51 protein-coding genes and 1 pseudogene (2 of these 52 running past the window's edge) are annotated in these 55665 nt (G+C 74.6%); 30 read left to right on the top strand and 22 right to left on the bottom strand.

Annotated features, from left to right (window positions below):
* The 4 genes from ABT129_RS07865 to mug all read left to right on the top strand — a co-directional run.
* Window positions 1-582: the 3' portion of a hemolysin family protein gene (locus ABT129_RS07865; protein WP_351897934.1), read on the top strand. 438 nt of this gene lie to the left of the window's left edge; the window shows 582 of its 1020 coding nt (coding positions 439-1020); the start codon falls outside the window, past its left edge; its stop codon occupies window positions 580-582.
* Window positions 583-680: 98 nt separating this feature from the next.
* Window positions 681-1463 carry an SGNH/GDSL hydrolase family protein gene (locus ABT129_RS07870; RefSeq protein WP_351897936.1) on the top strand — a complete coding sequence of 261 codons (783 nt, stop codon included), beginning with the start codon at window positions 681-683 and terminating at the stop codon, window positions 1461-1463.
* A 113-nt stretch (window positions 1464-1576) separates the two neighbouring features.
* Window positions 1577-3019: an adenylosuccinate lyase gene (gene purB, locus ABT129_RS07875; protein ID WP_351897938.1), complete on the top strand. Its 1443-nt coding sequence runs from the start codon at window positions 1577-1579 to the stop codon at window positions 3017-3019.
* A gap of 62 nt (window positions 3020-3081) precedes the next feature.
* Window positions 3082-3585: a G/U mismatch-specific DNA glycosylase gene (gene mug / locus ABT129_RS07880; RefSeq protein ID WP_351897940.1), complete on the top strand. Its 504-nt coding sequence runs from the start codon at window positions 3082-3084 to the stop codon at window positions 3583-3585.
* Here the strand turns inward: mug and ABT129_RS07885 are convergent.
* A complete protein-coding gene (locus ABT129_RS07885; protein WP_351897943.1) occupies window positions 3548-4009 on the bottom strand; it encodes a hypothetical protein in 462 nt (153 codons plus the stop codon). The two genes, mug and ABT129_RS07885, sit on opposite strands and share 38 nt — an antisense overlap.
* A 186-nt stretch (window positions 4010-4195) precedes the next feature.
* Between ABT129_RS07885 and ABT129_RS07890 the strand changes: the two genes are divergently transcribed.
* On the top strand, window positions 4196-5353 hold the full coding sequence (locus ABT129_RS07890; RefSeq protein ID WP_351897945.1) for an ROK family transcriptional regulator: 1158 nt from the start codon (window positions 4196-4198) through the stop codon (window positions 5351-5353).
* A gap of 93 nt (window positions 5354-5446) precedes the next feature.
* Here the strand turns inward: ABT129_RS07890 and ABT129_RS07895 are convergent, their stop codons facing one another.
* Window positions 5447-6187, bottom strand: a complete 741-nt coding sequence (locus ABT129_RS07895) for a GntR family transcriptional regulator (RefSeq protein ID WP_351897947.1) — start codon at window positions 6185-6187, stop codon at window positions 5447-5449.
* A gap of 306 nt (window positions 6188-6493) precedes the next feature.
* Window positions 6494-7399, bottom strand: a complete 906-nt coding sequence (locus ABT129_RS07900; RefSeq protein WP_351897950.1) for an RNA polymerase sigma-70 factor — start codon at window positions 7397-7399, stop codon at window positions 6494-6496.
* Window positions 7400-7534: 135 nt separating this feature from the next.
* Between ABT129_RS07900 and ABT129_RS07905 the strand changes: the two genes are divergently transcribed.
* On the top strand, window positions 7535-8365 hold the full coding sequence (locus tag ABT129_RS07905; RefSeq protein WP_351897952.1) for an alpha/beta fold hydrolase: 831 nt from the start codon (window positions 7535-7537) through the stop codon (window positions 8363-8365).
* A 525-nt stretch (window positions 8366-8890) separates the two neighbouring features.
* On the opposite strand, the pseudogene ABT129_RS38035 reads toward ABT129_RS07905, so the two are convergent.
* Together ABT129_RS38035 and ABT129_RS07915 are read right to left on the bottom strand one after the other, a co-directional pair.
* Window positions 8891-9247: pseudogene (locus tag ABT129_RS38035) on the bottom strand (EamA family transporter); the annotation flags it as partial.
* Window positions 9248-9295: 48 nt separating this feature from the next.
* Entirely contained in the window at window positions 9296-10300 is a 1005-nt protein-coding gene (locus ABT129_RS07915) for a helix-turn-helix domain-containing protein (protein ID WP_502981682.1), read from the bottom strand.
* A gap of 112 nt (window positions 10301-10412) precedes the next feature.
* Here ABT129_RS07915 and ABT129_RS07920 point away from each other — a divergent pair, with 112 nt between their 5' ends.
* From ABT129_RS07920 to ABT129_RS07945, 6 genes are all read left to right on the top strand, one after another.
* Window positions 10413-11543, top strand: coding sequence for a saccharopine dehydrogenase family protein (locus ABT129_RS07920; RefSeq protein WP_351897957.1), 1131 nt, complete (start codon window positions 10413-10415; stop codon window positions 11541-11543).
* Entirely contained in the window at window positions 11540-13021 is a 1482-nt protein-coding gene (gene pdxR / locus ABT129_RS07925; RefSeq protein WP_351897959.1) for a MocR-like pyridoxine biosynthesis transcription factor PdxR, read from the top strand. Before ABT129_RS07920 ends, pdxR begins: the two co-directional genes overlap by 4 nt.
* A gap of 109 nt (window positions 13022-13130) precedes the next feature.
* The gene (locus ABT129_RS07930; protein ID WP_351897961.1) at window positions 13131-14720 is read left to right on the top strand and encodes an alkaline phosphatase D family protein; all 1590 of its coding nucleotides are present in this window, start codon (window positions 13131-13133) and stop codon (window positions 14718-14720) included.
* A 70-nt stretch (window positions 14721-14790) separates the two neighbouring features.
* Window positions 14791-16224: an SWIM zinc finger family protein gene (locus ABT129_RS07935; RefSeq protein WP_351897963.1), complete on the top strand. Its 1434-nt coding sequence runs from the start codon at window positions 14791-14793 to the stop codon at window positions 16222-16224.
* A gap of 23 nt (window positions 16225-16247) precedes the next feature.
* Complete coding sequence (locus ABT129_RS07940) at window positions 16248-19001, top strand: DUF7824 domain-containing protein (RefSeq protein ID WP_351897965.1); 2754 nt, start codon at window positions 16248-16250, stop codon at window positions 18999-19001.
* Window positions 19002-19089: 88 nt separating this feature from the next.
* The gene (locus ABT129_RS07945; protein WP_351897967.1) at window positions 19090-20532 is read left to right on the top strand and encodes a GNAT family N-acetyltransferase; all 1443 of its coding nucleotides are present in this window, start codon (window positions 19090-19092) and stop codon (window positions 20530-20532) included.
* On the opposite strand, the gene ABT129_RS07950 is transcribed toward ABT129_RS07945, so the two are convergent.
* Window positions 20444-21670 carry a trans-sulfuration enzyme family protein gene (locus ABT129_RS07950; protein WP_351897969.1) on the bottom strand — a complete coding sequence of 409 codons (1227 nt, stop codon included), beginning with the start codon at window positions 21668-21670 and terminating at the stop codon, window positions 20444-20446. The genes ABT129_RS07945 and ABT129_RS07950 overlap by 89 nt on opposite strands.
* A 59-nt stretch (window positions 21671-21729) precedes the next feature.
* On the opposite strand from ABT129_RS07950, the gene ABT129_RS07955 reads away from it, so the two are divergent.
* From ABT129_RS07955 to ABT129_RS07965, 3 genes are all read left to right on the top strand, one after another.
* The gene (locus tag ABT129_RS07955) at window positions 21730-22227 is read left to right on the top strand and encodes an Lrp/AsnC family transcriptional regulator (RefSeq protein WP_351897971.1); all 498 of its coding nucleotides are present in this window, start codon (window positions 21730-21732) and stop codon (window positions 22225-22227) included.
* 49 nt (window positions 22228-22276) lie between these two features.
* The gene (locus tag ABT129_RS07960) at window positions 22277-23980 is read left to right on the top strand and encodes a DUF885 domain-containing protein (protein WP_351897973.1); all 1704 of its coding nucleotides are present in this window, start codon (window positions 22277-22279) and stop codon (window positions 23978-23980) included.
* Window positions 23981-24070: 90 nt separating this feature from the next.
* Window positions 24071-24520, top strand: coding sequence for an Lrp/AsnC family transcriptional regulator (locus ABT129_RS07965; protein ID WP_351897975.1), 450 nt, complete (start codon window positions 24071-24073; stop codon window positions 24518-24520).
* Window positions 24521-24545: 25 nt separating this feature from the next.
* Here ABT129_RS07965 and ABT129_RS07970 read toward each other — a convergent pair whose 3' ends face one another.
* The 4 genes from ABT129_RS07970 to ABT129_RS07985 form a co-directional block, all read right to left on the bottom strand.
* A complete protein-coding gene (locus ABT129_RS07970; RefSeq protein ID WP_351897977.1) occupies window positions 24546-27626 on the bottom strand; it encodes an AAA family ATPase in 3081 nt (1026 codons plus the stop codon).
* On the bottom strand, window positions 27623-28807 hold the full coding sequence (locus tag ABT129_RS07975) for an exonuclease SbcCD subunit D (protein ID WP_351897980.1): 1185 nt from the start codon (window positions 28805-28807) through the stop codon (window positions 27623-27625). Before ABT129_RS07975 ends, ABT129_RS07970 begins: the two co-directional genes overlap by 4 nt.
* 251 nt (window positions 28808-29058) lie before the next feature.
* A complete protein-coding gene (locus tag ABT129_RS07980; RefSeq protein WP_351897982.1) occupies window positions 29059-29685 on the bottom strand; it encodes a YigZ family protein in 627 nt (208 codons plus the stop codon).
* 75 nt (window positions 29686-29760) lie between these two features.
* Entirely contained in the window at window positions 29761-31194 is a 1434-nt protein-coding gene (locus ABT129_RS07985; RefSeq protein WP_351897984.1) for a PucR family transcriptional regulator, read from the bottom strand.
* A 186-nt stretch (window positions 31195-31380) separates the two neighbouring features.
* Here ABT129_RS07985 and ABT129_RS07990 point away from each other — a divergent pair, with 186 nt between their 5' ends.
* The 3 genes from ABT129_RS07990 to ABT129_RS08000 all read left to right on the top strand — a co-directional run bounded on the left by ABT129_RS07990 (window position 31381) and on the right by ABT129_RS08000 (window position 34924).
* Window positions 31381-32859 carry a long-chain-fatty-acid--CoA ligase gene (locus tag ABT129_RS07990; protein ID WP_351897987.1) on the top strand — a complete coding sequence of 493 codons (1479 nt, stop codon included), beginning with the start codon at window positions 31381-31383 and terminating at the stop codon, window positions 32857-32859.
* 45 nt (window positions 32860-32904) lie between these two features.
* Complete coding sequence (locus tag ABT129_RS07995) at window positions 32905-34407, top strand: carboxylesterase/lipase family protein (RefSeq protein ID WP_351897989.1); 1503 nt, start codon at window positions 32905-32907, stop codon at window positions 34405-34407.
* Between the two features lie 76 nt (window positions 34408-34483).
* A complete protein-coding gene (locus ABT129_RS08000; RefSeq protein ID WP_351897991.1) occupies window positions 34484-34924 on the top strand; it encodes a CoA-binding protein in 441 nt (146 codons plus the stop codon).
* Between the two features lie 230 nt (window positions 34925-35154).
* Here ABT129_RS08000 and ABT129_RS08005 read toward each other — a convergent pair whose 3' ends face one another.
* Both ABT129_RS08005 and ABT129_RS08010 read right to left on the bottom strand, forming a co-directional pair.
* Window positions 35155-35718, bottom strand: a complete 564-nt coding sequence (locus tag ABT129_RS08005; RefSeq protein WP_351897993.1) for a YbaK/EbsC family protein — start codon at window positions 35716-35718, stop codon at window positions 35155-35157.
* A gap of 43 nt (window positions 35719-35761) precedes the next feature.
* Window positions 35762-36334 (bottom strand): helix-turn-helix domain-containing protein, encoded by a 573-nt coding sequence (locus tag ABT129_RS08010; RefSeq protein WP_351897995.1) that lies wholly within the window; start codon window positions 36332-36334, stop codon window positions 35762-35764.
* A gap of 105 nt (window positions 36335-36439) precedes the next feature.
* Here ABT129_RS08010 and ABT129_RS08015 point away from each other — a divergent pair, with 105 nt between their 5' ends.
* The gene (locus ABT129_RS08015; RefSeq protein ID WP_351897997.1) at window positions 36440-37303 is read left to right on the top strand and encodes an EamA family transporter; all 864 of its coding nucleotides are present in this window, start codon (window positions 36440-36442) and stop codon (window positions 37301-37303) included.
* Window positions 37304-37398: 95 nt separating this feature from the next.
* Here the strand turns inward: ABT129_RS08015 and ABT129_RS08020 are convergent, their stop codons facing one another.
* Window positions 37399-38145 carry an acyltransferase gene (locus tag ABT129_RS08020; RefSeq protein WP_351897998.1) on the bottom strand — a complete coding sequence of 249 codons (747 nt, stop codon included), beginning with the start codon at window positions 38143-38145 and terminating at the stop codon, window positions 37399-37401.
* A 131-nt stretch (window positions 38146-38276) separates the two neighbouring features.
* Between ABT129_RS08020 and ABT129_RS08025 the strand changes: the two genes are divergently transcribed.
* Complete coding sequence (locus ABT129_RS08025; RefSeq protein WP_351898000.1) at window positions 38277-38804, top strand: gamma carbonic anhydrase family protein; 528 nt, start codon at window positions 38277-38279, stop codon at window positions 38802-38804.
* A gap of 75 nt (window positions 38805-38879) precedes the next feature.
* On the opposite strand, the gene ABT129_RS08030 is transcribed toward ABT129_RS08025, so the two are convergent.
* A complete protein-coding gene (locus tag ABT129_RS08030; RefSeq protein WP_351898100.1) occupies window positions 38880-39533 on the bottom strand; it encodes a DedA family protein in 654 nt (217 codons plus the stop codon).
* A gap of 195 nt (window positions 39534-39728) precedes the next feature.
* Window positions 39729-40166, bottom strand: a complete 438-nt coding sequence (locus ABT129_RS08035; protein WP_351898102.1) for a DUF4442 domain-containing protein — start codon at window positions 40164-40166, stop codon at window positions 39729-39731.
* Window positions 40167-40287: 121 nt separating this feature from the next.
* Here ABT129_RS08035 and ABT129_RS08040 point away from each other — a divergent pair, with 121 nt between their 5' ends.
* Window positions 40288-41433 carry a DUF8017 domain-containing protein gene (locus ABT129_RS08040; protein WP_351898003.1) on the top strand — a complete coding sequence of 382 codons (1146 nt, stop codon included), beginning with the start codon at window positions 40288-40290 and terminating at the stop codon, window positions 41431-41433.
* Window positions 41434-41581: 148 nt separating this feature from the next.
* Window positions 41582-42901: an MFS transporter gene (locus ABT129_RS08045; RefSeq protein ID WP_351898005.1), complete on the top strand. Its 1320-nt coding sequence runs from the start codon at window positions 41582-41584 to the stop codon at window positions 42899-42901.
* On the opposite strand, the gene ABT129_RS08050 is transcribed toward ABT129_RS08045, so the two are convergent.
* Window positions 42863-43708: a spermidine synthase gene (locus ABT129_RS08050; protein ID WP_351898007.1), complete on the bottom strand. Its 846-nt coding sequence runs from the start codon at window positions 43706-43708 to the stop codon at window positions 42863-42865. The two genes, ABT129_RS08045 and ABT129_RS08050, sit on opposite strands and share 39 nt — an antisense overlap.
* Window positions 43709-43733: 25 nt before the next feature.
* Window positions 43734-44459 carry a DNA alkylation repair protein gene (locus ABT129_RS08055; protein ID WP_351898010.1) on the bottom strand — a complete coding sequence of 242 codons (726 nt, stop codon included), beginning with the start codon at window positions 44457-44459 and terminating at the stop codon, window positions 43734-43736.
* Between the two features lie 94 nt (window positions 44460-44553).
* Here ABT129_RS08055 and ABT129_RS08060 point away from each other — a divergent pair, with 94 nt between their 5' ends.
* Window positions 44554-45303, top strand: a complete 750-nt coding sequence (locus tag ABT129_RS08060) for a TVP38/TMEM64 family protein (protein WP_351898012.1) — start codon at window positions 44554-44556, stop codon at window positions 45301-45303.
* 62 nt (window positions 45304-45365) lie between these two features.
* Here the strand turns inward: ABT129_RS08060 and ABT129_RS08065 are convergent, their stop codons facing one another.
* Window positions 45366-46535, bottom strand: a complete 1170-nt coding sequence (locus ABT129_RS08065) for a thiolase family protein (protein ID WP_351898015.1) — start codon at window positions 46533-46535, stop codon at window positions 45366-45368.
* Window positions 46536-46672: 137 nt separating this feature from the next.
* Between ABT129_RS08065 and ABT129_RS08070 the strand changes: the two genes are divergently transcribed.
* A complete protein-coding gene (locus ABT129_RS08070) occupies window positions 46673-47179 on the top strand; it encodes a winged helix-turn-helix transcriptional regulator (protein WP_351898017.1) in 507 nt (168 codons plus the stop codon).
* Window positions 47180-47260: 81 nt separating this feature from the next.
* Window positions 47261-48133, top strand: a complete 873-nt coding sequence (locus ABT129_RS08075) for an undecaprenyl-diphosphate phosphatase (RefSeq protein ID WP_351898020.1) — start codon at window positions 47261-47263, stop codon at window positions 48131-48133.
* A gap of 130 nt (window positions 48134-48263) precedes the next feature.
* On the opposite strand, the gene ABT129_RS08080 is transcribed toward ABT129_RS08075, so the two are convergent.
* Window positions 48264-48806, bottom strand: coding sequence for a GNAT family N-acetyltransferase (locus ABT129_RS08080; protein WP_351898022.1), 543 nt, complete (start codon window positions 48804-48806; stop codon window positions 48264-48266).
* Between the two features lie 75 nt (window positions 48807-48881).
* Window positions 48882-49475, bottom strand: a complete 594-nt coding sequence (locus ABT129_RS08085; protein ID WP_351898024.1) for a flavin reductase family protein — start codon at window positions 49473-49475, stop codon at window positions 48882-48884.
* A 160-nt stretch (window positions 49476-49635) separates the two neighbouring features.
* Here ABT129_RS08085 and ABT129_RS08090 point away from each other — a divergent pair, with 160 nt between their 5' ends.
* Window positions 49636-50082, top strand: a complete 447-nt coding sequence (locus ABT129_RS08090) for a nuclear transport factor 2 family protein (protein ID WP_351898027.1) — start codon at window positions 49636-49638, stop codon at window positions 50080-50082.
* Between the two features lie 144 nt (window positions 50083-50226).
* Window positions 50227-51873 carry an apolipoprotein N-acyltransferase gene (gene lnt, locus ABT129_RS08095; RefSeq protein ID WP_351898029.1) on the top strand — a complete coding sequence of 549 codons (1647 nt, stop codon included), beginning with the start codon at window positions 50227-50229 and terminating at the stop codon, window positions 51871-51873.
* Here the strand turns inward: lnt and ABT129_RS08100 are convergent.
* Together ABT129_RS08100 and ABT129_RS08105 are read right to left on the bottom strand one after the other, a co-directional pair.
* On the bottom strand, window positions 51797-52702 hold the full coding sequence (locus ABT129_RS08100; protein WP_351898031.1) for a Gfo/Idh/MocA family protein: 906 nt from the start codon (window positions 52700-52702) through the stop codon (window positions 51797-51799). The two genes, lnt and ABT129_RS08100, sit on opposite strands and share 77 nt — an antisense overlap.
* Before the next feature lie 58 nt (window positions 52703-52760).
* Window positions 52761-53948 (bottom strand): FAD-dependent monooxygenase, encoded by a 1188-nt coding sequence (locus ABT129_RS08105; protein ID WP_351898033.1) that lies wholly within the window; start codon window positions 53946-53948, stop codon window positions 52761-52763.
* 91 nt (window positions 53949-54039) lie between these two features.
* Between ABT129_RS08105 and ABT129_RS08110 the strand changes: the two genes are divergently transcribed.
* The 3 genes from ABT129_RS08110 to ABT129_RS08120 all read left to right on the top strand — a co-directional run.
* Complete coding sequence (locus ABT129_RS08110) at window positions 54040-54828, top strand: TetR/AcrR family transcriptional regulator (protein ID WP_351898035.1); 789 nt, start codon at window positions 54040-54042, stop codon at window positions 54826-54828.
* Between the two features lie 42 nt (window positions 54829-54870).
* Complete coding sequence (locus tag ABT129_RS08115) at window positions 54871-55407, top strand: DinB family protein (RefSeq protein ID WP_351898038.1); 537 nt, start codon at window positions 54871-54873, stop codon at window positions 55405-55407.
* A 116-nt stretch (window positions 55408-55523) separates the two neighbouring features.
* Window positions 55524-55665, top strand: the beginning of a protein-coding gene (locus tag ABT129_RS08120; protein WP_351898040.1) for a hypothetical protein. 341 nt of this gene lie beyond the right edge of the window; the window shows 142 of its 483 coding nt (coding positions 1-142); it begins with the start codon at window positions 55524-55526; the stop codon falls past the right edge of the window.

Consider the following 55665-nt stretch of genomic DNA (forward strand, 5'->3'; position numbering starts at 1 on the left):
CGGACGCTGCGGCCGGTGATCTTCACGATCAACGCCTTCGCCAACACCCTGCTCAAGCTGTTGCGGGTGGAGGTCAAGGACGAGGTCGCGGCGACCTTCTCGGACGACGAGCTGGCCCGCATGGTCACCGACGCCGGCGACGCCGGCCTCCTGGACGACCGGGCCGCCGAGCGGCTGCACGACGCCCTGGAACTGGGCCGGCGTCCCGTACGGGATGTCGTCATGCCGGTGGAGAAGGTGGTGTACGCGCAGGTCGGCACCACTCCCGAGGAGCTGGAGGCGCTGGCGGCGCGGACCGGTTACTCGCGTTTCCCGGTGGTCGACGAGGAGCGGCGGATCCTGGGCTACCTGCACGTCAAGGACGCCCTGGACGTCTTCCCGCGCGATCTGCCGTTCCCGGTGTCGTCGCTGCGGCCGATCGCCCGGGTCCGGGCGGCCGCCCCGCTGGACGACGTCCTGACGGCGATGCGCCGCAGCCGGACGCATCTGGCGGCGGTCCTCGACGAGGACGACAGGCCGAGCGGGCTCGTGACGATGGAGGACGTGCTGCGGGAACTGGTGGGGCGCCCGGCGGCGCCGTAGCGACCGCGCACGGAACAGGAGGGGCCCCGGGTGTTCCCGGGGCCCTCCCCCGTGCTCCACGGCGCCCCCGCATACCGCGCGGTATGATCTCTTCCGTCATGGAGATCAATGCTACGTACAACAGTTTCGTCGCCCTGGGCGACAGTTTCACCGAGGGCATGTCGGACCTGAGGCCCGACGGTTCCTACCGGGGCTGGGCCGATGTCCTCGCCTACCGGCTGGCCGCCCGCACCCCCGACTTCCGTTACGCCAACCTCGCCGTGCGCGGCAAGCTCATCGGCCAGATCGTCGAGGAGCAGGTCGAGACCGCGGCCGCGATGAAGGCGGACGTGGTGACCCTCGTCGGCGGACTCAACGACACCCTGCGGCCCAAGGTCGACATGGGCCGGGTGCGCGGACTGCTCACCGAGGCCGTCGAGCGGCTCGCGCCCTCCTGCGGCCGGCTGGTCCTGATGCGCAGCCCCGGCCGCAACGGCCCCGTCATGCAGCGCTTCCGCCCCCGGATGGAGGAGCTCTTCACGCACATCGACGAGCTCGCCGCCCGGCACGACGCCGTGGTCGTCGACCTGTACGGCGCCCCCTCGCTCGGCGACCCCCGGCTCTGGGACGTGGACCGGCTCCACCTGACCGCCGACGGGCACCGGCGGGTCGCCGAGGCCGTCTGGCAGGCGCTCGGCCTGGCCGCCGAGGAGGACTGGCGGACCCCGCTGCCCCCGTCCGCGCCGCCCGGCTGGGCGAGCCGCCGGGCCGCCGACGCCCGCTTCGCCAGGGAGCACCTGGGCCCGTGGATCGGCCGGCGCCTCACCGGCCGCTCGTCGGGCGACGGCCGCGCCCCGAAGCGCCCCGAGCTGCTGCCGTACGAGCCGTCCGCGGGGCGCTAGGGCCTGTCCGGTGCGGGGTCCGCCGCCCGGTCCCGCGTGAGCTGCGTCTCGTAGCAAGCTCCACACGGGACCGTGGCGCTGGCCTGCAGAAACCGCCAGTAGAATCTGTCCACGTGACTGCTGTGACTGCGAAGCCCCGCATCCCCAACGTTCTGGCCGGCCGCTACGCCTCCGCGGAGCTCGCCGTCCTCTGGTCCCCCGAGCAGAAGGTGAAGCTGGAGCGTCAGCTGTGGCTCGCCGTGCTGCGTGCGCAGAAGGACCTCGGGATCGAGGTTCCGGAGGGCGCCCTCGCCGACTACGAGCGCGTCCTCGACCAGGTCGACCTCGGCTCCATCGCCGAGCGCGAGAAGGTCACCCGGCACGACGTGAAGGCCCGGATCGAGGAGTTCAACGCCCTCGCCGGCCACGAGCACGTCCACAAGGGCATGACCTCGCGCGACCTCACCGAGAACGTCGAGCAGCTGCAGATCCGGCTCTCCCTGGAGCTGATGCGGGACCGTACGGTCGCCGTCCTCGGCCGTCTCGGCAAGCTCTCCGCCGAGTACGCCGAGCTGGTCATGGCCGGCCGCTCGCACAACGTGGCCGCCCAGGCGACCACCCTCGGCAAGCGCTTCGCGACCGCCGCGGACGAGCTGCTCGTGGCGTACGCCCGCCTGGAGGAGCTCCTCGGCCGCTACCCGCTGCGCGGCATCAAGGGCCCGGTCGGCACCGCGCAGGACATGCTGGACCTGCTCGGCGGCGACGCCGGCAAGCTCGCCGACCTGGAGCGGCGGATCGCCGGTCACCTCGGCTTCGCACACGCCTTCACCTCGGTCGGCCAGGTCTACCCGCGCTCCCTCGACTACGACGTGGTCACCTCGCTGGTGCAGCTGGCCGCCGCCCCGTCGTCGATCGCCAAGACGATCCGCCTGATGGCGGGCCACGAGCTGGTCACCGAGGGCTTCAAGCCGGGCCAGGTCGGCTCCTCGGCGATGCCGCACAAGATGAACACCCGCTCCTGCGAGCGCGTCAACGGCCTCATGGTCATCCTGCGCGGCTACGCCTCGATGACCGGCGAGCTGGCCGGCGACCAGTGGAACGAGGGCGACGTGTCCTGCTCCGTGGTCCGCCGGGTCGCGCTGCCCGACGCGTTCTTCGCGCTCGACGGTCTCCTGGAGACCTTCCTCACCGTGCTCGACGAGTTCGGCGCCTTCCCGGCCGTCGTCGCCCGCGAGCTCGACCGCTACCTGCCCTTCCTGGCGACCACCAAGGTCCTCATGGGCGCCGTGCGCGCCGGGGTGGGCCGCGAGGTCGCCCACGAGGCGATCAAGGAGAACGCCGTCGCCTCCGCCCTCGCCATGCGCGAGCGGGGCGCCGAGCGCAACGAGCTGCTCGACAAGCTGGCCGCCGACGAGCGCATCCCGCTGGACCGGGCGCAGCTCGACGAGCTGATGGCGGACAAGCTGTCCTTCACCGGCGCCGCCGCCGACCAGGTCGCGTCCGTGGTCTCCCGCATCGAGGAGATCCTCAAGCAGCACCCGGAGGCCGCCGCCTACGCCCCCGGCGCGATCCTCTGACCGGGACCCCCCGGTTCACCCAGCAGGAGCTGGAGGCCGCCCGCGACCGCGTCGTTCCCGACGTGGTGGCGGGCGGCCTTTCCGTACTGTTCTGCGGGATCAACCCGGGTCTGATGACGGCGGCTTCGGGCTACCACTTCGCCCGGCCGGGGAACCGGTTCTGGCCGGTGCTGCACCTGTCGGGGTTCACGCCGAGGCAGCTGCGGCCGGACGAGCAGGAGGAACTCCCGGCGTACGGGCTCGGCATCACCAACGTGGTGGAGCGGGCGACCGCGCGGGCCGACGAGCTGAGCCGTGAGGAGTACCGGGCGGGCGGACGTCGGCTCGCGGAGCGGGTGGAGCGGCTCGCGCCGCGCTGGCTCGCGATCGCCGGGGTGACGGCGTACCGCGCGGCCTTCGACGAGCCGAAGGCGGCCGTCGGACCGCAGGAGCGCACGATCGGGTCCACCCGGATCTGGGCGCTGCCCAGTCCGAGCGGTCTCAACGCGCGCTGGACGGCGGCGGCGATGGCCGAGGAGTTCGCCCGGCTCAGGGAGGCGGCGGGGGTTCCCGACGCGCGGGCGTGACCTCGGGGCCCTCCGGCCGGGGCGGGTCGACGGTGGTGGCCAGGGCGAGGAGCTGGAAGGGCAGCTCCTTGTCCCACTGGGAGACGCCGAGCCCGATCCAGCGGCCGTCGGCCCGCCAGAGGTACACGTCCGGGGTGTGGCAGGCGAGCGTGGACCAGGGCTCCGGTATCGACTCCCCCGACATGCTCCGCTCCAGGACGGGCAGGAGGCTCAGCTCCCGGTGCGGGCCCCAGCGCGCGGTGAGGAGGACGGCGAGCCCCTCCCGTTCCGCTTCGTACTGGTCCTCGACGAGCGCCCGGCGCGTCCCGTCGTCCTCCCAGAACTCCTCGCTGGTGTCGAGCTCCGCCAGGTGGAACTCCGAGCCGCCGTCGAAACCGCGGGTGCGGAGCAGGTCGATCGTCGCCAGCCGGTGTGCCGTGGTCATGAGCCCAGTAAACCGCCCGCCACCGACAGTTGGCGGTCCGTCAGGCGGCGCGCGGGGGGTCGGAGCCCGCGCCGGCCGGCGGGTGGCCCCGGGATGTCACGCAAGCGTGACAGGGGCGGCACTCGCCGCGACCGGGACCATTGAGTACCATCCGCCGAAGAGGTGCACGAGCTGGGAGGACACACTGTGGGGCGGCTGACCGGCGGGGATCCGTCTCTGCTGCGGCGGATCAACTCCGCGGTGGTACTCCATGCGCTGCGGGGCGCCGACGCGCCCACGCTCACGGATCTGACCCGGATCACGGGCCTCTCGCGGCCCACGGTCGAAGGGGTCGTCGAAGGACTCATGGAGGGCGGTCTCGTCGTCGAGGCGGCGCCCGAGGAGGGCGAGGCCCGACGGCAGGGCCGCCCGGCGCGGAGGTTCCGCTTCCGCGCGGAGGCCGGCCATCTGCTCGGCATCGAGATCGGCCCGCACCGCGTGGCCGCGCTGCTCTCCGGTCTGGACGGACGGATCATCGGCGCCGGATCGCGCGAGGTGTCGGAGTCGGCACCCGAGGACGAGCGCCTCGACCGGGTCCGTACGGTCGTCGCCGACGTGCTGCGCCGGGCCGGGGTCGCCCGGTCCAACCTGCGGGCCGTCGGCGTCGGTACCCCCGGCATCGTGGAGGCGGACGGCACCGTCCGGCTCGGCACGGCCCTGCCCGGCTGGACGGGGCTCGCCCTCGGCGAGCGGCTGCGGCGCTCCTTCCGCTGCCCGGTGATCGTGGAGAACGACGCGAACGCGGCGGCCGTCGCCGAGCACTGGAAGGGCGCGGCGACCGACTCCGACGACATCGTGTTCGTCCTGGCCGGGCTGAGCCCGGGGGCCGGTTCGCTGATCGGCGGCCGGCTGCACCGCGGCTTCGGCGGGGCGGCCGGGGAGATCGGCGCCCTGCACCTGCTGGGCCGGGGGGTCACCCCCGAGCACCTCCTGTCGACCACGGACGAGCCGCTGCACCCGCTGGACGAGCAGGCGGTGGCCGAGGTCTTCGCGCTGGCCCGCAAGGGCGACGCGCGCGCCGAGGCGGCGGTGGAGCGGTTCATCCAGCGGCTCGTGCACGACGTGGCGGCGCTGGTCCTGGCGATCGACCCCGAACTGGTGGTCGTCGGAGGCTGGGCGGCCGGCCTGGACGGCGTCCTCCAGCCGCTCCGTAAGGAGCTGGCCCGGTTCTGCCTGCGGCCGCCCCGGGTGGTGCTGTCCCTGCTCGGCGAGGCCGCGGTGGGCACGGGCGCGCTGCGTCTCGCCCTCGACCATGTCGAGGAGCAGCTCTTCGCGGTCGACGGCACGGTGACGGCCCGCCGCTAGAGGCCCCTTCTGAGGGGGGCCTCGCGACGGGCCGTGCCCGCTGGTCGCGGGGTGGTCTCGCGGTGTTCCGGGGTGCGGGGTGGTCTCGCGGCGTCAGGAGGCCATGACCAGGTCGACCGAGTCGCCGAAGGTGAGGCGGCAGGTGTCGGCGCGGTAGGTGGCCACGGAGACGGCGGCGGTGCGCCCTCCGGAGAGGTAACGGGTCGTCACGACGAGGACGGGCGCGCCCGGGAGCCGGTCGAGTTCCTTGGCGTCGTCCGCGCGGGCGGAGCCGAGCTCCACGGAGCGGTCCTGCCCGTCGAGGGCGAGGTGCTGGAGTTCGCGGAGCACCGCGCGGGCGCGGGCCGGTCCGGCGGGCGCGTCGATGGCGGTGAGGCCGGGGACGGAGCCGTCGGGCACGTACAGCAGCTCGGCGGCGACGGGCTGGCCCTGGCTGACGCGGATGCGGCGGACGATGTGCACCCGCTCCTCCGCGCCGCTCTCCAGGACGCGCGCGACGGCGGCCGGGGCCACGTCGCCCACGGAGTCCAGGCACTGCCAGGCCTCGTCGCCGACGCCCGGCCAGGCGTGCTGCGTGGTGGAGACGTCGACGCCGACGCGCGGCGGGGCGACGGTGGTGCCGACGCCGCGGCGTCGCTGCAGGCGGCCTTCCAGCTCCAGCTGCTCCAGGGCCTGGCGGAGCGTGGCACGGGCGACGCCGAAGCGTGCCGCGAGCTCGCGCTCGTTGGGAAGGATCTCCCCGACCGCGAAGTCCGAGTCGAGTGCTTCACCGATCACTGTCTTGAGGTGCTGGTACTTCGGTTCCGGTACCGATGCCAGCTGCGTGGTCCCCACCCTGATCCTCCGCAATTCGCCGTGTCCCGCGGCGTTTTTCCGCGCCCTTGTTTATTAAAGGTTCCTGCACTAACTCTGCGACCATAAGGCGGGCCGATCCCTTGGTCAAGACCAATCCTCCGTCGAACGCCCCCGAATGTGACCCTCTGACCTAGATCGTTCACAGGACGTTCGCGCCCCCGTGAGCCCCGCGCAGCAAAACACCCCGTCTTCCGGGGTGGGAAGCGGGGTGTTTTCCGGCCGGTCGGCGTGATCACGACGGATGGTGAAGCGTGACGCCGGACGGTGGGGTGGCGGGCTCCGGCCTCAGAGCCCGGCGGAACCGAGGAGACCCTGGAGCTTGTCGGGGTTGCGGATGATGTAGACGCACTGGACGCGCCCGTCGCGCACCTCGAGCTGGACGAGGGAGTCGACCCGGTCGCCGTCGAGGGCGAGCACGGCCGGGGCGCCGTTGATCTCGGCGAAGCGGAGCTCGAAGCGCTCCTCCGCCCTGTAGGAGGTGGCGGCGAGGAAGCGGCCGACCTTGTCGGCGCTCTCGATGATCCGCAGCGGCGTCTTCGCCTTGCCGCCGGCGTCGCCGACGAGGCGTACGTCCGGCGCGAGCAGGGCGAGGAGTCCGCCGAGGTCGCCGCCCGCCGCCGCGGCGAGGAAGCGTTCGGTGAGGTCGCGACGCTCGACGGGGTCGACGTCGTAGCGCGGCTTCCCCTCGTCGACGTGGCGCCGGGCGCGCCCGGCGAGCTGGCGCACGGCCGCCTCCGAGCGGTCGAGGGCGGTGGCGATCTCGCCGTACGGGAAGCCGAAGGCCTCGCGCAGCACGAAGACGGCCCGCTCCAGGGGGGAGAGGGATTCGAGGACGACGAGCACGGCGAGCGAGACGGAGTCGGCGAGCAGGGCGCGCTCGGCGGTGTCGGGCGCGGACGGGCCGAAGTCGGTGACGACGGGCTCGGGCAGCCACGGGCCGACGTAGGACTCGCGGCGCGCCTGCGACTGCCGCAGCCGGTCGATGGCGAGCCGTGTCGTGATCCGTACGAGGAAGGCGCGGGGTTCGCGGACCTCGGCCCGGTCCTCGGCCGTCCAGCGCAGCCAGGCCTCCTGGACGACGTCCTCGGCGTCGGCGGCGCGGCCGAGCATCCGGTAGGCGACGCCCAGGAGCATCGGGCGGTGCTCCTCGAACAGATCGGTCAGCGTGTCGGTCGGAGTATCGGTAGGCACCTGTCCATCCCAGCCCAGCTTCCTCACCCTGTCCAGTTTCGGACGGGGTCTTGAACTCCATGCTACTGATCGGTAATTCTCGCTGACAGGTTGGCTGACAGATTGTCTGACGAGGCTTCAGGACAGGGAGTTCGCATGCCCCAGCGGATCGCGTTCACGATCGAGACCCCGGCGGGACCCCGCACGGCGTCCCTCACGTACGAACGCCGGGGCGCGGGCGAGCCGCTGCTGCTCCTGCACGGCATCGGGCACCACTGGCAGGCCTGGGAGCCCGTCCTCGACATCCTGGCCGCCGAGCGCGACGTGATCGCCGTCGACCTGCCGGGCTTCGGGGCCTCCGACGAGCTGCCCGAGGGCTGCCCCTACGACCTGTCCACCGTCGGCCACGTGCTCGGCGCCTTCACCGGGGCCCTCGGCGTCGAACGGCCGCACGTGGCGGGGAACTCGCTCGGCGGGCTGCTCGCGCTCCAGCTCGGCAAGGAGGGGCTGGTGCGCTCGGTCACCGCCCTCTCCCCCGCCGGCTTCTGGTCCGAGGGCGAGCGGCGGTACGCCTTCGTGACGCTCCGGGCGATGCGGGGCGCGGCCCGGTCGATGCCCCTGCCCGTGATCGAACGCCTCTCGCGCACCCCCGCCGGACGCACCGTCCTCACCGGCAGCATCTACGCCCGCCCGGCCCGCCGTTCACCCGAGGCCGTCTACGCCGAGACGCTCGCGCTGCGCGGGGCCACCGGCTTCCGGGAGACCCTGGACGCCGGCGGGTCGGTGCGCTTCCGCGACGACCTCCCCACGGTCCCCGTCACGGTCGCCTGGGGCAGCCGCGACCGGCTGCTCCTGCCCCGGCAGGGCGTCCGCGCCAAGCACACCCTGCCGGGCGCGCGGCTCGTCCGGCTGCCCGGCTGCGGCCACGTGCCCATGAACGACGATCCGGCTCTCGTCGCGCGCGTCGTCCTGGACGGCAGCCGCTGAGGCCCGCCGGGGGCGCGTGAACAGGCCGGTGCCCACGGCGGCGCCGGCCCCCACGAGCAGGCTGCCGGCGGCCTGCGGCGGCCCGAAGGCGGCGCCCGCGACCAGAGCGGCGCTCAACGCCGCCGCGACCGGGATCGCGCCGGTGAAGAGGGTGGCCCGCTCCATCCCGACCCGCTGGACCCCCATGTAGAACAGGACGAACCCGACCACCGTGGCCAGGGCCGCCTGCCAGGCCAGGGCGCCCGCCTCCACCGCCGTCGGCATCCGGACCAGACCGGCGCCGTCCACGACCAGACCCACGAGCGCCGCCTCGACCGCGCCGACCCCGCACACGGCGGCCGTCAGGAGCTTCGGCCCGAGCATCCGGAGGACGGGGACGGCCAGCACCGTGAAGCCGACCTCGCCCGCGAGCGCGGCGACCGACCAGCCGATCCCGGCGAGGTCCGTCCGCCCCCATCCCTGCACGGTGAAGGCGCCGGCGGCGACGAGCAGCGCCCCGTACAGCACGGCGGGGGCGGGCCTGCGGCCCTCGGCCAGCGGGACGAGGACGGCGACGACGACCGGGGCGCAGCCGACCAGGACGCCCGGGACGGCGGGCTCGGCGGTCCGCTCGGCGGCGAGGACCGCCAGGTTGAAGCCGACCATCCCGACCCCCGCGAGGGCGGCGAGCCGCAGCCAGTGACGGGTGGTCAGCCTCCGCAGCGGGGCGAGCCCGCCGCGGCCGAGCAGGGGGAGGAGGAGCAGGCAGGCGGCCCCGTAGCGCAACGCCTGCCCGCCCGCGTACGGATACGCGCCGAGCAGGCTGTTCGCGGTGAAGGAGGCGCCGACGAGGGCGTAGGCGAGGGTCACGAGGAGGACCCCGCGCAGGGCGTTCGCGTTCATGCCTCCGACGTTAGGAAGGGGCGTGGCCCGGGTGGAGGTCCACTTCCCTCACGGCATCGGGGACCACTTCGGGGCGCCCGGGTCCGGGGTGGTGCGGGCGCGGGCGCGGAAGGTGCGGCGGTAGGTGTCCGGGGGTACGCCGACCGTGCGGTTGAAGTGCCGGCGCAGGGTCGTGGCCGTGCCCATGCCGGTGGCCTCCGCGATGGCCTCCACGCTCTCGTCGGTGGTCTCCAGCAACTCCTGGGCGTGGCGGATGCGTTGGGTCAGGAGCCACTGGAGCGGGGTGGTGCCGGTCACCGAGCGGAAGTGGCGGCCGAGGTTGCGCGAGCTCATCCGCGCCCTGCGGGCCAGGTCCTCGACGGTCAGCGGCCGGTCCAGCCGTGCCACCGCCCAGGGCAGCAGGTCGGCGAGCGGGTGGTCGTCCTTGGCGGGCACCGGGGCGGTGACGAACTGGGCCTGGCCGCCCGCGCGGTGCGGCGGTACGACGAGGCCGCGGGCGACCGTGTTGGCGACGGCCGAGCCGTGGTCGGAGCGGACCAGGTGCAGACAGAGATCCATCGCGGCGGCCTTGCCCGCGGAGGTGAGCACGCTGCCGCTGTCCACGTAGAGCACGTCCGGGTCGACCTCCACCCGGGGGTGGCGGGCGGCCAGCTCCTCGGTGTGGGCCCAGTGCGTGGTCGCCCGCCTGCCGTCGAGGAGCCCCGCCGCGGCCAGGACGAACGCGCCCGTGCAGAGCGAGGCCACCCGCGCGCCCGCCTCGTGGGCCGCGCGCACCGCGTCGACGAGGTCGGCGGGCGGCTCCGGGTCCGAGTCCGCGAGCGCGGGGACGATCACCGTGTCGGCGCGGGCCAGCAGGTCGAGGCCGCCGTCCGGTTCGAGGCGGAAGCGGCCGAGCCGGGCGGTGGCCGGCCCGCAGAGGGAGACCTCGTACCAGGGGCCGGTCACGGCGGCCGGAGCCGGTCCGAACACCTCGTACGCCACGGCCAGTTCGAAGTGCCGCATTCCCTCGGTGACGGCCACCGCGACAGTCTTCACGTCCGTAATTGTACGCATGATGTCGTTCCGGACACTCGTGGGTGAGGTCCCGCGCGACCAGGATGGTCGTCAGGGAACGGGCCGCGGGTGGCGCCGGACCACTCGCGCACGTCGGGAACAGGGAGAAGTCATGGAATCGGGTCTCACGGTCACGGTGTTCGGCGCCTACGGACACACCGGCCGTTTCGTCGTCGCGGAGCTGCTCGACCGGGGGTTCGTGCCGGTCCTCTCCGGCCGCGACGCCGACCGGCTGCGGACCCTCGCCGCCTCCCACGGGGGGCTCGACGTCCGGCCCGCCTCGGTCGACGACCCGGCCTCGCTCGACCGCGCCCTCGCCGGTGCGGCGGCCGTGATCAACTGCGCGGGACCCTTCGCGACGACCGGCGCCCCCGTGATCGAGGCGGCGCTGCGCGCCGGGATCGCGTACGTGGACGTCGCGGCCGAGATCGAGGCCAACGTCGACACGTTCGCGCACTTCGCGGAGCGAGCCCGCGCCGCCGGGACCGTGGTCGTCCCCGCGATGGCCTTCTACGGCGGCCTCGGCGACCTGCTCGCCACCGCCGCGATGGGCGACTGGACGGAGGCCGACGAGGCCCACGTCGCGTACGGGCTGAGCAGCTGGCACCCCACCGCCGGGACCCTCGCCGCCGGCAAGGTCTCCCGGGAGCGGCGCGACGGGCGCCACGTCCGCTTCACCGGCGGCGAGCTGGAGTACCACGACGAGGAGTCCTCCGTGGTCGAGTGGCCCTTCCCCGCTCCGCTGGGCACCCGGCCCGTCATCGGCGAGTTCACGATGGCCGACGTCGTCACCATCCCCAGCCACCTGGCGGTGCCCGAGGTGCGCACCTACATGGCGGTCGGCGCCGCCCAGGACCTGTCGGCGCCCGACGCGTCGGCGCCGGTCCCGGTCGACGAGCGCGGCCGGTCCGCCCAGACCTTCCTCGTGGACGTCGTCGTACGCTCCGGGGGCGTCGAACGACGGGCCGTCGCCACCGGCCGGGACATCTACGCCGTCAGCGCGCCGCTCGCGGTGGAGGCGGTCCACCGGATCCTCGACGGCCGGACCCGGACGACCGGCGTCGCCTCGGCCGGAGCGGTCTTCGACCCGGCCGACTTCCTCCGCGCGCTCTCCGCCCACGTCTCCGTCGACCTGCCCCACCAGCGCGTCGCACGGGACGGGGCCGGACTCGGCATCATGGGTCCGGCGGGGGCGGACCGAGGAGCCCCGGCGGGCGACGGCGGGAGGGGCCACACCGAATGAGGAGCCACGGACAGCCGGCGTGGGAGCTGCTCCTGCCGGCCGCCGGAGCCCCGGCGCGGAGGCGCGGCCTGGCCCTCCAGGAGGCGCTGCGGAAGGCGGTGCGCTCGGGGCGGCTCGCCGCCGGGACCCGTCTGCCGTCGACCCGCGCGCTCGCTGCCGACCTGGGCGTCTCACGGGGCCTGGTCACCGAGGCGTACGAACAGCTCACCGCCGAGGGGTACTTGCGCAGCGACCGGGGGTCCGGCACCTGGGTGGGCGGCGCGGCACGGGGGCGGCACACCGGCTCCACGCGCGCGCGTGGCGTGGTCCAGGGCCCGGTCGGCGGGGAGACGACGGCGTCCGGCCCGGTGTCGGGGGTGTCGGGCCCCCTGCCGGGAGGGTCCGGGGTGCGGGTGGACTTCCGTCCCGGGACACCCGATCTGTCGCTCTTTCCCCGGTCCGCCTGGTCGACGGCGCAGCGTGCCGTGCTGGCCCGGCTGCCCCACCCGGCGCTCGGGTACCCCGACCCGCGCGGGCTGGCCGAACTGCGCGAGGCGCTGGCCGGGATGCTGACCCGGCGGCGGGGTGTCGTGGCCGATCCCGAGCGGCTCGTGGTCTGCTCGGGCGTGGCGCAGGCGTCGACGCTGCTGGGCTTCGTCCTGCGGGCGCGGGGGCTGGACGCGATCGGGGTCGAGGACCCCGGCAGCCCCGAGCACGGGCGGCTGTTCGCGTCGACCGGTCTCGCCACGGTGTGGCTGCCGCTGGACGAGCAGGGGCTGCGGCCGGAGCCGCTCGCCGGCTCCGGGGTCCGGGCGGTGGTCGTGACGCCCTCGCACCAGTTCCCGTCCGGGATCAGCTGGTCGGCGGAGCGCCGTGCGGCGCTCCTCGACTGGGCGCGGGCGGTGGACGGCTACGTCCTGGAGGACGACTACGACGGCGACTTCCGGTACGACCGGGCCCCGGTCGGCGCGCTCCAGGGGCTCGATCCCGAGCGGGTCGTCTACGCGGGCTCCGTCAGCAAGTCGCTGGCGCCCGGGCTGCGGCTCGGCTGGATGCTCGTCCCCGAGGCGCTGCTGGGCGAGGTCGTCGAGCGCAAGCGGACGATGGACCTCGGGAACCCCGTGCTCGACCAGGCGGTGCTCGCGGAGTTCGTGGCGCGGGGCGCGTACGACCGGCAGCTGCGGCGCTGCCAACGCGCCTACCGGGAGCGGCGGGACGCCCTGCTGGCCGCGCTCGCCGAGCATCTGCCGGGCACGCGGGTGAGCGGTATCGCCGCGGGACTGCACGTCATCGCGCGCGTGCCGGGGCGATACGGGCCGCCGGAGCGGTTCCTGGCACGGGCGGCGGAGGCCGGGGTGGCCCTGCGCCCCCTCGCGGAGTACGGCACCGAGCGGCCCGGGGACGGGGACGTGCGGCTTGTCATCGGGTACGCGCACCTGACGCCCTCGGCCGTGGCTGAGGGGGTACGGCTGGTGGCGAAGGCGGTCGGCGGCGGGTGACGGGCGCGGGGTGCGGCTGTTCACGCGGGGTTCGTGTGGTCGCCGTTCCCGGCCGTTAGGCATGGGCGACGTACCGCTCCCGTCCGGACACCGTCTCGGAGGCCACTCCATGTCCCAGCCCGTACCCGGCACTTCCCCCTCCCCCGCCCGGCGCAGCGTGCTGCGCGGTTCGCTCGCCGCCTCGGCGGCTCTCACCCTCGGTGGCGCCGGTCTCGCCGCCCCCGCCTTCGCGCTCTCGGGCCGGCCCCGGGCCGCGTGGGGGGTGCAGACGGGCGACGTCACGTCCTCCTCCGGTCTGGTGTGGGTGCGGTCGGACCGGCCCGCGCGCATGACCGTCGAGACCTCGGCGAGCGAGTCGTTCCGGCGGGTGCGCCGCCACCACGGGCCGCTGGTCGGCGTGGGAACGGACTTCACCGGCACCACCGCGCTGCGCGGTCTGCCCGCGGGCGAGCAGATCCACTACCGGGTCACCCTCGCGGACCCGGACGATCCGCGCCGGACGGGCGAGCCGGTGGTCGGCACCTTCCGTACGGCCCCCGACCGGCGCCGTGACGGGGTCCGCTTCCTCTGGTCGGGGGACATCGCGGGGCAGGGCTGGGGCATCAACCCGGACATCGGCGGCTTCCGCGCCTACGAGGAGATGCGCCGCCTCGATCCGGACTTCTTCCTGTGCAGCGGCGACTCGATCTACGCCGACGGGGTCGTCGAGCCGAGCGTGACGCTGCCCGACGGGCGGATCTGGCGGAACGTCACGACGCCGGAGAAGTCGAAGGTCGCGGAGACGCTGGCCGAGTACCGGGGCAACTTCCGCTACAACCTCCTCGACCACAACGTCCGGGCGTTCCACGCGCAGGTGCCGTCCGTGGTCCAGTGGGACGACCACGAGGTGCGCAACAACTGGTACCCGGGCCAGATCCTGGACGACGCGCGCTACACGGAGAAGGACGTGGACGTGCTCGCCGCCCGCGCCCTGCGCGCCTTCGGGGAGTACACGCCGGTGTCCACCCCGCACGCGCGCGCGGGCGGGCGTGGGCGGATGCACCGCGTGGTGCGGTACGGGCCGCTGCTCGACGTGTTCGTGCTCGACATGCGCTCGTACCGCAACGCCAACTCCCCCGGCCGGCAGGCCGACGACACCACCGGGATCCTCGGCGCCGAGCAGCTCGCCTGGCTCAAGAAGGAGCTGGCCGCCTCCACCGCCGTGTGGAAGGTGCTCGCCGCGGACATGCCGCTCGGTCTGGTCGTCCCGGACGGCGCGGCGAACTTCGAGGCCGTCGCGCAGGGCGACCCCGGCGCCCCGCTGGGGCGTGAACTGCAGATCGCGGAGCTGCTGCGGTTCGTCAAGCACCGGCGGATCACCGGCACGCTGTGGCTGACGGCGGACGTGCACTACACCTCGGCGCAGCACTACGCGCCGGAGCGGGCGGCGTTCAAGGACTTCGCGCCGTTCTGGGAGTTCGTGTCCGGGCCGCTGGCCGCGGGCGGGTTCCCGGCGAACGCGCTCGACGCGACCTTCGGCCCGGAGCGGGTGTTCGTCCGGGCGCCCGAGCGGGCGAACCTGTCGCCGATGGAGAGCCCGCAGTACTTCGGGGAGGTCGACATCGACGGCCACAGCGGGGAACTGACGGTGCGCCTGCGGGCCGAGGGCGGCGCGGTGCTGTTCAGCAAGGTGCTGCGGCCGGGCCGAGTGGGGCAGTAACGCCTGGTCGGACGTGGTGCGGAGGCTTCCGTCCGGAGGATTGTCAGTGGCGGGTCCTACCGTCTTTTCCATGACGCGATCCGTACAGGCACTCGCCTACGTCCGACCTTCCGCGCTGGAGTCCACGGGCTCCGGCCGGCTGCTCGGCCTGGAGACGGCGGGGGGTCTCACGCCCCGGGGGGCCGAGGCCCATCCCCGCTTCTTCTCCGGCTTCCTGGCCTCGCCGCAGGTCGCCGCCCGCGGTCTGCTCGCGGTCGCCGACGTGGCGGCGGCCCGGTACCACCAGCGGATACGGCCGGGGTCGCTGGATCCGGTGGTGACGGGGAACGGGGACCGGCTGCGGTTCGAGTCCTTCTCCGGCTGCGGCGGGGTGTACGCACGCCTCGACGTGCTGGACGAGGGCCTCGGCGGTACGGAGACGGGGCACGGCACCACCAACGTCGACGTGAACAACCCGCTGCGCGAGGCGCTGTCGCGGATGACGGGCGACGATCCGCTGCATCTGCGGGTGGGCCCCGAGGAGATGGCGGTGACCACGCTCGCGGGGGCGGTCGTGGAGAAGAAGGTCCCGCTGCCGGACCGCTGGCTGCGGGGGTTCGCCGAGGCGCAGGTCGCCTCGGCCCGGTTCGATCTGCGGGCCGAGCTGAGCGGGGCGGAGGCCGTCCGGTTCCTGCGGTCCCTGCCGCGGAACCAGGCCCGCGGGCGGGGTCCGCTGTGGATCACGCAGTCCGGGCGGACGCTGCGTCCGACGACCCGGCCGGGCGCCGGTGCGGTCTGCCTGCCGGGGCCGGACCGGCTCGTCGCCCTGGAGCGGGTGCTGCGGCACGCGACGGGCCTCCGGGTGTACGGACCGGTGCCGGACGGCACCCTGCCCACGGCGAGCGCCTGGGAGGTGGTCCTGCCGGGCATGCGGCTGACGCTGACCCTGTCGCCCGACTCCGCCCGGGGCTTCTCCGGCGAGGGCGGGGTCCTGGAGGCCCTGGCGACGGAGGAGGCCTCGCAGGACGCCGAACTGGTCGCGGTCCTGCTGGCCTGGGAGCCGCGGATCGACCTGGCCGATCTCGCGGCACAGGCGGGACTCACGGTCGACCGGGTGCGGGCGGCGCTGACCCGGCTCGGCACGGCGGGCCGGGTGGGGTACGACGTGGCGGACGCGGCCTACTTCCACCGCGAGCTTCCGTACGACGCGGACCGGGCCGAGCGGCACAACCCCCGCCTGGTGAGCGCGCGCCGACTGGTCGCGGAGGACGCGGTGACGCTCGAAGGGCACCTGGCGACGGTGGCCTCGGGCGAGCGCCGCTACCGGGTGAGGGAGTCGGACGGGGTGCTGAGCTGCACCTGCCAGTGGTGGGCGGACTACCGGGGCCGGCGCGGCCCGTGCAAGCACGCCCTCGCGGTACGGATGGTCCGCCGGGGTGCCACGGCCGCCGGGGCGGCGGACCGGGGCCCGGTGGCCGAAGGTGCGGCGGCGGAGGGCACGGCGGGCGCGGCGGCCGCCCGATGACCGACGACGGGGTGGGGACCGGCATGACGACCGAGGTGGGGGACAGCATGACGACCGGGGTGGGGGACAGCATGGGGAACGACACGGTGGAGACGGCCGACGCGGTCGACGGGCCGGTGCGCGCGGGCGGTTCGGGGGACGGCGAGGCGGTCGGGAAGCTGCTGGAGGCGGTGCGCGCCGGGCGCGCCGGGCAGGTGCCCGCGCTCCTCCTCCCCCTGGACGCCGCCGCGCGCAAGGCCGCCCTCGGGAAGCTGAAGGCGCTGCGCTCCGAGGTGCGCGCCTGGGACTGGAAGCGGTGGAACGAGGCGACCCGGGTCCGCCGGGGTCTGTACGTGGCCGGGGCGGGCTGCCAGACCGGCGCGGCCGCGGCGGCGACCTGGCTCGGCGGACGCGACCTGATGGGCTGGCGCCCGGAGGACGGCGTCCTGGTCCTGAAGGTGCTCGGCGACCGGGACGAGGCGTGGGCGGCGGACGTGGCGCAGCGGCTGGCCCAGCGGCCGGCGGTGGCGGAGAACAGCTACCCGCTGATCCACGGCCTCGTGACGCGCTCCGGGTGCGCGGTGCCCGCGACCGACGGCTATGTCCTCGCCTGGACCCGGCAGATCACGGACTCGCGGCTCCTGGAGCGGCTCCGGGAGGACCCGCAGACGCCGGTGCTCGTGCCGCACGCGCTCACGATGGCCGAGACGCCCGACCGGCTGACCTGGTCGGTCGGTCCCGAGGCGCCGACGCACTGGCCGACCGCTCTCGCCGCGCTGGTCGCGGAGGGGGTTCTCGACCGTGCCGGGGTCGTGGACCGGTGCGTCTCCCGGTTGCTGCGCGGCGGGCGTCCCCGGGACCTGCGGTTCCCGATGGAGGTGCTGCGGCTGGTCGAGCCGGACGCGGCCGAGCGCCGGGAGCGGGTCGCGGACTGGATCGGGATGACGGCCGACGCGCCGTCCCCGGTCGCGGGGTACGCGCAGGAGGTCCTGGCGGGCCTCGCCGCCGAGGGGGCGCTGTCGGCCGGCGCGCTCGCCGAGATGACGGGCGGGGTGCTGTTCAGGACCGAGAAGAAGCTGGTGCGGGCCCAGTTGACCCTGGTGGGGAAGGTGCTCGCGCGGGAGCCCGGCGCGGCGGACGAACTGCTGCCCGCCGTGGCCGAGGCCTTCGGGCACGAGGACACCGCGATCCAGGAGCGGGCCCTGAAGCTGGTGGGCCGTCACGCGGCGTCGGTGGACGGGTCCGTGCGCCGTGAGCTGGCGGAGCAGGCCGGGCTGCTGAGTCCGGTGCACCGGTCCGCCGCCGCCGCGCTGTTCGGGGACGACCTGGGCGACGCGTCCGGGGGTCCGTACGAGGAGATCCTGCCGCCGGTGCCGGAGCCGCAGCCGGTCGGGCCGACGGCGACGACGGTCGAGGCGCTCGTCGAGGAGCTGCTGACGCGGGAGCTTCCCGAGGACCCGGTGGCGTTCGAGCGGGCGCTCGACGGTCTCGTGCGGCTCGCACGGCGGGACCGGGCGGCGCTGGAGTCGGCGGTGCGGGAGTCGTTCGGCACGGAGTCGTGGCCGCAGGAGTACTACTTCACCCATTCCACCCACGGGGTGGAGGTGGTGCTGGCCGGGTTGCTGGGTCTGCTGCCGGAGGCGGTGACCAGGGGCCGCCGGGAGCGGACGCTGCCCGAGTCGGCCTGTCACCACGAGGCGCTGACGGCCGTCCTGGAGGCGCGCCTGTGGGAGGCCGCGGCCCTGATCGGCACGGACGAACTGCCGTTCCTGCTCGCCTCGCCGACCGTGCACACCGGCGAGATCGATCCGTCGGTGCTGGTGGAGCGGCTGCGGGCGTACCGGGACGCGCGGGTCGAGCCCGCTCCGGCCGACTTCGCCCAGGCCCTGCTGCGGGTCGGGCGGGCGGGTCCGTCGGCCGGGCCCGCGGCCGACGCCGCGGCGGCGCTGGACACACCGGCGGGGCGGCGGCTCGCCTCGTGGCTCCGGACCACGGGCCCCCTCGGGGCGAAGGTGCGGTTCCTGCGGCGGGGGGCGGACCGGCCCTCTTTGAAGTGGTGGCTGTTCGACCGGATCGTCGTCGAGATCGACGAGTCGCCGGTGGTGCGCGCGGAGTTCCCGCCCGCCTTCCGGTGGGTCGGGGGCGCGCTCGACGCGACGCCCCGCCGCTGCCACCACTGGATCGGCAGCCGTGCGCTGTGGGCCTCGGTGCTGCCGGTCGACCCCGAGTTCCTGGCGGCGTGTGTCCTGCCGTCCCTGGCGTGGGGTGTCGACGGGTCGCAGCGCGGGACGGCCGAACCGTTGATCGCGCTGGCGGAGAGCGAGGGTCCGGTCGGCCGGGCCGTCGCCCTCACCCTGGCGTTCGGCATCGGCGGCCAGGACGCCGACGACCGGCTGCGCGCGGTGGACGCGGTGCTCGTCCTGGCGTCGCGGGGCGCGCTGGACGCACGGGGGCTCGGGACCGAGCTCGCCTGGCTGGTCGCGGAGGGCTCGGTGAAGCCGAACCGGCTGGCGGACGCGCTGCGGACGGCGGCGGCCACCGGTGCGTACGCCACGGTCTGGGCGGTCCTGGAGGCGGCGCTGCCGGGGCTGCTGATGGCGGAGAAGCCGGTCCGGGGTCTCGGGGAGGTGCTCGCGGTGGCGGCGGAGTGCGTGGAGCGGTGCGGGGCCGGCGGTGAGCTGTCCGGGCTCGACGCGGTGGCCTCGGCGCGGGGCTCCTCGCAACTCCTCGTGCAGGCCAGGCGGCTGTCGGGCGCACTCCGCCAGGGGGCCGGTCAGACTCTGACAGAAACGGCCTGAATCGTTCTTTAAGCCGCCAGATCGGCGCTTAACCCGTCAGTCACAAAGCGTTCGTGATCACGCAACACCACTGGGTCACAGTGAGGTCATGACCGATGTGACGTCCTCGAAGAGCACCCGCCGCCCGCACCACTGGCGGCACGACCTGATCGAACTCGCCGCCCTGTTCACCGCCGTGGTGGTGGCCGACACGATCGCCAAGACCATCGCCAAGGGGCCCGACGGCGCCTACCTGCTGGTGTTCTCGGCGATCGCGCTGGTCGCCACCGCCGCCTTCCACACCTGGTGGGCACGGAGGCACAGTCATGCGAGCCATGCCCCGCCCGCCGGTCGCACCGGCGGGCACTCCCCCGTGACCCCCGCGTCCGACGCCACCCCCGTGGCACCCGACGAGCGGGAGCCCGGGGCGCCCGTCGAGACCACGCTGTGGCGGATGCGGACCACCGTCGCGGACACGCCGGGCAGCCTCGCCGCGCTGTGCACGGTCCTCGCCCGCCTGGGCGTGGACATCCTCACCCTGCAGACGCACCCGCTGGCCGACGGCACCGTGGACGAGTTCCTGCTGCGCGCCCCCGCCGACCTCTCCGCCCAGGCCCTCGCCCGTGAGACGGCGGCGGCCGGCGGCCGCGACACCTGGACCGAGCGGGCCGACGCCCACGACCTGGTCGACACCCCCACCCGGGTCCTCGGCCTGGCCACCCGTACCGCCCTCGACGCGGCCGAACTGCCGCTCGCGCTGCGCCAGCTCCTCGGCCGCTGCACCCTGCACTCCGTGCCCGCCGTCTCCCTCACCGGCCGCCCCACCGGCGAACCCGCCCCGGTCGAGGGCGTCCTGGAGGAGACCGTGATGCGGCTGCGCGACCCCAACGGCGGCACCCTCATCGTGGAGCGGCCCTACCTGCCCTTCACCCCGACCGAGTTCGCCCGCGCCCGCGCCCTCGTCGAGCTCGACGCGCGACTCGGCCACCGCGTCCCGCGCAGCCAGGACGTGCTGACCCTGCCCGAGGGCAACGAGATCACCGTCCGCCGCGCCGACCAGCGCGACCTGTCCGCCGCGCGCGCCATGCACGACCGCTGCTCGGCCCGCACCCTCGGACTGCGCTACCACGGACCGGTCGGCGACGCCGACCGCTACCTCGACCACCTGCTCAGCCCCCGCTTCGGGCGCACCCTCGCCGTGCAGACGACCTCCGGCCGTCTCGTCGCCCTCGGACACCTGCTGTGGGACGGCGACGAGACGGAGGTGGCGCTGATGGTGGAGGACGACTGGCAGCGGCGCGGTATCGGTTCCGAGCTCCTCGGCCGGCTGGTGGCGATGGCGGAGGAGGCCGGCTGCGCGAGCGTGTACGCCGTGACGCAGTCGTCCAACACCGGGATGGTGGCCGCGATGCGGGCGCTCAACCTGCCGCTCGACTACCAGATCGAGGAGGGCACCCTGGTGATCACCGCTCGGCTGGCCTCGGCACCCCGACCGGGCGCCCACTCGCAGCAGGAGCAGCGACCCGGAGGGGCGCGGCGGGCGGAGCGCTGAGCGCCTGGGTCAGGTCCCGCCACAGGTCCTCGACGTCCTCCAGGCCGACCGACATCCGCAGCAGGCGGTCACTGACGCCCGCCGAACGCCGGTCGCCCTCGGCCACGATGCGGTGGCTGATGGAGGCCGGGTGCTGGATGAGGGTGTCGACGCTGCCGAGGCTGACGGCGGGGGTGATCAGCCGGACGCCCGCGATGACGTCGTGCGGGTCGCCGTACACCTCGAAGGCGATCATCGCGCCGCCGATCCGCGGGTAGTGGACCCGGGCGATCCGCGGGTCGGTGGCGAGCCGCCGTACGAGCTCCGCCGCCGTGCCGGACGCCGCCCGCACCCGTACCGGAAGGGTCGCGAGACCGCGCAGCAGCAGGTAGCCGGCGAGCGGGTGGAGCACCCCGCCGGTGGCGAAGCGCACCTGGCGGAGGGTACGGGCGAACTCCTCGTCGCAGGCGACGATCCCGCCCATGACGTCGCCGTGCCCGCCGAGGTACTTGGTGGCGCTGTGCAGCACCATGCGGGCGCCCTGTTCGACGGGCCGCTGGAGCACCGGGGTGGCGAAGGTGTTGTCGACCAGGAGCGGCACGGAGCCGCAGGAGTGCGCGAGGGCGCGGATGTCAGCCTCGGCGAGGGTCGGGTTGGCCGGGGACTCCACCATGACGAGGCCGGTGTCGGGCCGGATCGCGTCCGCTATCCCCGCCGGGTCGGTCCAGGTCACCTCGGTGCCGAGCAGTCCGGCGTCGAGGAGGTGGTCGCTGCAGCCGTACAGCGGGCGGACCGCGACCACGTGGCGCAGGCCCTGGCTCGCCCGGGCGAGCAGGACGGCGGTGAGCGCCGCCATGCCGCTGGCGAACGCGACGGCGGACTCGGTGCCCTCCAGGCGGGCGAGGGCCTCCTCGAAGCGGGCGACGGTCGGGTTGTCGAGCCGGGCGTAGACGGGCGGTCCGTCGAGCCGGGCGCCGGTGGTGGCGAACTCGTCGATGCGGGCGGCCTCCGCCCGGGCGTCGTACGAGGGGTAGGTGGTGGACAGGTCGATGGGCGGGGCGTGCAGCCCGAGCGGGGCGAGGTCTTCGCGTCCGGCGTGCACGGCTTCGGTGGCGAGGGCCCTCGGGGTGGCCGAGGGGCCGTAGTCCATGGCGTCCATGGCGGCACTGTGAACGAATACCGGAAAGTAGCGGGAAACAGCCGTGCTACGTTCGGCCAATGGCCGATTCTGTCGTACTGGACACGGTCGATCTGCACATTCTTCGCCTCCTGCAGAACGACGCCCGGACCACCTACCGTGAACTCGCCGCCGAGGTCGGGGTGGCACCCTCCACCTGCCTGGACCGAGTGGCGCGGCTCCGCCGCACAGGCGTGATCCTCGGACACCAGCTACGACTGGATCCGGCCAAACTCGGCCGTGGGCTCGAAGCGCTCCTTCTCGTCCAGGTCCGCCCGCACCGGCGCGAACTGATCGGCCCGTTCGTCGACCGGATCCGGGCCCTCCCGGAGTCCCGGGCGCTCTTCCATCTGACGGGACCCGACGACTACCTGGTGCACGTGGCCGTCGCGGACCCCGCCGACCTGCAACGACTCGTCCTCGACGAGTTCACCTCGCGGCGCGAGGTGGCCCGCGTCGAGACGCGGCTCATCTTCCAGGAGTGGGAGTGCGGCCCTCTTCTCCCGCCTTCCCCGGGCCCTTCCTTGTCAGCCGACTGAGGCCGGACGAGGGTGACGGGGACCTGTCGAAGGCGTCAGGATGGCCCCCATGCCAGAGACTTCCAGCAGCCCGCTGCCCCGCCAGGTCGCCGACGACCACGTCGACGCACTCATCGCCCTCGACCCGATCATCGGTACGTACCTGGGAGTCAAGGAGAGCGCCGGACTGCTGCCCGACTTCTCGCCCGCCGGCCAGCGGGCCGTGGCCGACCTCGCCCGCCGCACGCTCGCCCGGCTCGACGGGGCGGAGCGTGCCCCGGGCGCGGACAGCGAGGCCGAGCAGCGGTGCGCCAGGCTGCTGCGGGAGCGCCTGACGGCGGAACTCGCCGTGCACGAGGCCGAGGAGGGCCTCTGTACGGTCAGCAACATGCGTTCGCCCGCGCACAGCGTCCGCATCGTCTTCACCGTGACCCCGACGGAGACGGAGGAGGACTGGGCGGCGGTCGCCTCCCGGCTGCGCGCGGTCCCGGCCGCCCTGGAGGGTTACCGTTCCTCGCTCGCGCTGGGGCTGGAGCGGGGGCTCCTCGGGGGCCCGCGCCCCACGGCCACCTTCGTCGACCAGCTCACCGAGTGGGCCGGCGCGGAGGGCGGAAGGCCGGGCTGGTTCGAGGAGTTCGCCGCCGCCGGCCCGGACACCCTGCCCGAGGACCTGCGCGCCGAGCTCGCGAAGGCGGGCCGGGGGGCCACGGAGGCCGTCGCCGCGCTGCGGGACTGGATGCGGGACGTGTACGCCCCGGCCGTCGCGGGCGCCCCGGACACGGTGGGCCGCGAGCGCTACCAGCGCTGGACCCGCTTCTTCAACGGCACCGACCTGGACCTCGACCAGGCCTACGCGTACGGCTGGACCGAGTACCACCGGCTGCTCGGCGAGATGCGGAGCGAGGCCGAGCGGATCCTGCCGGGCGCCGGCCCCTGGGAGGCGCTGGCCCACCTCGACGAGCACGGCGCGCACATCGAAGGGGTGGAGGAGGTCCAGGGCTGGCTGCAGCGGCTCATGGACGAGGCCATCGAGGCGCTCGACGGCACCCACTTCGAACTGGCCGACCGGGTGCGCCGGGTGGAGTCCCGCATCGCCCCGCCGGGCGGCGCCGCCGCGCCGTACTACACCGGCCCGTCGGAGGACTTCTCGCGCCCCGGCCGCACCTGGCTGCCGGTGGACGGCACGACCCGCTTCCCGGTGTACGACCTGGTGTCCACCTGGTACCACGAGGGCGTTCCCGGCCATCACCTCCAGATCGCGCAGTGGGTGCACGTCGCCGACCGGCTCTCCCGCTACCAGGCGACCATCGGCAAGGTCAGCGCCAACATGGAGGGCTGGGCGCTCTACGCCGAGCGTCTGATGGACGAACTCGGCTTCCTGCCCGACGCGGAGCGGCGGCTCGGCTACCTCGACGGCCAGATGATGCGCGCGTGCCGGGTGATCGTGGACATCGGCATGCACCTGGGCCTGGAGATCCCGGCGGACTCGCCGTTCCACCCGGGCGAGCGGTGGACGCCGGAGCTGGCCCAGGAGTTCTTCCAGCGGCACAGCAGCCGTCCGCCGTCGTTCGTGGAGAGCGAGATGACCCGCTACCTGTCGGTGCCGGGACAGGCGATCGGCTACAAGCTCGGCGAGCGCGCCTGGCTGCTCGGCCGGGCCAACGCGCGGGCGGCGCACGGCGAGGCGTTCGACGCCAAGGCCTGGCACATGGCGGCCCTCTCGCAGGGCCCGCTGGGCCTCGACGACCTGGTCGACGAGCTGTCGCGGCTCTAGGAGCGTTCGCGGCGCCCGACCCCGTTCGGTGGGTGGGATTCCCCGGTCGATCGCTTGATCGACCGGGGAATCCCCTGCTATCTCTCGGTCATGACCACCGACTACACCCCCGACGCCACCGACTGGCGCATCCTCGAAGCCCTCCAGGCCGAGGGCCGCGCGAGCTTCGCCGACCTCGCCCGCACCGTGTCGATGTCGCCGTCCGCGGTGACCGAGCGGGTGCGGCGTCTGGAGGAGGCCGGGGTGATCAGCGGGTACACGGCCATCGTCGACCAGGACCGGCTCGGGCTGCCCATCCTCGCGTTCGTACGGCTCCGCTACCCCCACGGCAACTACAAGCCGTTCCACGACCTGCTCGGCGCGACTCCGGAGATCCTGGAGGCCCACCACGTCACCGGCGACGACTGCTTCGTCCTGAAGGTCGCCGCCCGCTCGATGCGGCACCTGGAGGAGATCACCGGGAAGATCGCCACGCTCGGCGCGGTGACCACCAGCGTGGTGTACTCCTCGCCGCTCCCCCGGCGTTCGCTCAGCCGCTGAGCGCCCTCGCGCCTCCCGCCTTCGCTCAGCCGCCGAGCGCGTCCCCGCCGGTGCGCAGCCGCACCGCCGAGCCCTGCCGTGCCTTGACGACCTCCAGCTGGGCCGGGATCCGGCGGCGCAGGTCGCCGACGTGGCTGACGATGCCGACGCTGCGGTCGCGCTCGCGCAGCGAGTCGAGGACGTCGAGGACCTCGTCGAGGGTCTGCTCGTCGAGGCTGCCGAAGCCCTCGTCGATGAAGAGGGTGTCGAGCCGGACGCCGCCCGCCTCGTCCGTGACGACGTCGGCGAGACCGAGGGCGAGCGCGAGCGAGGCGAAGAAGGTCTCGCCGCCGGAGAGGGTGGCGGTGTCGCGCTCGTTGCCGGTCCAGGCGTCGACGACGTGCAGGCCGAGGCCGGCCCGCTTGCCGCCGGAGCGCGCGTCGGAGTGGACGAGGGTGTAGCGGCCGGAGGACATCCGCTGGAGGCGGGCGGTGGCGGCGGCCGCGACCTGTTCGAGGCGGGCCGCCAGGACGTACGACTCCAGCCGCATGCGGCGCTCGTTCTCGGCGGAGGTGCCGGCGGTGAGGGCGGCGAGGCGGGCCACCCGGTCGTACTCCTCGCGGAGCGGTCCGAGGCGGCGGACCTCGGTGACCGCCTGGCGGGAGAGCACGGCGAGGCCGTTGCCCCGTTCACGGGCGGCCGCCAGGACGGAGGCGGCGTCGCGCAGGGCGCGTTCGGCGGCCGCGTGGGCCGCTGCCGCGACCGCCGGGTCGGCGGGCGGGAGCGCGGCGGCGGCCGCGGTGCCCGGCTCGGCGAGCCGGTCCTCGACGGCGGCGGCCTCGGCCTGCCACGCGTCGACGCGGTGCTGGTGGTCGCGGCGCTCGCTCTCGCGCAGAAGCGCGGCGGCGGCCTCGGCCGGGGTGGTGAAGCCGGCGCGGTAGGCGGCGTCGGCGAGCCGGTCGTCGGCCTCCTTGAGGCGCTGGGCGGCGAGTTCGGCGGAGCGTACGGCCCCGGTGGCGTCGACCAGGAGGGCGATCCGGCGCTCCAGGCGGGTGGCGTGTTCGGCCACGCTGGCGAACGCGCCGCGTCCCCGCCCGAGTTCCTCGTCGAGCGCGGTCTGTTCCCGGTCCAGGGCCTCGCGCCGCGAGGTCCGCGCGGCGACCCGCCGCTCGGCCTCCCGCTGGGCGCCGACCCGCTCCTCGTGCTCCCGCTCGGCGCGCGCGAGCGTCTCCCGCGCCCGGTGGGTCTGCCCGGCGAGCGCGTGCGCGTCGGCGTGGAGGCGGTTCAACTCCTCCACCTCGCGGGCGAGTTCCCCGACGGTCGGCTCGGCGGCGGACGTCTCCGGCTCGTCCGGCGGCCCGGTCCCCTCGGCCGGCTCCGGCCGGCTGCCCTCCAGGACGTCCTCGCGCGCCGACGACCAGGACTCGCGTGTGACGGCCAGGTCGCGTTCGGCGGCCGTACGGGTCTCCTCGGCGCGGGTGTAGGCCGCGTAGGCGGCGTCCTCGGTGGCGCGGTCGACGTGGTCGGCGGTGGTGCGGGCGGGCGCCGGGTGGGCGGTGGAGCCGCAGACCTGGCAGGGACCGCCCGGGGTGAGGGTGACCGCGAGTTCGGCGGCGATGCCCTCCAGGCGACGGGACTTGACGTCGAGCCAGCGCTCGTGGGCGGTGTTCCGGCCCTCCCGGGCGTCCGCGAGACGGGTCTCTGCTCCCCGGGTGTCCTCGGCGAGGGCGTCACGGCGGCGGGCGGCGGCGAGCCTGCGGCGGGCGGGCTCCAGGCGGCCCGCGAGGTGCTCGGCGCGGGCGGCCGCGTCCCGGGCGGCCTCGACGTGCGCGGTGAGCGCGGTGCGGCGCGGTTCCCAGCCGGCGAGCCAGTCGGCCGCGTCCCGCAGGACGTCGTCGTCGGCGCGTGCCTCGCGCGCGAGGACGGCGCGTTCTTCGGTGATCGTGGCGGCGCGGCGCTCGGCACGGCGGGCCGCCTCCAGCCCGCCGAGGTCCGCGCGGAGCCGGTGCTCGAAGGCGGAGAGCTGCTCGGCCCCGGCGTCGGCGAGGTCGGGGGGCAGCTGGGCACGGGAGCGTTCCCGGGCGGCGTGCGCGGTGGCGTGCTCGCGCTCGGCGTCCTGCCGCAGTCCGAGCGCGGGTGCCACCCGGTCCGCCTTGAGGCTGCGGTCGAGGGCGGCCTGGAGGCGGTCGCGCTCCGGGGCGTGCGCGGCGAGCCGCTCCCGGCGCAGGAGCGCGTCGGCGTGCCGGGCCTGGCGCGCGGCGAGGTCGTTCTCGGCGTCGAGCGCGGCGCGCGCGGCGGCCTGACGGGCCTCGGCCGTGTCGAGCCGTACGCGCGCGGTGTCGAGCGCCTCGCGGGCCTCGGAGCGGGCGACGGCGGCCCAGGTGAGGACAGCGTCGGCGAGCCCGGGGTCACCGGGCCGCCCCTCGACGGCGGTACGGGCGACCCCGAGGCCCCCGGCGGCCTGCCCCATCCGGTGGGCGAGGGCGAGGAGCCGCCCGTCGCCCTCCTCGACCTGCTGCTGCGCGGCGCGCCTCAGTTCGGCGAGCCGCTCCTCGACGGCGGCGAAGCGACGGGTGTCGAAGAGCCGGCCGAGGAGCTTGCCCCGCGCCTCGGCGTCGGCGCGCAGGAAGCGGGCGAAGTCGCCCTGCGGGAGGAGGACGACCTGGCAGAACTGCTCGCGGCTCATGCCGACGAGCTGGGTGATCTCCTCCCCCGTCTCCTGGTGGGAGCGGCTGAGGCCGACCCAGGCGCCGGTGGCGGAGTCGTACTCGCGCAGCCAGGTCTGGGCCTTCTCGGTGGTGAAGCCGCCGCCGCGCTTCTTGGGGCGCTGCTGCGCCGGGCGCCGGGTGATCTCCAGGCGCCGCTCGCCCACGGTCAGTTCGAGCAGGACCTCGGTGGTCGTGCCGACGGGGGCGTGGTCGCTGCGCAGGGAGGCGCCGGGGGTCTGCCGGACGCCGGGCACGCTCCCGTAGAGCGCGAAGCAGACGGCGTCGAGGACGGAGGTCTTGCCGGCGCCGGTCGGTCCGTGGAGGAGGAAGAGCCCGGCGGAGGAGAGGGCGTCGAAGTCGACGCTCTGCCTGCCGCCGAAGGGGCCGAACGCGGTGATCTCCAGGCGGTGCAGCCTCACCGGCCCACCTCGCGCTCGGCCGCGTCGACCCGTACGTCGTCGAAGGCGCCGTACAGGACCGTCCGCTCGGCTCCGTCGAGGGACGCGCCGCCGCGCACATGGGCCACGAAGTCCTCCGCGATCTGCTGGTCGGTGCGGTCCCTGAGCCGCTGGGCGTAGGAGGCGTCGGGGTCGTTCCCGGTCCGCTCGGGGTCGAAGACCAGGTTCAGGGTGTGCGGGAAGCGTTCGGCGAGCCGGGTCATCGGCTCGGCGGGCCGCGCCGGGTCGGTGAGCGTGGCCTCGACCCAGGACTGTTCGTGGGGGGTGAGCGCCGGGTCGGCGAGCAGGTCGTCGAGGCGTCCCCTGATCCGGGCGAGGGGCCGGGGGACGGGGCAGTCGAGCCGTTCGGCTCCGGTGATCGCCCCGTCGGGCCCGTCGCCGCCCGGTCCCAGGTCGACGAGCCACATCGTCTTGCGGTGGTCCGCCTCGGAGAAGGAGTACGCGAGGGGGGAACCGGAGTAGCGCACGCGCGGAGTGAGGGTCTGGCTGCCGTGCAGGTGCCCGAGGGCCACGTAGTCGACTCCGTCGAAGACGCCGGCGGGGACGGCGGCGACGCCGCCGACGGTGATGTCCCGCTCGCTGTCGCTGGCCGCCCCGCCCGCGACGAAGGCGTGGGCGAGGACGACGGAGCGGGTGCCGGCGGGCCGCGCGGCGAGGTCGGCGCGGACCCGGTCCATCGCGGCGCCGAGCACCGCCTCGTGACCGGCCTTCGGGGCGCCGAGCTGATCCCGGACGAGGGCCGGCTCGAGGTAGGGCAGGCCGTAGAGGGCGACGTCGCCGTGGGCGTCGGAGAGGACGACGGGGGTGCCGATGCCGGCGGGGTCGGTACGGAGGTGGATGCCGGCCCGCTCGATGAGTCCGGCGCCGACGCCGAGGCGGCGGGCGGAGTCGTGGTTGCCGGAGATCATCACCGTGGGCACCCCGGCCTCGGCGAGGCGGTGCAGGGCGGTGTCGAACAGCTCGACGGCGGGCAGCGGGGGCACGGCCCGGTCGTAGACGTCGCCGGCGACGAGGACGGCGTCGACCCGGTGGGCGTGGACGGTCGCGACGAGGTGGTCGAGGAAGGCGGCCTGGGCGTCGAGCAGGCCGACGCGGTGGAAGGACCGGCCGAGGTGCCAGTCCGAGGTGTGCAGGAGCCTCACGATGCCGTCCCACCCCGCATGTGCGCCGCTCCTCGCCGCTGGTTCCCGTTCGTGTGCGCCCACCACGCTATCCCGCCGGGGGGTGTGGTCGGGGCGTTCCGGCGGTGCCGGGGGAACCCCGCTCGTCACACCTCGGGGCGGGTTCCGCGTCGCGCCCCGCGCGGCACGACGGTGGGACCCCGCTCGTCACACCTCTCGGCCGGTGTCCGCGGCGCGCCCCGCGCGGCACAGGTCACCCCGCGCCGCGGGCCTCAGACGTCCCCGTACGCCTCGCCGCCCGGTTCGAACGAGGCGGTGCCCGCCGTGACGTCGGCGAGCCAGGCGCGGAACGCGGGCACGTCGGCGTCCGGGAGGCCGATCTCGATCGTGACGGCGTCGGCGTACCGCACGTCACGGACGGCGCGCCCGGTCGCCCTCAGGTCGTTCTCCAGCTTGCCCGCCCGCTGGTGGTCGACCGTGACGGTGGCGAGGCGGAAGCGCTGCCGGGTGACGGTGCCGAGCGCGTCGAGGGCCTCGCCGACCGCCCCGCCGTACGCGCGGATCAGACCGCCCGCGCCCAGCTTCACGCCGCCGTAGTAGCGGGTGACGACGGCGACGACGTACCGCATCTCACGGCGCAGGAGCATCTGGAGCATCGGGACGCCCGCCGTGCCGCCGGGCTCGCCGTCGTCGCTCGCCTTCTGGACGGAGGCGTCGGCGCCGAGGACGTACGCGAAGCAGTTGTGGGTGGCGGTCGGGTGCTCCCTGCGGACGCGCGCGACGAACTCCTGCGCCTCGCGCTCGTCGGCGACGGGTGCGAGCGCGCAGAGGAAGCGCGAGCGGTTGATCTCGGTCTCGTGCACACCCTCGCGGGCCGGCGTGCGGTACTGCTCCTGCATCCGGCCAGCCTACGTTCCACCGGCCCCACCGCTCTCCGGCGGCCGGTGCGGGCCCCCGGTCGCCGGTCCGGCGCCCTACGTCCCCTCCGTCTCGCGCTCCCCCGCGGTCGGGTCGGGCGCCGTCGTGAGCCCGGCGTACGGCAGGGCGCGCAGGGCCAGGGCCCAGCCCAGGCGGGCCTCGCCGGACTCGCTGGAGCGGCCGGTGAGCTCGGCGATGCGGCCGATGCGGTTGAGGACGGTGTTGCGGTGACAGTAGAGCTGCTCGGCGGCCCGGGAGGCGGAGCAGCCGTGGTCGAGCCAGGCCCGGAGCGTGGTGAGGAGCGCGGCCCGTTCGCCGCCGGTGGCGAGCACCGGCCCGAGGTGGACGGTGACGATCCGCTCGGCGATGTCGGTCCGGCCGCTCAGCAGCACCTGCGCGAGCCGGTCGTCGAAGGCGGCGGCCTCGCCGCTGCCGGCGGGGAGCGTACGGAGGGTCTGCTCGGCCAGCCGCAGGGCACGACCCGCCTGGGAGAGCCGTTCGAACTCCGGGGAGACGCCGGCGGTCGCCCCGGTCCGCTCGCGCAGCGCCGCGAGGAGCGCGCGGGTGGCCGGGTCGGTTCCGCCGCCCGGACGGGCCCCGGGGGTCCGTCCGGCGGGGGCGTCGCGGCGGGGCAGTCGGACGATGCCCGCGTACCGGCCGGAGCGGGGACGCCAGTACGACCACATGCCCTGGGCCTCCAGGGCGGGGGCCGGGTGCGGGGGCGCGGCCGGGTCCTGGGCGGCGACCACGACGACGTACCGGTCGACCGGGGGCACGCCGAGCGCCGCCGCGGCCGCCGAGGCGACGGCGGGGTCGTCGGCGCGGCCGTCGAGCAGCGCCTCGAAGAGGGCGACGCGCCGGGTGTCCTGGCGGCTCTGGAGTTCCAGCTGGGCGATCCGGTAGGCGTCGGCCATCGCGACCGAGTAGCGGTCGATGGTCTCCCAGACTCCGCTGGCCATGTCGAGTTCGATGTCGCGGCTGTCGGACTCGCGGCCCGCCCGGACGCGCAGGTGCTCGGCCATGACCTGCCAGAGGACCCGGCCGCCGCGCCGGTAGGCCTGGAGCACGGTGTCGAGCGGCACGCCCTGCTCGGCGCGGCGGCGGCCGGTCTCGCGGGCCGCCCACTCGAAGTCGCCGCCGGTCGCCGCGAGGCCCCCGAAGTCCTCCAGGGCGCGCAGCAGGTTGTCCCGGCAGATCTCCCAGAGGTCCTCGCGGGTGACGGGGGCTCCGGAGGCGTACGTACCGGAGTGGGCGCGGATGTCGTCGACGGCGCGGTCGGTGAGCCGGTCGACGTCGGCGAGCATGGCCGTGGCGAGGGCGCGGCGGAGCGCGCCGGAGCCACCGGCGCCGCTCAGGGGGGTGTGGGTCCCGCCGGTGGTGCTCAGGGGGGTGCGGGGCGCGCCGGGGGTGCCGTGTCCGCTCGGGGAGGTGCGGCTCGCGCCGGGGCGCGCCCCCGAGGGCTCGCCGGGTGCCGCCGGGCTGTGGGTCATGGCTGGCACCGTAACGCCGGGATTTGGCGAATGCCACGGGGCGGGCGCGACGGCGGGGCCGCTGCCCAGCTAGGCGGGCCACATGGTGGGCACCTGCACATGGCGCCGGGGCGGGGTCGCGGCGGATTCTGTGCCGTGTCACCGATCGTCAACAGAGCTGTTGACTCCGCGTCCCTGGAGCGTGTCATGTCACTGAGCGTCGCCGGCGTGCTGGGCGAGTCCGCCCGCCACTTCCCCGACCGGATCGCGGTCGTCGAGGGGGCGACCCGGCTCACCTACGCCGAGCTGTGGACGGAGGCGCTGCGCTGCGCCGCCGGGCTGCGGGAGGCCGGGGTGAGGCCGGGCGACCGGCTCGCCGTGCTGCTGCCGAACACGACGGAGTTCCTGCGCGTGTACTACGGCGCGCTCGCGGCGGGCGCGACGGTCGTGCCGGTGCACGCGCTGCTCGTCGCCGACGAGGTGCGGTTCGTCCTGGAGCACAGCGGCGCGGTGGGCATCGTGAGCGGCGGGCCGCTGTGGGCGGTCGCCGACGAGGCGGCGCGGGCGGCCGGGGTGCGCGCCTTCCAGGGGGCGCCCTCGGCGGCGGAGCCGCTGACGGCGGCCGAGCCCGCGGAGCCCTCGGACACCGCCGTGGTCCTCTACACGAGCGGGACGACGGGGCGGCCGAAGGGCGCGCTGCTCACCCACCTCAACATCGTCATGAACGCCTCCGTGACCTCGCAGGACCTGCTCGGTCTCGGCGCGGGCGACGTGGTCCTCGGCTGTCTGCCGCTCTTCCACAGCTACGGCCAGACCTGCGCGATGAACGGCACGCTCCGGCAGGGGGCGACGCTCGTGCTGATGCCCCGGTTCAGCGGTCCGGCGGCGCTGCGGGTGCTCGCGGACGAGGGCGTGACGGTCTTCATGGGCGTGCCGACGATGTACCACGCGCTGGTGGAGGCGGCGGCCGGCTCCGAGGTGCGCCCGGAGGCCCTGCGCGCCGCCGTGTCGGGTGGCGCGGCGCTGCCGGTCGCGGTTCTGGAGCGGTTCGAGGAGGCCTTCTCCACCCAGGTCCTGGAGGGGTACGGCCTGACGGAGACCTCGCCCGTCGCGACCTTCAACCAGCCGCACATCGGCCGTCGGCCCGGGACGGTCGGGCATCCGGTGTGGGGCGTCGAGGTGGGGATCGCGGACGCCGCCGTCGAGCGGGAGATCGCACTGCTCGCGGACGGCGTGATCGGGGAGGTGGTGGTGCGCGGGCACAACGTCTTCGCCGGGTACCTGGACGACCCGGAGGCGACGGCGGCGGCGGTCGTGGACGGCTGGTTCCGTACGGGTGACCTGGGGGTACGGGACGAGGACGGCTTCCTGCGGATCGTGGACCGGAAGAAGGACCTGGTCATCCGGGGCGGCTTCAACATCTACCCGCGCGAGGTCGAGGAGGTGCTGGTGCGCCATCCCTCGGTCTCGGAGGTCGCGGTGATCGGCGTCCCCGACGAGGCGAAGGGCGAGGAGGTGTGCGCGGTGGTGGTACGCCGGGAGGGCGCCGCCCGCCTCTCCGAGGAGGAGCTGGTCGACTGGTCGCGGGAGCGGCTGGGCCGCCACAAGTACCCCCGGATCGTGCGGTTCGTGGAGGAGCTGCCGCTGGGCCCGACGGGCAAGGTCCTGAAGCGGGCGCTGGTCTGACCTCCCGGCGGGACGACGGGAGCGGAACGAGGAGGGGTGGCGTCGATGGCGGGACGGGGACCTGAGGTCCGCACGCGGTACGGGGTGCTGCGGGGCTCTCTGAAGGACGGTGTGGCGGCGTTCCTGGGCGTTCCCTACGCGCGGGCGCCCGTGGGCCCGCTGCGGTTCCGGGCGCCGGAACCGGCCGAGCCCTGGGAGGGGGTGCGGGAGGCCACGGCCTTCGGTCCGACGGCGCCGAAGCGTCCGTACGCGCCGCCGCTCGACGCGCTCCTGCCCGACCCCGACGTCCCGGGCGACGACTGTCTGAACCTGAACGTGTGGGCGCCGTGGGGAGACACCGGCGCGGGGCCGGGCGGGGAGCCGGACGGGGGCGGGGGTCCCGGGGCCGGACGGCGCCCGGTCATGGTCTGGATCCACGGAGGTTCGCTGATCCACGGCTCCTCGGCGGTCCCGGTCTACGACGGCACCGCCTTCGCCCGGGACGGGGTGGTCCTGGTCTCCGTCAACTACCGGCTCGGCGTCGAGGGCTTCGGGGTCTTCCCCGACGCGCCCGGCAACCTCGGGCTGCGCGACCAGATCGCCGCGCTGACGTGGGTGCGGGAGACCGTCGCGGCGTTCGGCGGGGACCCGGAGCGCGTGACGGTGTTCGGGGAGTCGGCGGGCGCGATCTCGATCGCCGCGCTGCTCGCGTCGCCGCTCGCCAAGGGGCTGTTCGCGCGGGCGGTGGTGCAGAGCGGCGCCCCGATGGCGCAGCCCCTCGCCGCGGCCCGCCGGACCACCGGGGCGGTGGCGGCGCGGCTGAAGGTGCCCGCCACGGCGGAGGCCTTCGCGCGGGTGGACCCGGACCGGCTGCTCGCGGCGCAGACGGAGGTGACCGGCAAGGGCTCGCCGCTGACCGGCGGGCACTCCTTCCAGATCGTCGTGGACGGCGAGGTGGTGCCGCGCGATCCGGCGGAGGCGCTGGCGGACGGGGCCTCGGCCGGGGTGGACCTGCTGATGGGCACGACCTCGGAGGAGTACCGGCTGTGGTTCGTGCCGAGCGGGGTCACGGACCGGGTGGGCCCCGTGGTCCAGCGGCTGCTGCTGCGGAAGGCGAAGGTGCCCGCCCGGACGGCTCGGGTGTACCGCGCGGGCCGACCGGACGAGAAGCCGGGCGAGGTCCTGGGCGCGCTCGCCACGGACAGACTGCTGCGGATCCCGCTGAACAGGCTGGCGGACGCCCGGCTGCGGGCGGGCGGCCCCGGCGGAACGTATCTGTACGAGTTCGGCTGGCGCTCCCCCGTGCTCGGCCTCGGCGCCTGTCACGCGCTCGAACTCGGCTTCGTCTTCGACACGCTCGACCTGCCGGAGACCCGCGCCCTGACGGGCCCGGACGCCCCGGGCGACCTCGCCGCGGCGATGCACGCGGCCTGGGTGGCCTTCGCGGCGACGGGTGACCCGGGGTGGCGCGCGTGGGACCCGGCCCGTCCGGTGATGACCTTCGGCCCCGGCCTCCCGGCTCTGGTCGAGGCGCCGAGGGAGGCCGAACGGCGCGCCTGGGAAGGCTGAGGCCCGGGGCGGGAATCAGGGCGCGGGGCGGCCCGTTGACGACAACGACGGGCCACCCCGAGGAGAGGCAGCAGCGATGAGCGTCGACACCACGACCACCGGACCGACCGAGTACTCGGCGTCCGAGACGGTACGCCGGATCCTCACCTCCACGGGCGACACCTGGGCTGTCGTGGGCCTCTCCTCGAACCGGGCGCGGGCCGCGTACGGGGTGGCGGCGGTCCTGCAGCGCTTCGGGAAGCGGATCGTCCCGGTCCACCCGAAGGCGGAGACGGTCCACGGCGAGCAGGGGTACGCCTCCCTGGCCGACATCCCCTTCCCGGTCGACGTCGTCGACGTGTTCGTCAACAGCGAGCTGGCGGGCGGGGTCGCCGACGAGGCCGTGGCGATCGGCGCGAAGGCGGTCTGGTTCCAGCTGGACGTGATCGACGACGAGGCCTTCGCCCGCACCCGCGAGGCGGGCCTGGACATGGTCATGGACCGCTGCCCCGCGATCGAGATCCCCCGCCTGGGCTGACGGGGCGAAGTCCCCCGCCGATCCGGCGCCGGGCCCGGGCCCGGGTCGACGCTCCCCGGTCGCGCCGATCGCTCGCCCCGACCGACGGTTCCCGGTCCCCTGCCCCGGCCGACCGCCCCCGCGACCGGGCCGTCCGTTCGGGCTCGGGCGACCGGTGCCTTCCGCGTCGGCTCGGGCGACCGGGCCGCTCGTTCCGGCTCGGCTCGGGCGACCGGGCCTCTCGTTCCGGCTCAGCCGACCGGGACGCCGAGTCCCTCCAGGACGACCGCGCCCGGCAGTTGGGCGAAGACCTTCCCCGGGACGATCAGCTTGCCGCGCCTGCGTCCGCTGCCGATCAGGACCCACTCGGTGTCCGGTACGGCGGCGTCGACGAGGAGGGGCCAGGCGGCCGGGAGGCCGACGGGGGTGATGCCGCCGTACTCCATGCCGCTCTCGCCGGTCGCGGTGTCCATCGGCGCGAACGAGGCCTTGCGGGCGCCGAGGTGCCTGCGCACGACCCCGTTGACGTCGACCCGGGTCGCCGACTTCACGACGCACGCCGCCAGCGTCGTCGTCTCGCCCCTCTTGCCCGCGACCACCACGCAGTTGGCGGAGGCGTCGAGCAACTCGGGCCCGTGGTGTTCGACGAAGACGGCGGTGTCGGCGATGGCCGGGTCGGTGTCCACGTACAGCAGCTGTTCGGCCGGCACCGGTCCGGTCCAGGCGCGGACGGCGGCGGCGACGGGGCCGGTCAGCAGGTCGAGGCAGTCGGGGGCGGGCCGGGCGTCGTCGAAGGCTCCGAGGGGTGCGCGCATGGCCTCACGCTAACAACCCCCGCTCCTCGCGCGGCCGCTCGTCTCAGCGTACGGGCGGGATGGAGACGGCCATGGTCATCTCGGCCGGCTCGGTGCCGTCGTTGCGGTAGGCGTGCGCCGTGTTGGCCTCGAAGACGGCGGAGGTCCCGGCCGGCAGGACGTGCTCCTCGCCGTCGACGACCAGGGTGAGGACGCCGGCGGTGACGTTCAGCAGCTCGACCGTGCCCTCGGGGTGCGGGTCGGAGGCACTGCCGTCGCCCGGCATGAGGGTCCAGGACCACAGCTCCAGCGGGCCGCGCGCCTCGGTGCCGACGAGGAGGGTGGTGTGGCTGCCGGTGGAGGTGGACCACATGCGGACGGCCTGGTCCGGCGGGACGAGCCGGACCTGCGGGCCCTGCTCGTAGTCGAGCAGGGTGGTGATGGAGACGCCGAGGGCGTCGGCGAGCTTCACCGTGGTGCCGACGCTGGGGTTGGTCCGGGCCTGCTCGATCTGGATGATCATGCCGCGGCTGACCCCCGCCCGTGCGGCGAGGGCGTCCAGGGTGAGGCTCCGCTCCTTGCGCCAGCGCTTCAGGTTCCGGGCGAGCGACTGCGTGAGCTGATCGAGGTCCGACACATTCCGTCCAATATTTTGGATGACAGAGTTCAATAAACTGAACTACGGTGGGATGCACCCGATGGTTCACTGCACTGTACTGCCGTCCGCGATCTGCGAGGACCCATGACCGCCCTGTTCGCCCTGGCCACCAGCCTTCTGTGGGGCCTCGCCGACTTCGGCGGCGGCCTCCTCACGCGCCGCATCCCCGCCCTCACCGTCGTGGTGGTCTCCCAGCTGATCGCCGTCCTCGTCCTCGGCTCCGTCGTCCTCGCGACCGGCGCCTGGACCGAGTTCGGCCCCCAGCTCTGGTACGCGGTCGGGGCGGGCGTGGTCGGCCCGGCGGCCATGCTCGCCTTCTACAAGGCGCTCGCCCTCGGCCCGATGGGCGTGGTCTCCCCGCTCGGCTCGCTCGGCGTCGTCGTCCCCGTCTCGGTCGGCCTCCTCGTCGGCGACCGGCCCGGGCTCGTGCAGTTCGCCGGGATCGGCGTGGCGATCCTCGGCGTGGTCCTCGCCGGCGGGCCGGAGCTGCGCGGGGCGCCCGTCCAGCGCCAGGCGGTCCTGCTCACCCTGGTCGCGGCCTTCGGCTTCGGCTCGGTCATGGCCCTGATCGCCGAGGCCTCCACGACGGTCACCGGGCTCTTCCTCGCCCTGTTCGTCCAGCGCGTCACCAACGTCGCGGTGGGCGGCGGAGCCCTGTACGCCTCCGTGAGGCGCGGCGGCCGGGCCCTTCCCGAGGGCGGCCCCCAGGTGATCCGCGCGGCGCTCCCGGCCCTCGCCTTCGTCGGCCTCGCCGACGTCGCCGCGAACGGCACGTACGCGATCGCCGCCCAGCAGGGCCCGGTCACCGTCGCCGCCGTCCTCGCCAGCCTCTACCCGGTGGTCACCGCCCTCGCGGCCTACGGCGTCCTCAAGGAACGCCTCCGCGCGATCCAGGCGGCGGGCGCCGGACTCGCCCTGGTGGGCACGGTCCTGCTCGCCACCGGCTAGGACCTGTCGTCACCGTCCCGTCCGCCCCTCCGGGCGACGACGGGAAGGTGACGACAGGCCCTGGCGCTCGCGGCTCCCGGCGGTGCCGGGCGGGCTCAGCCCGTCCGCTCGGCCTCCCACGCCGCGAGCGCCGCCAGCTGCTCCGACGTCACGTGCTCCGGGATCGGGACCGGGGCCGGGGTCCGCAGCGGCGGCTGCCACCCCTTCTCCGGGTCCCAGCTGCGTACGACCCGGGCCGGGGCGCCCGCGACCACCGAGTGGTCCGGCACCTCGCCGCGCACCACCGCGCCCGCCGCGACGACCACGTTCCGGCCCAGGCGGGCTCCGGGAAGGATCACCGCGCCCGTGCCGAGCCAGCAGCCGGGGCCGATGGAGACCGGCTCCGAGCGGGGCCACTGGCGGCCGACCGGCTCGTCCGGGTCGTCGTAACTGTGGTTGGTCGAGGTGATGTAGACGTAGGGACCGCAGTATGTGTCCGAGCCGATGGTCACCTTCGCGTCGGCGATCACATGGCTGCCCCGGCCGAGGACGACCCCGTCACCGAGCGTCAGAACCGTGTCCGCGCCGAGGTCCAGGCCCGGCAGCATCCCGGCCGTCAGCGTGACCTGCTCGGCGACTATGCAGCACTCGCCGATCTCGATCCACCGCTCCCCGAAGACCGTGCCCTGCGGGAAGGCCAGCCGGGTGCCCGCGCCGAGGCGGCGGAACCGGAGCCCGCCCGGATGCTCGGCGGTGACGGAGCCGGTCTCCCGCACCCAGCGCCAGCCGCTCTGCACGGCACGGGCGAGGACCCTGCGGCGCCAGGCGGCGAGGGAGGAGAACGTGTTTCTGTTCCTGGGCACCCGGACACCGTAGTCGGCGCCGTCGTACCTGATCGGTGCGGTGCGCTGTGATGTCCGTCATGAGCACGGCATAGGCTGCGGCCGGGGCCACCCCCGGGCGTGACACGACGGCTGACGATCAGGAGCGAACCATGACAGAGGCGTTGATCAAGGGTGTCGGCGGCAAGGAGCCGCGGATCGACCCGACCGCCTTCACCGCCCCGACCTCCGTGGTGCTCGGCGAGGTGACGCTCGGCGCCCGGGCCAGCGTCTGGTACCACGCGGTGCTGCGCGCGGACTGCGCTCCCATCGCGATCGGCGAGGACTCCAACATCCAGGACAACTGCACCGTCCACGTCGATCCCGGCTTCCCCGTCTCCATCGGTGACCGCGTGACCGTCGGTCACAACGCGACCGTGCACGGCTGCGTCATCGAGGACGACGTGCTCGTCGGCATGGGAGCGACCGTCCTCAACGGCGCGCGGATCGGCGCCGGCTCGCTGGTCGCCGCGCAGGCGCTCGTCCCGCAGGGGATGCAGATCCCGCCGGGTTCCCTGGTCGCGGGCGTCCCCGCGAAGGTCCGCCGTCCGCTGACCGACGAGGAGAAGGCCGGCATCCGGCTGAACGCCGAGATGTACCTGCTGCTCGCCAAGGGTCACGCCGAGGCCTTCGAGGACTGAGCCGCACGGCCCCCGTACACGCCGGAGGGCGGCACCCGATCACGGGTGCCGCCCTCCGCTCCGTACGACGCGGGGTCAGTCCCCGACCGCGACCGGCTCCGGCGCGGGGGCCTCGGCCCGCTCCGCCGCCGCCTTCCTGGCGCGGTTCCTGATGACCAGCATCGAGCCGACGCCGATCAGGACGGCGAGGACGAGGCCGAGCCAGGAGAAGCGCTTGAGCCAGGCCTCGGCGACGATCCCGACGGAGTAGATGACGGCCGTGGTGCCGCCGGCCCAGAGGATGCCGCCGAAGACGTTGGCGATGAGGAACTTCCAGTACGGCATGTGCAGCACGCCCGCGAGCGGCCCGGCGAAGATGCGCAGCAGGGCGACGAAGCGGCCGAAGAAGACCGCCCACATGCCCCACTTCTGGAAGGAGCTCTCGGCGAGACCGATGTTGGCCTCGCTGAAGTGCCTGGGGAACTTCCCGCCGAGCCAGGCGAGCAGCGGTCGCCCGCCCTTGCGGCCGATCGCGTAGCCGATCGAGTCGCCGATGATCGCGCCGGCGGTGGCGCAGGCGCCGAGCACCCACGGATTGATGTCGCCGTGCTGGGAGGCGAGCAGCGCCGAGCTCACGAGCACGATCTCGCCGGGGAGCGGGATGCCCAGGCTCTCCAGCCCGATCACCACTCCCACAAGGACGTAGACGGCGACCGCGGGGATCGTCTCCAGCCACTCCTGGACGTGCAACGCGGCTTCCTCCCGTTCGGACTGCCCTGCCGCGCCCGGCCCGTGGTCGGGGGCCGTGGCGCCGGCGTGCGCCTGCGGCGGCACGCCGGGGCAGCCTACCCGGTCGGGAGGGGCGCCCCTCGACGCCCGCCGCCGGGAACACGACCGCCCCCGCGCCCCTGGAGGGGTGCGGGGGCGGTCGGCGGAGCCTGCCGGTCAGGCGTTCGGACGGAGGGTCCAGACGACCGTCATCTCGCCGGTCACGGCGCCGTCCTCGCGGGTGATGTCGATCCGCACCGGGAACTCCGGCCGCTCACCCGCGTCGAGCTCCGCGACGACCTCGGCGGCCGGGCGGCCCAGGGTGGCGGTGGCGGTGACGACGCCCATGGCGAGCTTCTTGTAGCCGATCTCGGCCTTGACGGCGAGCGGCACCGCGCGGCTCAGCTGGTCGCCGAAGGCGGCGAGCACGATGGCGCCGCTGGCGGACTCGGCCAGCGTGAACATCGCTCCGGCGTGCGGGCCGCCGACGTGGTTGTGGTAGGCGGACTGGTCCGGCAGGCGCACGACGGCACGCTCTGCGGTGGTCTCCAGGAACTCCAGGTTCAGGGTCCCGGCCATGGGAACCGTGGCGGCGAGCATCTCGCCGACGGTCATCTGGTCTGCGCTCATGGGGCGTGATGTTACCCGCGAGTAGCAGCCTTGGCCATCCCCCGCGCTCCCGCGGTCCGGGGGTGGACGTGGTCGAGCGGCCTCCGCACCTCTATGGTTACTGGCCATGTGGCCAGGACAGCAGCCGCCCGGGGGCGAGCAGAACCCGCAGGACCAGAGTCAGAACCCCTACCAGCAGTCGGGGTACCAGCAGCCGAACCCGTATCAGCAGCCGCCTGCCCAGCCCGGGTACCCGCAGCAGCCGCCGACACAGCCCGGCTACCCGCAGCAGCAGCCGGGGTACGGCCAGCAGCCGCCCGCGCCGCCCGGCTACCCGCAGCAGGGGTACGGGCAACAGCCGGGGTACGGCCAGCCGAACCCGTATCAGCAGCCGACCGTGGCGCAGCAGTACGGCGTGCCGGGCCCGCCCGGTGGCCCCGACGGCGGGAGGAAGAAGACGACGCTCGTGGCGATCGTCGCCGCGACCGCCGTCGTCGTCGCGGCCGGCGTCACCGGCTTCCTGGTGCTCGGCAAGGACGACGACAAGAAGCAGGTCGCCGACGACAAGAAGCCCTCCGCGACGGCCTCCGCGCCGACGGACCCGTCCGCGGTCCCGCCCGCGGACCCGAGCCAGTCCCCGTCCGGGATCGCCAACCCCCGCGACGGCGCCGCCCAGCAGCCGACGATCCCCGGCTGGAAGGTCGTCTACAACCCGAAGTACGGCACCCTCTTCGACGTACCGCCGGAGTGGGAGGTCCTGAAGCCCGGGATGATCACCTTCTTCGAGGACGAGAAGAAGAACGACGGCACCCCGCTGGTGACGATGTCGTCGCCGACGCGGCTGAAGAGCGAGTGGTGCACGTACGACACCGACAAGAACGGCACGAACGAGACCTGGGGCCTCAGCACCGCGGGCACCAAGGGCGGCCAGGGCGCCAAGAACACGGCGGACGCCGCGTACAGCGAGGCCGGCACGTGGGTGTGGGGCGGCTACGCGCAGCACATGCCGCAGAAGACCATCAAGATCACCAAGGCCGTCCCGTACACGACCAAGTCCGGCCTCACCGGTCACATGGCGACCGCGACGGCGCCGGGCGTCAAGAAGCGCAACAAGTGCGAGTCGGACGGCAAGTCGATCGCCTTCACCTTCAAGAACGCCAAGGGCGACTTCTCCACCTGGGTGCTGTACGGCGCGAAGGGCGTCGCGGCCGAACTGCCGGACGCCACCATCCGGCAGATCCTCTCCACGGTCCGCCTCGCCCCGGCGTCCTGACCGCACGCGCCCCGTCCGGCCACCGGCCGCCCCGCTCGTCCGGGGCCGGTGGCCGGACCGCTGTCGCCGGCCGGAGGCGACCGGCCACCGGACCCGCCGTCCGTATATCGGGTTGGCATCGGGGAGGGTCGGCGGGGATAGTCCCGGGGTGACCAGACCCGCCACCTCCGCCCGTCGCGCCCCGCTCGGCTCCCGCCGCCCCGAGTGGGCCGGCCGCAACTACGTCCTCCTCACCGCCGCCACGATCGTGACGAACCTCGGCACGCACGGCGCGCTGATCGCCACGACCTGGGCGGTGTTCGAGGCCGGAGGCGACGCGGGCGACGTGGGGCTCGTGGCGATGGCCCGCTTCCTGCCGCTGGTCCTCTTCCTCCTGATCGGCGGCGCCGTCGCCGACCGGGTGCCCCGGCACCGGGTCATGGTCGCCGCCAACGCCCTCAACTGCGTCTCGCAGGCCGTCTTCGCCGCCCTCGTGCTCGGCGGCGAGCCCCGGATCTGGCAGATGATGGTGCTCACCGCGCTCTGCGGCACCGGCCAGGCCTTCTTCAACCCGGCCGCCGAGGGCATGCTGATGTCCAGCGTCACCGGGGAGCAGGCGAGCCGCGCCTTCGCCGTCTACCGGATGGCCATGCACAGCGCGACCATCGGCGGCGCGGCGCTCGGTGGCGCGCTCGTCGCCTTCGTGGGCCCCGGCTGGGTCCTCCTGATCGACGCCGTCGCCTTCGCCCTCGCCGCCGGACTGCGCGCCTTCCTGGACGTGGGCGGCATCCCCGAACGCGCGCCCGGCGGCGGTCTCTTCGCCGATCTGAGGGAGGGCTGGCGGGAGTTCGTCGGCCGCCCCTGGCTGTGGTCGATCGTCGCCCAGTTCTCCGTGGTGGTCGGCCTGCTCGGGGCGGTCGAGTCGGTGTACGGACCGCTGGTCGCGCGGGCCGAGCTGGGCGGCGCCCGTCCGTGGGGCATCGCGCTCGCCGCGTACGGGGTGGGAACGGTCGCGGGCGCCGTGCTCATGACCCGGTGGAAACCACGCCGGATGCTGCTGGTGGGAACCCTCGGCGTCTTCCCGATCGCGCTGCCCTCGGCGGCGCTCGCCGTTCCGCTGGACGCGGTGGGGCTCACGGCCGCGATGTTCGTGAGCGGCGTCGCCATCGAGATCTTCGGCGTCTCGTGGATGACGACCATGCACCAGGAGATCCCGGAGGAGAAGCTGTCCCGGGTCTCGGCCTACGACTGGTTCGGATCGACGGCCCTGCTGCCGCTGACGACGGCGCTCGCGGGCCCGGCGGAGAGCGCGTTCGGCCGCGGCACGGCGCTGTGGGGCGCGGCGGGCCTGATGGTGCTCGTCACCGCGCTCGTCCTGCTGGTGCCGGACGTGCGGAACATGACCCGGCGCCCGCACTCCAAGGAGGTCATGGGCGCGCCCCGGACCGCCTCAGCCGATGCCGAAGGCGCCCTCCGGGGGAACGGGTGACGGTACGGCCCCGCTGTCGAGGACCGGTTCCGCCCGCCCGGTGAACCGGGCGAGCGTCTCCCCGTGCTCGACGCGCGCGGGGAAGGCGTCCGCCGCGGCGCGACGGGTGAGACGGGCGATGTCGATCTCCCGGCCGGAGGCGACCAGGACCGCGTTCCCGAAGCGGCGGCCGCGCAGCACGGCCGGCTCGGCGACCAGCGCCAGCTCGGGGAAGACGGCCGCGAAGGTGGCGAGCTGGGAGCGGAGGAAGGCGAAGGGGGCCCCGTCGGCGAGGTTGGCGGCGTAGACGCCGTCGGGCCGCAGGACGCGCCGGACCTCGCGCGCGTACTCGACGGAGGTGAGGTGGGCGGGGACGCGCGAGCCGCCGAAGACGTCGCCGACGATGAGGTCGGCGGAGGCGGCGGGAGCCGCCTCCAGCCAGCTCCGGGCGTCCGCGCCGTGGACGGTGGTCCCGGAGCCCTCGGGCAGCGGGAGGTGCTCGGCGACGAGGTCGAGCAGGCCCCGGTCGGTCTCGACCACGTCCTGGCGTGAGCCGGGGCGGGTGACGGCGACGTACCGGGGCAGGGAGAGCGCGCCGCCGCCGAGGTGCAGGACGTCCAGCGGTTCGCCGTCGTCCGCGGCGCCGTCGACGACGTGCGCGAGCCGCCGCGCGTACTCGAACTCCAGGTACGCCGGGTCGTCGAGGTCGACGTACGACTGGGGGGCGCCGTCGACCGTCAGGAGCCAGGCCCGCTCCCGGTCCACGTCGGGCATGAGGCGCGCGGTGCCCTGGTCGACCTCGCGGAGGACGGGGATGTGCTCGTTCACGCCCTCATTGTGCCGGGGCGCCGGATCAGAGGTTCTTGAGGGCCTCGCGGACGGAGAGGGGCGACAGGCGGCCGGTGTGCGCGGCGACGAAGGCACGGACCTCGGAGGGAGCGGTCTTGGCGTACTCGCGCAGGCTCCAGCCGATGGCCTTGCGGAGGAAGAAGTCGGTGTCGGCGGCGCGGCGCAGGCAGTGGGCGAAGAGCCGGTCGGCGTCGGTGGACTCCTTGAAGCGGAGCTGGTGGAGGAGCGCGGTGCGGGCCACCCACAGGTCCTCGTCCTCGATCCACTCGTCCATGCGGTCGCCGAGGGAGGGGTCGGCCGCGACCAGGCCGCCGACGACATGGGCGGCGAGGTGGTCGACCGTGTCCCACCAGGAGACGGTGGTGACGAGCCGCCGGGCGACGGGCAGGAAACCGGACGAGCAGCGCTTCACGTGGCGGCGCAGGTAGTCGACCGCGAAGTAGTGGTACTCCCGCTCGGGCAGGGCGAAACAGCGCAGCGCCACGGCGGCGCAGTCCTGCTCGTCGGGGCGCGGCGTGCCGTCGAGGACGGTGCGGGACAGGGCGCGGCGCTCGGGGGTGCGGATGCCGAGGAAGGGGGCGACGCCCTTCATGTACGCGACCATCTCCTGCGCCCTGAAGGGGTTCCCCGCGGCCGGGTAGACCGTGGTGAGCCGGGCGAGCACGGTGTCGGCGAGGGCACTGTCGGGGACCGCGGCGAGGCGGCCGCCCGGGGGCGCGGCGTCGGTCATGGAACCCTCCCTGAGGAGACGGGGCGGAGCCCTGCCCCGGCGGACATGACGCACATTACGGCGATCATACGGACGCGTCCGTTACTCTCCCCGAATGCTCGCTCCCGTGCCCCGGCCGCCGGGCTCCTTCGCCCTCCGCTGCTCCCGGGCCCTGCTCGCGCCCCGTGCGCGGCTCTCGATGCTCGCACTGCTGCTGCTCACGGCCGCCGCCCTCGTGGTCCTCTACGAACCGCAGCGGCTGCTCTCCTCGGGGTGGCCGCAGCAGACCGGCGGCGCCGGGGCGGTGCTGCTCTTCGGTCTCGCGTACGGCGTGTGCACGGCGGCGTTCGTGCCGCGCCCGGTGCTCAACCTGGCGGCGGGCGCGCTCTTCGGTTCGGCCGCCGGTCTGACGGCGGCGGTCGCGGGGACGGTGCTCGGCGCCGGGATCGCGTTCACGCTCGGCCGGTTCCTGGGGCAGGACGCGTTGCGCCCGATGCTGCGGGGGCGCTGGCTGACGGCGGCCGACGGGCAGCTGAGCCGGCACGGGTTCCGTTCGATGCTGGCGATCCGGCTGTTCCCCGGGGTGCCGTTCGCCGCGGCCAACTACTGCGCCGCCGTCTCCCGCATGGGGTACGTGCCGTTCCTCCTGGCGACGGCGATCGGCACGGTCCCGAACACGGCGGCGTACGTGGTGGCGGGCGCGCAGGCGGGCGAGCCGGGCTCACCCGCCTTCCTCTTCTCCGCGGGGTTCATCGTCGTGTCGGGTCTGGCCGCGGCCGTGGTGGCCTGGCGCAAGCGGCACGGCCTGCGGGCCCCGGCGCCGGTGGCGGCACCGGAGCCGGAGCCGGTGGGCGCCGCCCGCTAGGGCCTGTCCGACGATCGGTGTCGGCCCGGCCGACGCGACGCCCCCAGGTCCTTCGGTCCGGGTCAGAGCGCTTCGACGATCATCGCGTTGGCCAGGCCGCCCGCCTCGCACATCGCCTGGAGTCCGTAGCGGGCGCCCCGGGCCCGCAGTGCGTGGACGAGCGTCGTGGTGAGACGGGTGCCGCTGGCGCCGAGCGGGTGGCCGAGGGCGATCGCGCCGCCGTGGACGTTGACCCTGTCGGGATCGGCGCCGGTCTCCCGCTGCCAGGCGAGCACGACGCTCGCGAAGGCCTCGTTGATCTCGAAGAGGTCGATGTCGGCGAGGGAGAGGCCGGACCGCCGCAGGACCTTCTCGGTGGCGGGGACGACGCCGGTGAGCATGAGCAGGGGATCGGACCCCGTGACGGCGAAGCCGTGCAGCCGGGCCAGGGGTCGCAGGCCGAGGCTCCGGGCCGTCTCGGCGGCCATGACGAGGACGGCGGACGCGCCGTCGTTGACGGGGCTGCTGTTGCCCGCGGTGACGGACCAGTCGATCTGCGGGAACCGGGCGGCGAAGCCGGGGTCCTCGAAGGCGGGCTCGAGTCCGGCGAGGATCTCGGGGGTGGTCGCGGGGCGCACCGACTCGTCGTGGCGGACGTCCCCGTAGGGGGCGATCTCGGCGTCGAGGAGTCCGGCCGCCCGGGCGCGGGCCGCCTTGGTGTGGGACGCGGTGGCGAACACGTCCATGGCCTCCCGGCCGATCCCCCACCGCGCGGCGACGAGTTCGGCGCTGACGCCCTGTGGGACGAGGCCCCCGGGGTAGCGCTCGGCGACACCGGGGCCGAAGGGGTCGGCGCCGGGCGGCACGTTGGACCACATGGGGACCCGGCTCATCGACTCGACCCCGCAGGCGACGGCGATGTCGTACGCCCCGGAGAGGACGCCCTGGGCGGCGAAGTGGACGGCCTGCTGGGAGGAGCCGCACTGCCGGTCGACGGTGGTGGCGGGCACGGACTCGGGGAATCCGGCGCCGAGCCAGGCGTACCGGGTGGTGTTCATGGCCTGCTCGCCGACCTGGTCGACGGTGCCGCCGATGACGTCGTCGACGAGCGCGGGGTCGATGCCGCTGCGGTCGATCAGGGCGCGCAGGGTGTGGGAGAGGAGGGCGACGGGGTGGACGTGGGAGAGGGCTCCCCCCGCCTTGCCCTTTCCTATCGGGGTCCGGACGGCTTCGACGATGACGGCGTCGCGCATGACAGGCTCCTGGGTGGGAGAAGTGGACCGACACTCGTCGGTAACATAACCCCGCGAGTTGGATTCTCAAACCTACTCGCCACCTGCATGGTTGGTTTTCCGAACCAACCACCCGCGCGCTGCCTTACGCTGACCCCATGAAGGCCGCCCCCCGCCCCTGCTCGATCGCCGACACGCTCGCGCTCGTCGGCGAGAAGTACTCCCTGCTCGTGCTCCGCGAGATCTCCCTCGGCGTGCACCGCTTCGACCGGATCGCACGCAACACCGGCGCTCCCCGCGACATCCTCACCACCCGCCTCAAGCGGCTCGTCGAGGCCGGAATCCTGGAGAAGGTGCGGTACAGCGAGCGCCCGCTGCGCTTCGAGTACCGGGCCACGGCGGCCGGCGAGGAGCTCCAGCCGGTCCTGGTGACCCTGATGGCCTGGGGCGACCGCCACCTCAACGGGGCCGACCGCCCGATCGTCCTGGAGCACCGGTGCGGCGAGGTCCTCAGCCCCCGCGTCGTCTGCGCCCACTGCGGGGACGAGGCCGACCGCGAGAGCCTCCGCGCCCACGTCCGGGCACCCGGCTGGACGACAGCGGGACCGGCCGCGGAGCCCCTGACGGGCCCCGAAGCGGAGCCGACGCCCCCTCAGGAGGGCTGAGCACGGTCCCGTCATCTGGGGACGGTACGCTGCGCACGACCTTCTGACCGCACACGTACATAACGGGACGGCCCTAGCCCCATGAGTTGGTTCGAATCGTTCATCCTCGGACTCGTCCAGGGGCTGACGGAGTTCCTTCCCATCTCCTCCAGCGCGCACCTCCGTCTCACCGCGGCGTTCGCCGGCTGGCACGACCCGGGCGCGGCCTTCACCGCGATCACCCAGATCGGCACGGAGACCGCGGTACTGATCTACTTCCGCAAGGACATCGCCCGGATCATCTCGGCCTGGTTCCGCTCCCTCACCGACAAGTCGATGCGCTCCGACCACGACGCCCAGATGGGCTGGCTGGTGATCGTCGGCTCGATCCCGATCGGTGTCCTCGGCATCACGCTCAAGGACCAGATCGAGGGCCCCTTCCGCGACCTGCGGCTCATCGCCACCACGCTGATCGTCATGGGCGTCGTCCTCGGCATCGCGGACCGGCTGGCCGCCCGCGACGAGATCGGCGGCCGCCACCGGGCGATCCGCGAGCGCAAGACGCTCAAGGACCTCGGCGTGAAGGACGGCCTCATCTTCGGCGTCTGCCAGGCGATGGCCCTCATCCCGGGCGTCTCCCGCTCCGGCGCGACGATCTCCGGCGGACTGCTCATGGGCTACACCCGCGAGGCGGCCGCGCGGTACTCCTTCCTCCTCGCCATCCCGGCGGTCCTCGCCTCGGGCGCGTACGAGCTGAAGGACGCCGGCGAGGGTCACGTCTCCTGGGGCCCGACGATCTTCGCGACGATCATCGCCTTCGTGGTCGGTTACGCGGTGATCGCCTGGTTCATGAAGTTCATCACCACGAAGTCCTTCATGCCCTTCGTGATCTACCGGATCCTGCTCGGCATCCTGCTGTTCGTCCTGGTGGGAACGGACACCCTGAGCCCGCACGCGGGCGAGTCCGGGCACTGACCGGTCGCGACGCCTCCGCCCCCCGCCTGTCCGCCGACCGCCTCGGTCGGCGGACGCCCCGAGAGCGCCGGCTCCGCCCGTGTGGCCCGGTCGCGTGGCCCCGCTCGCGGGGACTGGTGGGAGTGGTCGGCTAAGCCTTCGTATCCGGCTTCCAGTCCTCGGCGAGCAGGCCCAGCAGGACCTCGTCCAGGAACTCGCCCATCACCCAGGCCGAGGAGCGCAGCAGGCCCTCGCGGACGAATCCGTTGCGCTCGGCGGAGCTCAGCATGGCGGCGTTGTCCGCCAGCGTCTCGATCTGCAGCCGGTGCAGACCGCGCACGACGAAGCCGTAGCGGCACAGGACCTCGACCACGTCGGTGCTGTATCCCCTGCCCCGGAAGGCCGGCCGCAGGCCGAGGCCGATGTGCGCGGACCGGCTGTGGTTGTCGATGCCCCACAGCGTCGCGGTACCGACCAGGGCGCCGCCGTCCAGCTCCACCACGGAGAACGGGACGTGCCCCTGCTCCGTGTCGTCCACCACGAGGGACGACTCCTGCGAGCCGGGCGTGATCGGCCGCCACGGCCGGCCCTGGGCGCGCGAGTGCGTGACCGGGTCGTCGTAGAGCTCGGCCTGCAGGATCGGGATGTCGTCGTCGTGCCGGGCCCTGAGCCCGACCTTCTTGCCCTTCAGCATGAAGGCTTCCTATCCGACCGGTCCGACCGCCCGCAATCGAAATACGGGCGGCCCGACCGCCGGTCCCCGGGCCGGTCAGGCCCGGTAGGGAACCCTGGCCAGCTCCTCGATGCCGCCCGGGGTGCCCCACTCGTTCTTCCCGAGCCGGGACAGCGGCCGCATCAGCGTCATCTCGGGGTGACCGTCGACAAGGACGGACTCCTCGACGGCCGCGTGCACGACCCGGCCGAAGACCACCGTCGAGTCACCGATCCGCACGGTGCTGTGCAGCTCGCACTCGAGGGCCACCGGCGACTGGGCGACCCGCGGCGGCTTCACCCGCAGGCTCGGCTCCCGCTCCACGCCGCACGCGTCGAACTCGCTCACCCCGCGCGGGAAGTCGGTCGCCGTCGCGTTGATCCGCTCGATGAGGCCCTCGGGGGCGAGGCTCACCACGAACTGCCCGGTCTCCTCCACGTTGCGCAACGTGTCCTTGCGTCCGACCGAGGTGAACTGCACGACCGGCGGCGTCACCGAGGCGATCGTGAAGAAGGAGTGCGGGGCGAGGTTGTCCGTACCGTCGGCCGAGGTCGTGGACACCCAGGCGATCGGCCGGGGCACGACGGTGGCGGTGAGCAGCCGGTAGAAGGAGGTGCGGTCGGTCAGTTCGGGATCCACGTTCACGCGCATGTCGCTCAGTATGACCGGCGCTCGGACCGCCGCGACCGGCCCTCGGGCCGCCCCGACCCGTACGTGGACCGACGCGGCCCGCACGGGGCCCGTCGCTGTGGTGGGAGCCCGTCAGCGCACGCCCCTTGGCCCGGGGCGTGCGCTGACCGACACTGATCCGATGACGCAGCGTGTGGACCTCGCGACCGTGTTGGACCGTATCGCCGTCGACGACCTGATCACCGGGTACGCGGCGGCCGTGGACGACGCCGACTGGACCGCCTACCGGGCGCTGTTCACCCCGGGCGGCCGGGCCGACTACCGGGGTTCGGGCGGGATCGAGGGGCCGGCGGGCGAGGTGGCCGACTGGCTCGCCGAGACGATGACGCTCTTCCCCGTACGCCAGCACCTCATCGTGAACCGGCGGGTCCTCTTCCGGGAGCCGGCCGGCTACCCGGAGGAGGGCGACGCGGCGGACGTACGCGCCGACTACGTCAACCCGATGCGGTTCGCCACCGGCGAGGACTTCGTCTGCGGGGGCCGCTACGCGTTCGCGGCGCTGCGGACCGCGGACGGCTGGCGGCTGAGCTCGGTGGTCGTCGACGAGCGCTGGCGCAAGCACCGCTGAGCCCACCCCGCCCGACCGGCCCCGGCCCCTGCCCGTCCCCCGGCCCCGTCCGAGGGCGAGAGAGCCCGATCGATTCGAGAGGCCCCACCGGCCGCGCCGGGCGCGGTCACGCCCGACACTGAAGACAGGGGCGGGAGGCACCTCATGCGATCTCCGTTCGGAAGCCGGGGACAGGACCGAGGGCCGGGCACCGACTCGGCTCCCGGCCCCGCCCGCCGACGGGCGCTCGTACGCTCCCTGCTCGCCCTCGCCTGCGGCGCGCTCCCCGCGCTCGCCTTTCCCGCCCCCGGTCTGTGGTGGTGGGCGTACGTGGCGCTCGTCCCCTGGCTGCTGCTCGTCCGCACGGCTCCGGGGGCTCGCCGGGCCGGACTCGACGGCTGGCTGGGCGGGGTCGGCTTCGTGCTCGCCGTCCATCACTGGCTGCTGCCCAGCCTGCACGTCTTCCTGCTGCCGCTGGCCGCGCTGCTCGGCCTGCTGTGGCTGCCGTGGGGGTGGCTCGTGCGGTCGCTGCTGGGCGGCGCGCCGTCACCGCCGCGGGCCGCCGTCGCCCTGCTCGCGGTGCCCTCCGGCTGGCTGCTGATCGAGCTGGTCCGCTCCTGGGAGGGCCTGGGCGGTCCGTGGGGGCTGCTCGGCGCGAGCCAGTGGGAGGTCCCGGCGGCGCTGAGGCTCGCCTCGATCGGCGGGGTGTGGCTGGTGAGCCTGCTCGTGGTGGCGGTGAACACGGCCGTGGCCCTGCTGGTGGCGTCGCCGGGGCTGCGGACCGTGGGGGTCGCGGGACTCGCGGCCTGCGCGCTCGTGGCGGGCGCGGCGGCCTGGGGTGTCGGGGCGCCGCACGAGAGCGGGACGGTACGCGTGGCCCTCGTCCAGCCGGGGGTGTTCGGCGGTCCTGACGGGGCCGAGCGGCGTTTCGACCGGGCGGAGGAGCTGACCCGCTCGCTCGCGGGGCAGCGTGTCGACCTGGTGGTCTGGGGCGAGAGCAGCGTGGGCGCCGACCTGGTCGGCCGGCCGGACCTGGCCGCCCGGCTGACCGCTCTGGCGCGCGCGGTCGACGCGCCGGTCCTGGTGAACGTGGACGCGCGCCGGGCCGACCGTCCCGGCATCTTCAAGAGCGCCGTCCTGGTCGGGCCGGCGGGGCTCACGGGTGAGCGCTACGACAAGATGCGACTCGTGCCGTTCGGCGAGTACGTCCCGGCGCGCGCCGTCCTGGGGTGGGTGACGTCGGTCGGCAAGGCGGCCGGCGAGGACCGGCGGCGGGGCACCGAACCGGTCGTGATGACGCTGCCCGCCGGCGGCTCCGATCGTTCCGACGCCGTCCGGGGCCTGCGGATCGGGCCGCTGGTCTGCTTCGAGTCGGCGTTCCCCGACATGAGCCGGCGGCTGGTCCGGGACGGTGCCGGCCTCGTGGTCGTCCAGTCGGCGACCAGCACCTTCCAGGAGAGCTGGGCCCCCGCCCAGCACGCGTCCCTCGCGGCCCTGCGGGCGGCGGAGACGGGCCGGCCCGTGGTGCACGCGACGCTCACCGGGATCAGCGCCGCGTACGGCCCCGACGGGCACAGGGTGGGGCCGGTGCTCGGCACGGACGCGAGCGCCGTCGCCGTCCGGGAGCTGCCGCTCTCGGTGTCGACGACGGGGTACGTCCGGTGGGGCGACTGGCCGTTGTACGGGGCGCTCGTCGTGGTGGGCGCGGTGTGCGCCGCCGAGGGCGCGGGCGCCTTCAGGAGGCCTGGGTCAGCGCCTCGCGGACCACGCGCTCGCACAGCTCGTGGGTCAGCAGGGCGTCGCGGGCGCTGAGCGTCCGCCCCTCACGTACGGCGTCGAGGAAGGCGAGTACGGCCTGCTCGATGCCGCGCTGGCGGGCCACCGGCACCCAGTCGCCACGTCGCCGCAGGGTCGGCTGGCCCTTGTGGTCGACGACGTCGGAGAGGTTGAGGACCTGGCGCTTGGTGTCCTGTCCGGAGACTTCGAGGATCTCCTCGGTGGAGCCGTTCATCCGGTTCATCATGCCGATCGCGGTGAAGCCGTCGCCGGAGAGCTGGAGCACGACGTGGTGCATGAGCCCGTCGCGGATCCGGGCCCGCACGTCGACGTGCTCGATGTCGCCGGGGAGCAGGAACCGCAGGGTGTCGACGACGTGGATGAAGTCGTCGAGGACGAGGGTGCGCGGGTCCTCGGGGAGCCCGACGCGGTTCTTCTGAAGGAGGATCAGTTCGCGCGGGTGCTCGGCGCACTGGGCGTAGCTGGGGGCGAGGCGCCGGTTGAAGCCGACGGCGAGGCTCACCCCGCGCTTCTCGGCGAGCTCCACGATGCGCTCGGAGTCGGCGTACTCGTAGGCGAGGGGCTTGTCGACGTACGTGGGGACGCCCGCGTCGAGAAGACGGCCGGCGATCTCGGCGTGGGCGGCGGTCGACGCGTGGACGAAGGCCGCGTCGAGTCCGGCGGAGAGCAGGGAGTCGAGGTCGCCGTGGCGCCGCGCGGCGGGCAGGTGGAGGGTGTCGGCGACCCGGTCGAGGGTGGCGCGGGTACGGGTCTGGAGGTGGAGTTCGACCCCGGGGAGGGTGGCGAGGACGGGGAGGTACGCCTTCTGCGCGATGTCGCCGAGTCCGATGCAGCCAACCTTCACGGGGTCTCCCTTGTCGTGTCCGCAGGCCCCGGGCCGGGGGCCGTTCGCGCTGGTCAGCTTACGCGGACCGGGCCGGGGCCACCGGCGGGTGCCAGTCGGCGATGCCGTCGAAGCCGCGCAGGACGAGTCCCGGCCCGAAGCGGGAGACGGCGCCGACGAGCGTGGAGCGCAGGGCGACGGCGGGGCGGGCCGAGAGCAGGGTGATCGCTCCGGTGCGGGCGGCCTTGCGGACGAGGGCGGTGGTACGGGGAAGGCGGTCGGCGGTGTACGCGGCGAGCGCCCGGCCGGGGACGAAGTCGGGCGCGGAGCGGGCGTGGTGGGCGAGGACGACGGCGTCCTCGATGGCCTGGTTGCCTCCCTGGCCGAGGCTCGGCATCATCGCGTGCGCGGCGTCGCCGAGGAGGGCGACCCGGCCCCGGTGGAAGGCCGGCAGCGGGTCGGGCAGGTGGTGGACGTCGTGGCGGAGGACCTGGCTCGGGTCGACGGCGGCGAGGATCTCGGGGACGGGGTGGTGCCAGTCGCCGAAGAGGCGCAGGAGTTCGGCCCTCTCGTCGTCGGGGGCACGGCCGCCGGCGGGGGCGGCGGCCATGGCGTACGCGTAGATCCGGCCGTCCTTGAGGGGCTGGGTGCCCCACAGGCGTCCGGCGCCCCAGGTCTCGTGCGGGGCGAACGGCCGCTCGGGGGCGGGGACGACGACCCGCCAGGTGGTGCAGCCGGCGTAGCGGAGGCCGGGGTGTTCGGGGAAGAGGGCGTGCCGGGCGGCCGAGCGGATGCCGTCGGCGGCGACGACGAGGGCGGCCTCGATCTCTCCCTCCGGGGTGGCGAGGCGGGCCGGCCGGTGGTCGTCCCCGGGGTCGACGAGCGAGGCGGCCGTCGCGGTGCGGACGGCTCCTTCGGGGAGGGCCGAGGTGAGGATCTCGACGAGGGTGGCGCGGTGGAGGAGGACGAGCGGGCCGCCGAAGCGGGCGGCGGCGGCCTTGGCGTCGGTGCGGGCGAGCCAGCGTCCGCCGGGGGCGCGCACGCCGCCGTCGCCCTGCCAGGCGGCGAGGTCGCGGACGCGGTCTCCGAGGCCGATGACGTCGAGGGCGCGCTGGGAGTTGGGGGCGAGGCCGATGCCGGCGCCGACGGGGGCGAGGTCGGCGGCGCGTTCGAGGACGGTGACCCGCCAGCCGTGGCGGTGGAGGGCGACGGCGGCGGTGAGTCCGCCGACTCCGGCTCCGACGACGACGGCGTGGTGCTGTTCCATGACTGCTCCCCGGGACCGGAACTACAGGTGTAGTGCGACCGACACCGCGACCGTACTACAGGTGTAGTCGGCTCGGTAGTAGGTTGTCCCCATGACCGCATCGACCGCCGCCGCCACCTCCTCCCGGGAAGGCCCCGCCTCCCGCGCCCAGCGGATCGGGGACGCCGCCCTCGACCTCCTCGTCGAGCGCGGCATGCGGGGGCTCACCCACCGCGCCGTGGACGAACGGGCGGGCCTGCCGCAGGGATCGACCTCCAACCACGCCCGCACCCGCCAGGCCCTCCTGGAGACGGCGGTACGACGCCAGGTCGAACTGGAGGCCCGAGTCCTGACCCCGGCCGAGATCGCGGAAGGCGTCGCGGGCGGGGCGGGCGGGGCGGGTGCTCCGGGCGAGGGCGACGGCAACGGCGACGGCGACGGCGACGGCTTTCCCGGCGCTCAGGGAGACCCCGGCCGAGGCGGCACCCATGGAGCCACCGACCGGGGCGGCGCCCCCGGCCATCCCGGCCGAGGCGCCGCCCCCGGTGATCCCGGCCCCCTCGCGGACGCGCTCGCCCTCGCCCTGCACCGCTATCTCACCGACCACCGCGCGCTGCTCGTCTCCCGCTACGAGCTGGCCCTGGAGGCCACCCGCCGCCCCGAGCTCCGCGCCTTCTTCGACTCGGCGGGCTCCGTCTTCCACGGCCCGCTGGTCGCGGTGATGGCGGCGGCCGGCTCGCCGGAGCCGGAGCGGCACGCCCTCTCCCTCATCGCCTGGAGCGAGGGGCTGATGTTCTCGTGCGCCGCGGGCTCCTTCCACTCGTCCGTGCCGAGCCGCGCGGAACTGCGGACCGGCCTCGAAGAGTTGCTGCGCGGCATGCTCGGGCCCCGGACCTCCTAGGACACCGGAAAGGGGTGGCGTGACGGGTGCTCATCGGAGACGATGCCGCGCATGACCATCCCGCGTACCGAATCCGTATCCCGCGTCGACCCGTCCACCACCTCGGGCGAGCGCGAGGCCCTGGAGCAGTGGCTCGACTTCCACCGCGCGACCCTCGCGAGGAAGTGCGAGGGCCTCGACGACGCCCAGCTGCGCACCCTCTCCGCCCCTCCCTCCGACCTCAACCTCCTGGGCCTCGTCCGCCACATGGCGCAGGTCGAGCGGGGCTGGTTCCGCAACGTCCTGGCCGGTGAGAAGGCGCCGTGGATCTACTCCACGGACGAGGACAACGACCGGGACATCCACGTGACGGAGGAGGACACCTACGAGGAGGCCTTCGCGACCTGGCAGGCGGAGATCGCCCACGCGCGCACCCTGGTCGCCTCGCACGGTCTCGACGACCTGGGCGTGGGCACGCACCGCACCGGGCAGGCCTTCAACCTCCGCTGGATCTACCTGCACATGATCGAGGAGTACGCCCGCCACAACGGCCACGCGGATCTGCTCCGGGAGCGGGTCGACGGCGAGACCGGCGACTGACCGGTCCCCGCGGGCGCCCCACCGGTCAAGCCCGGTCCCCCCGCGGCTCACCCGTGCGGGGCATTCCCCGCCGGTAGGGGCGCGGAGATCACCACCGGGCCAGCAGAGTGGCGCGGGTGCATGGAACCCGAACCACAGCGAAGATCCTGGTCGGGGCGGCCGTGGCCGCCCTCGCGGGCTGCGTCTCGGTGGACGCCCCGCCGACGGCGCCCGCTCCCGCGCCGGCCGCGGAGGCCGTACGCCCCGCGCAGGACGTGG

The sequence above is a fragment of the Streptomyces sp. NPDC002057 genome (assembly GCF_040296665.1).
Taxonomy (GTDB): domain Bacteria; phylum Actinomycetota; class Actinomycetes; order Streptomycetales; family Streptomycetaceae; genus Streptomyces.

Excerpts from the sequence above, each read along its gene's own strand:
- ABT129_RS07870 (WP_351897936.1), top strand. The coding sequence starts at position 681 with ATGGAGATCAATGCTACGTACAACAGTTTCGTCGCCCTGGGCGACAGT.
- ABT129_RS07885 (WP_351897943.1), bottom strand. The coding sequence starts at position 4,009 with ATGACCACGGCACACCGGCTGGCGACGATCGACCTGCTCCGCACCCGC.
- ABT129_RS07905 (WP_351897952.1), top strand. The coding sequence starts at position 7,535 with ATGCCCCAGCGGATCGCGTTCACGATCGAGACCCCGGCGGGACCCCGC.
- ABT129_RS07915 (WP_502981682.1), bottom strand. The coding sequence starts at position 10,300 with ATGCGTACAATTACGGACGTGAAGACTGTCGCGGTGGCCGTCACCGAG.
- ABT129_RS07920 (WP_351897957.1), top strand. The coding sequence starts at position 10,413 with ATGGAATCGGGTCTCACGGTCACGGTGTTCGGCGCCTACGGACACACC.
- pdxR (WP_351897959.1), top strand. The coding sequence starts at position 11,540 with ATGAGGAGCCACGGACAGCCGGCGTGGGAGCTGCTCCTGCCGGCCGCC.
- ABT129_RS07930 (WP_351897961.1), top strand. The coding sequence starts at position 13,131 with ATGTCCCAGCCCGTACCCGGCACTTCCCCCTCCCCCGCCCGGCGCAGC.
- ABT129_RS07935 (WP_351897963.1), top strand. The coding sequence starts at position 14,791 with ATGACGCGATCCGTACAGGCACTCGCCTACGTCCGACCTTCCGCGCTG.
- ABT129_RS07940 (WP_351897965.1), top strand. The coding sequence starts at position 16,248 with ATGACGACCGAGGTGGGGGACAGCATGACGACCGGGGTGGGGGACAGC.
- ABT129_RS07945 (WP_351897967.1), top strand. The coding sequence starts at position 19,090 with ATGACCGATGTGACGTCCTCGAAGAGCACCCGCCGCCCGCACCACTGG.
- ABT129_RS07950 (WP_351897969.1), bottom strand. The coding sequence starts at position 21,670 with ATGGACGCCATGGACTACGGCCCCTCGGCCACCCCGAGGGCCCTCGCC.
- ABT129_RS07955 (WP_351897971.1), top strand. The coding sequence starts at position 21,730 with ATGGCCGATTCTGTCGTACTGGACACGGTCGATCTGCACATTCTTCGC.
- ABT129_RS07960 (WP_351897973.1), top strand. The coding sequence starts at position 22,277 with ATGCCAGAGACTTCCAGCAGCCCGCTGCCCCGCCAGGTCGCCGACGAC.
- ABT129_RS07965 (WP_351897975.1), top strand. The coding sequence starts at position 24,071 with ATGACCACCGACTACACCCCCGACGCCACCGACTGGCGCATCCTCGAA.
- ABT129_RS07980 (WP_351897982.1), bottom strand. The coding sequence starts at position 29,685 with ATGCAGGAGCAGTACCGCACGCCGGCCCGCGAGGGTGTGCACGAGACC.
- ABT129_RS07985 (WP_351897984.1), bottom strand. The coding sequence starts at position 31,194 with ATGACCCACAGCCCGGCGGCACCCGGCGAGCCCTCGGGGGCGCGCCCC.
- ABT129_RS07990 (WP_351897987.1), top strand. The coding sequence starts at position 31,381 with ATGTCACTGAGCGTCGCCGGCGTGCTGGGCGAGTCCGCCCGCCACTTC.
- ABT129_RS07995 (WP_351897989.1), top strand. The coding sequence starts at position 32,905 with ATGGCGGGACGGGGACCTGAGGTCCGCACGCGGTACGGGGTGCTGCGG.
- ABT129_RS08000 (WP_351897991.1), top strand. The coding sequence starts at position 34,484 with ATGAGCGTCGACACCACGACCACCGGACCGACCGAGTACTCGGCGTCC.
- ABT129_RS08005 (WP_351897993.1), bottom strand. The coding sequence starts at position 35,718 with ATGCGCGCACCCCTCGGAGCCTTCGACGACGCCCGGCCCGCCCCCGAC.
- ABT129_RS08015 (WP_351897997.1), top strand. The coding sequence starts at position 36,440 with ATGACCGCCCTGTTCGCCCTGGCCACCAGCCTTCTGTGGGGCCTCGCC.
- ABT129_RS08025 (WP_351898000.1), top strand. The coding sequence starts at position 38,277 with ATGACAGAGGCGTTGATCAAGGGTGTCGGCGGCAAGGAGCCGCGGATC.
- ABT129_RS08035 (WP_351898102.1), bottom strand. The coding sequence starts at position 40,166 with ATGACCGTCGGCGAGATGCTCGCCGCCACGGTTCCCATGGCCGGGACC.
- ABT129_RS08040 (WP_351898003.1), top strand. The coding sequence starts at position 40,288 with ATGTGGCCAGGACAGCAGCCGCCCGGGGGCGAGCAGAACCCGCAGGAC.
- ABT129_RS08055 (WP_351898010.1), bottom strand. The coding sequence starts at position 44,459 with ATGACCGACGCCGCGCCCCCGGGCGGCCGCCTCGCCGCGGTCCCCGAC.
- ABT129_RS08060 (WP_351898012.1), top strand. The coding sequence starts at position 44,554 with ATGCTCGCTCCCGTGCCCCGGCCGCCGGGCTCCTTCGCCCTCCGCTGC.
- ABT129_RS08065 (WP_351898015.1), bottom strand. The coding sequence starts at position 46,535 with ATGCGCGACGCCGTCATCGTCGAAGCCGTCCGGACCCCGATAGGAAAG.
- ABT129_RS08070 (WP_351898017.1), top strand. The coding sequence starts at position 46,673 with ATGAAGGCCGCCCCCCGCCCCTGCTCGATCGCCGACACGCTCGCGCTC.
- ABT129_RS08075 (WP_351898020.1), top strand. The coding sequence starts at position 47,261 with ATGAGTTGGTTCGAATCGTTCATCCTCGGACTCGTCCAGGGGCTGACG.
- ABT129_RS08080 (WP_351898022.1), bottom strand. The coding sequence starts at position 48,806 with ATGCTGAAGGGCAAGAAGGTCGGGCTCAGGGCCCGGCACGACGACGAC.
- ABT129_RS08085 (WP_351898024.1), bottom strand. The coding sequence starts at position 49,475 with ATGCGCGTGAACGTGGATCCCGAACTGACCGACCGCACCTCCTTCTAC.
- ABT129_RS08090 (WP_351898027.1), top strand. The coding sequence starts at position 49,636 with ATGACGCAGCGTGTGGACCTCGCGACCGTGTTGGACCGTATCGCCGTC.
- lnt (WP_351898029.1), top strand. The coding sequence starts at position 50,227 with ATGCGATCTCCGTTCGGAAGCCGGGGACAGGACCGAGGGCCGGGCACC.
- ABT129_RS08105 (WP_351898033.1), bottom strand. The coding sequence starts at position 53,948 with ATGGAACAGCACCACGCCGTCGTCGTCGGAGCCGGAGTCGGCGGACTC.
- ABT129_RS08110 (WP_351898035.1), top strand. The coding sequence starts at position 54,040 with ATGACCGCATCGACCGCCGCCGCCACCTCCTCCCGGGAAGGCCCCGCC.
- ABT129_RS08115 (WP_351898038.1), top strand. The coding sequence starts at position 54,871 with ATGCCGCGCATGACCATCCCGCGTACCGAATCCGTATCCCGCGTCGAC.